We start from the raw sequence: 57,671 nt of genomic DNA on the forward strand, positions 1-57,671 counted from the left end.
TTCACATTGATTTTAACGGTAAATCTTGAGCCTGTTTATGGGATTATTCTGGCTTTTTTTATCTTTGGAGCTTCAGAGCATATGAGTCCCATTTTTTATATTGCTTCTTTGGTGATGATTATAGCAATTGTTATCAATGGTATTATAAAATCAAAACGAAAAAAAGAAGATACAATTGCAGAACACAACCATCTGTAAACAGCTTTTGATGAAAAGAATTTTATTTTTTTTACTGATTATTTTTTCACAAATCTTTGATGCCCAAATCATCAGAAAATATTCTAATGAATTTTTGAATATTGGAGCTGGTGCGAGAGGACTAGCGATGGGTGGTGCTGTTATTTCTAATCAGGATGATGTTTATTCTCCGATGTGGAATCCGGCTGGTCTGATGAAAATTGACCGCGATTGGCAAGTCGCAGCAATGCACGCAGAATATTTTGAATCGATTGCTAAATATGATTATATCGCATATGCTAAACCATTAGATTATGGAAATGGCGTTTTTGCAATTTCACTGGTAAGGTTAGGGGTTGATAATATTCTAAATACAACGCAATTAATAGATTCCGAAGGTAATATTGATTATGATAAAATCAGCTCTTTCTCAACCTCAGATTACGCTGCGTTATTTTCTTACGCTTTTCATCCCAATGGAAATCAAAAATTAGATGTCGGAGCAACAGCAAAAGTCGTCTACAGGAATGTGGGGAAGTTTGCAAGTGGTTATGGTTTTGGATTTGATATTGGCGCCGTTTATCGTACAGACACCGATTGGAATTATGGATTTATGCTGAGAGATGCAACAACCACTGTCAATTTCTGGACAATCAATCAGAAAGAGTTGTCAGCAGTTGTGAATGGGGAAGAATTCAACCCAGCGCCAACAGATAAAATGGAAATCACAATGCCAAAATTGAATCTTGGAGTAAGCAAAACATTTGAGTTCAATCGAGATTTGAAGTTGTTACCAGAAGCCGGTGTTAATATCGATTTTGCAAAAACCGCAGCTTTAGTTTCGACAGATTTTGCAAGTATTACGCCTTATGTCGGCGGAGAATTGATTTTTCAGGATATGATTTTTGTAAGATTAGGTTTGAATCGATTCCAATCTATTACAGATATCGAAGATCTTAAAAGAAAAGTGTCCTTTCAGCCTAGTGCCGGTATTGGAATTAAATATAAAGGTTTAACATTAGATTACGCCATTACCAACTCAGGAATCGGTGGTTCCAATTTTTATTCTAATTTCTTTTCTTTGAAATTGGATATGCAAGGTTTCAGGAATTAATACAAATAAAAAAACTATGACAAAAGCTCTATTCTTTATTTCCTTATTTCTAATAACGTTTGGACAGGGACAAAGTATCACTGCAAAACTTAATGAAATTAACTTTCAAGGTTCCAGCACGCCTTATTACACTTTGAGATATAAAAATCAACTGATTTTCACTGCAGAAGATGGCGATACAGGGAGAGAACTTTGGAGTTACGATTTCGGAACAGGTAAGTCCAAGTTGGTAAAAGATATTTTTCCATTCAGTAATAGTGGGATTGATAATAATCCACACTTCAATATTTTAAACGATAAAGTATTCTTTTTAGCGAGATCCAACTTTTCTAATTATTGGCTGTTTTCAACTGATGGTACTGAAGCAGGAACTCAATATGTTTTTCCTTTTCCATCTGATTTATCTTTTTTCCAAGATGTAGTTTTAGCAGGAAATAAAATTTATTTCTTGATCAATTATCAATTGTGGGTCAGTGATGGAACTGATTCAGGGACCAAAAAACTTAAAACTTTCGGATCGTATACCAGCGGATCCGTTAATCTGAGGGTTTTTGGAAACAAAGTAGTAACAGCTATAGACGATGGAATCAATGGAAAACAAGTCTGGATTTCTGATGGAACTACAGATGGTACTTTTCTTCTGAAGAAGATTTCAAACACAGGCAGTGCCATTGGGAATGATTTTGATATTGTTGATTTTAACAACAAGTTTTATTTTTTCGCATATGATACGGAGTCAGCAGTTTGGGAATCTGACGGAACTACTGCTGGTACAAAAAAATTTACCAACAAAGTACGAGGTAATTTTATGCAAGGATTTTCGCTTGGAAATAGTTTTGTTTTTGGAGGAACCGATTCTGCGTTTGGAGCAGAGCCTTGGGTAAGTGATGGGACAGTTGATGGAACAAAATTAATAAAAGATGTAGTTTCGGGTGTTTGGGGAAGTATAGGCATCAATTCAAAGGTTGTTAGGTATCGAAATAAAGTTGCTTTTGATGTTATCAATAACTCCGGAGATTACCAGATTTGGGAAACAGATGGGACAACTGATGGAACCAGACAAATCCCAATTACCGATTCCGAATTAGACAGACCTTTGCTTTATAAATCCTCTTCCAATTATCAGGAATTGATTTTGACAAGAGCTAATAATGGAAGCAATTTCTGGCTTTACAATGATGAAAAGGGATTGTTTCGAATTCCCAATGCAACGCCAACTATTTATACAGATGAAGCAAGTAATTTTATCGACGGCGATGATTTTCTTTATTTGACGGCATCTACACCAGAAAATGGCGCAGAATTATTCAAAGTTAATAAACAAACGAGAGAAATATCGCTTCTTTCGGATGCCAATACCTCACAAAGTAGTGATCCGAAAGGTTTTATCCGTAATTCCAATGGTTTAATTGTTGTAGCTAATAATGGTCTGTATGGAAATCAATTTTTTAAGATTAATCCTGAAACTGGAGAAAAAAACATTCTTAACAATTTGAAACACGAGTGGAATGGTGAGATGGCTTCCCTTTCTAATTCAGAGTTGATAAAGTTAGGCAATGACATCTATCAGAAAGGTACATACAATGTTGGCATCAATAATAACAATTATTCACTTTTCGCCAAAACAGACGGAACATTTGAAAATACTATTTTTGTAAAGTATGCCGATAATATGTTGTATGATATTGGTAGAATATTCGAAAATCTCAATGATGAATATCTCATATTTTCTGCCAACGACAGTAGAATTGGTACAGAGCTTTTCAGAATCAAAAAAGGTGCGACTGAGATTGAGCTATTGAAAGATATTTCTACCGACGAAAATGGTGGATTGTATAATTTGGATTCTCAAACGGTTATAACAGGTGGTTATCTTTATTTTATAGCCAAGGATAACAACATTAGAACTATTTGGCGTACAGATGGAACGCCGGAAAACACCAAAAGTGTCATTAGCTTTTTAGATGAAAATAGTAACGATGGTGATCCAAAACTACTGGGCGCTTTGAATGGTAAAATTTTAATATCAAAAAGTAGTTTTTACAATGGGTCTTTCTACAACTCCAACTTATATATTTCTGATGGAACTCAATCTGGTACAACATTATTGAAAAATCATTCTACACCTTATTTCTACCCTGATGTTATTAATAATGTCGGTGCCGAATTCAAAAATAAGTTTTATTACACTACATCTACCGCACTTTATCAGACTGATGGAACACCGGAAAATACAAAAAATATTTATCAGGCGGGTAACAATAGTGATTATTTCCGAAACCATAACAAAATTTTGACCTGCGGAGAAAATCTTTTTATAGGCTCGGGAAGCCGTTATTCCAGCTATTATGATGGGACTTATGACAAAATCTATGCGCTTTGGAAAACTAATGACAACAATCAAACAGAATTAGTTCATAAAGTAGAAAATCAATCTGGAGAAGATAATTTCATCAAAGATTTGAAATGTATCAATAACTATGTATATTTCACCAAAACCAATGACAATAAACTTTGGAGAACCAATGGCAGGGCTACGGAAAATGTATCATTAACAATAAATGTTAGCAATGAAGATGCATTTAATACTGATAAAAATGAATTTTTAGGTGATCTATTTGTAGATGAGAACAAACTGCTTTTTACCGCTGTCACCAAAAAGTCTGGTCTAGAATATTACCAGATCACTTCAGAACTCCCTGTTTATTTGAATATTAAAGAAGCAGACAACTCGGTTCAGAACATTAAAATTCTTTTGTATCCAAATCCTGCTTCGGAGTTTATAAAAGTCAAGTATAATATTGATTATAACCCAGAGTCTTATAAAATCTATAATATGGCTGGAAACATTGTTTCATCTGGGAAATATACTCAGGAAAATCAGACCATCGATGTCTCTAAAATCAATAAAGGACTGTACGTCATTGAAATTAAATCAAAAGATGGAATTTTATATTCTCAAAAATTCATTAAAAATTAAATTTTCTAGGTAATGAAAAGAATCTCAATTTTATTCTCCATTTTCTTATTAATATCAGCAAAAGCTCAAATCGTATCGGATTACAAATATGTGGTAATTCCTGATGAGTTGGCTAATTTTAAGAACAGTAAGTCCTATGGTTTGGATAAGATCCTCAAAAATTCTTTGAAAGCGAAGAAATATCAGGTTCTTACAGATTCTAAATCCAATTGGCCTAATGACGCACTAATGAATCCTTGTAAAATTCTGACTGCAGAAATGTTAGACGATAAAAGTATGTTTAGAAACAAGGTGATTTTACAATTTAAAGATTGTAGTAACAAAGTAATTTTATCTGAAAAGGGAAGTAGTACAATAAAAGAGTTTGAGCCAGGTTATCAGGATGCATTGAGACAGACCTTGGTCAAAATTCCTGTTTCCAATCCTAAAGTTGATGTAGAACAAGTTGTTGAATCAAAGTCTTCTGAAGTTGCTAAAGTCTCTTCCGAATCAAACTCAAAAGAAACTTCCACGCAATTATCTACAGCTATGAGATACACCAATGGCAAAACAACATTACAAAAAATAAAGATTGACGATACTCAGTTTATTTTGGTTGATGGCAATAGTTCTGTTCCTTTTGCAACCTTCAAATCGACTGCAAAGAAAGATGTTTACAGAGTGAGATTAGGTTCTGGCGAATCTACAATTGGATATTATGAAAACGGAAATATCGTTATAGAAATGCCCAAAAGCAATGGAGAATTTACAAATGAAATCTTTACTGCGAATTAATTAATATTTAATCTTAAGAAAATCAAAAAGCTCAGGTCACTCTGAGCTTTTTCTATGAAAATCTAAAATTATTTATTCGGTTGTGGTGTGTAGCGCAAATAAGGTTTTACAACTTTTACACCTTTGGTAAATTTTTTCTCTGCGTCTTCCTGGGAAACTGCTGGCGGAATAATCACATCTTCGCCATCCTTCCAATCAACAGGTGTTGCAACACCATAACCATCTACCAATTGCAAAGAGTCTAAAACTCTAAGTATTTCCGTAAAATTTCTTCCAGTAGAAGCCGGGTAAGTAATGATTAATCTTACCTTTTTATTAGGATCAATAATCAGTAAAGATCTCACGGTTAAAGTGGCGCTTGCGTTCGGATGAATGAAATCATATAATTCTGAAACTTTCTTGTCCTGATCGGCAATGATGGGAAATTCTACTTCTGTATTTTGGGTTTCATTAATGTCAGATATCCAACCTTTATGATTTTCAATTCCGTCAACGCTTAATGCTAAAACTTTTGTATTTCTCTTATCAAATTCTGGTTTAAGTTGTGATGTTTTTCCCAGTTCTGTTGTACAAACGGGAGTGTAATCTGCAGGGTGAGAAAATAATATCCCCCAAGAATCTCCGAGGTATTCGTAAAAATTTAGATTTCCTAAACTGCTTTCTGCATCAAAATTCGGAGCGGTATCGCCAAGTTTTATAGACATTTTTTTATATTTTATGATTAATGGAAAACAAATTTAGCAATAAATATTTCAATTCATACTGATTTAGTATTATTTATTTTTAATCATAAAAAAACCACAAATTCTGTGGTTTTAAATTTATTTGTGAAATATTGGATTATAATGTTCCAACTTTGCTGTCATCGATTTTGTATTTTGCGATAACTTCTTCGTAAGACATTTTAGAAAGGTCACTAGTGTTAGTGTTTTTATTGCCAAAAACTGCAGGTACAAGGACTACTCTAAATTTCTGATTATTCAAATATTCTGGAGTTGTAGTAATATCATAAGTTCCTCCAGTACTAGCATAAATTAAAAAATCATTTTTTGTGAAATCAAAGTCATAATCTAGCACACCTTGTTGCAGATATAATGTTCTTGGAATTTGCTGCCAAACAATTGCTCCATTTTCAGATCCAGCTTGTCTGAAAATAATGACATAATCTTGATCTAATAAAGCACGGTTGAATTTCTGATAGTAATTCCAGCCATCAGTTGTATTAAAGGTGAAATTGACAGTAAGATCGTAAACAGCAGGATAATCCACATCAACTTGTACATAATCATCATCATCATCCTTACAGCTGAAGATGAATAAGCTAGCAACTAGCAATAATAAAAGGGGCAAAAACTTTTTCATAGGTATAAATATTTTACGTTAAATTTTAATTACAAATTACAGACCATAAAAATAGCTAATTTCCGCGGAATTAATATCTTTATGGAAACTTTCTGAATTTTAGATTTTCAAAATATGAAAAGGTTAAGTCTTCTTATAATAACTTTTATTTCGCCATTTTATTTCGCTCAGTATCAGCCTAAAAATATTTCCAATTCGGATATCAAAAAAGCCAACGATTGGGTAGATAAAACTTACAACTCGCTTTCGCAGGATGAAAAATTGGGACAGCTTTTTATTGTAGCACTCTATACCAACAAAGGTGAAGATTTTATTAATCAGATCAGGAACATTGTTGTCAATGATAAAATCGGTGGTTTAATTCTGATGCAGGATGACGCCGCAAGAGAAATTAATCTGGTTAATGAGTTTCAGTCCAAATCAAAAGTACCATTGATGATTGGTATGGATGCAGAATGGGGATTATTCCAAAGAATTGCAAAAGCGCACAAATTTCCCTGGGCGATTACACTAGGAGCAATACAGGACAAAAATCTGATTTATGAGATGTCTGCCAAGATTGCCGAAGATTGTAAGAGAATGGGCATCAATTGGGATTTTGCACCGGTGGTAGATGTCAACACCAATCCAAATAATCCGATTATTGGCAACCGTAGTTTCGGTTCCGATGTCAATAATGTGGTGAATTCTGCTTTGGCTTATTCCGATGGATTACAGGATAACAGAATTTTGGCAGCGATTAAACATTTCCCTGGTCACGGGGATACAGCAACGGATTCACATTTGGATTTACCATTGATTCCACACGATATGAAAAGATTGGAAGAAGTAGAACTTGCGTCTTTTAAGGCATTAATGAATAAAAGTGTTGGAGGTGTTATGGTTGCGCATCTCTATGTTCCGACTTTGGAAAATGAAAAAGGCATTCCGGCTTCGGTTTCTAAAAAAATTATAACCGGACTTCTAAAAGAAAAGCTTGGTTACAAAGGTCTAATTATTACGGATGCATTGAATATGGGTGCAGTTGCAAACAAGTTCAAGGCTGGAGAATTAGATGCATTAGCTTTCAAAGCAGGAAATGATATTATGTTATTTTCACAGGATGTTGCAACTGGAAAGAAACTGATTCAAAAAGCGATTGATAACGGCGAAATCCAGCAAAATAGAGTAGAAGAGAGCGTAAAGAAGATTCTTTTGACCAAGTATTATTTAGGTTTAAATCAATACAACAATATCAATCCTGAAAATGTCAACGAGGATTTGAATAATGCGTCGCATTCTGCTTTAGTTCAAAAAATGTACGCCAATGCTCTGACATTAATCAAAGATGATAAAAAACTATTGCCATTAGATTGTAAAGAAACTTACTATTACGTTCCGTTAGAAGAAGCACCTTATGAGACTTTCTTGAATCAAGTCAATACAGGAACCACTGTCATTATGAAAAAAGCTAATGAAATCAATACGATACCTGCTAATTCAAAAGTGATTGTTGGCTTTCATAAAGATAATTCTACAGCTTATAAACCTTACAAAATTTCTGATGCAAGCAAGAAAATTTTGTCAGATTTAACCAGGAATCAAAATGTGATTTTGGATGTTTTCGGAAGTCCTTACGCTTTGAAAGATATTGATATTTCTAAGGTTTCTACAGTTCTGGTTTCTTACGAAAATAATGAAGACTCTAAGAAAGCTACAGCTAACGGAATTCTTGGACAAACCAAAATCTCAGGAAGACTCCCTGTTTTGGTGAATGACACTTTGAAATTCGGAATAGGAATAGATGTCGAGGCTAAAATTCAAAATCAAACTGATAGAAAAAATAGTTCGGAAACAAAAAATTCTAAGACTCTAATTGAGTAAATTTATAACCGCAAAAATTAGAAGGTTTTTTCTCGCAGATCTAGCTAATTATGCAGATTTTTTAATCAGCTTTATTTGCTAAATCTGCGAGAAGTTTAAAACAAATCTTTTGTGACTTTTGTGGTTCAAAAAATATAATAAAAAATGAAAATAGGAATACTTTGCTATCCAACTTACGGCGGAAGCGGAATTGTGGCAACGGAATTGGGAATGTCTTTGGCCGACAAAGGTTATGAAGTTCATTTCATAAGTTCTGCATTGCCAGCACGTTTGGATGTTACCAATCCGAATATTTTTTTCCATAAAGTCAACGTTCAGACCTATCCGTTGTTCCAATATCAGCCTTATGATATAGCATTGTCGTCAATGATTTATCGCGTTGTGAATCTTTACAAATTGGATATTTTGCACGCCCATTATGCGATTCCTTACGCTTATGCAGCTTTTACGGCTAAGCAAATGTTGAAGGCTGAGCACAAAGATGTACCTTTAGTTACTACGCTTCACGGGACAGATATTACATTGGTTGGTCAACATCCAAGTTACAAACACGCTGTGGAATTTTCTATCAATCAGAGCGATACAATTACTTCGGTTTCAGAAAGTCTGAAAAAAGATACATTGCAGTTTTTCAATATTCAGAAGGAAATCCAAGTGATTACCAACTTTATTGATAATTCTGTTTTTGATGATTGCAAAACTTGTCAGAGAGAACAATTTGCGAGTGACGATGAGAAAATTCTGATTCACGTTTCCAATCTTCGTCCGGTTAAGAGAATTCAGGATGTTTTGGAGATTTTCAAAAACGTCAATAAAAAAGTCAAATCAAAATTAATCATCATTGGTGAAGGTCCGGAAATGGAGAAAATCTCTGAGTTTATGGAGAATAATCCGGAACTAATTGGCGAAATCAAATTACTCGGAAAAGTTAACGATTTGTATAGAATTCTTCAGTTGTCTGATGTTTTCCTTTTACCTTCTGAGCAGGAAAGTTTTGGTTTGGCAGCTTTGGAAGCAATGGCGGCGAGAACACCCGTTATCAGCAGTAATGCAGGCGGAATTCCGGAAGTTAATATTCAGGGAGAAACAGGTTTTTTGGCAGAGACAGGAAACGTAGAAGCAATGTCCAATTACTGCATCAAATTGCTAAGTGATGAGACTCTTCTTGAAGAAATGAAAAAGAATGCAAAAGCGCAGGCAGTTCATTTTGATTTGAAAAATATTCTTCCGATTTATATTGATATGTACGAGACTACAATTGCAAAATTCGAAGAGGCAAAATATAAAGAAGTCTAGAAATCTTATATAAATTGAAAGTCTTCGACTCCGCTCAGACTGACATTATTGAACGTTTAGAATTCGAGATGTCACACTGAGCGGAGTCGAAGTGTTTTTTTTAAAAATTCATAATTATTTGAAGACTAATGTTTTGTTAAAAATTATTTTATAAATTAGAGAAAAATATTTCTAATAATTTGTAGAATCATCAAAAGCACAACATTATGAGTATCAAAAAACATTTTCTTGCCCTATTTTTTTTATTCATTGGTTTTCTGGCATATTCCCAAACCGACACTGTTACAATGACCGACGGTAGAGAACTCCGTGGAAAAGTGGTCAAGTACAACCCGAATGACCTTCAGTTTGTACATCAGAACGAGACTCTGGAGTACACACTCAACAAAAAAGATATTTCCAAAATCACCTTTTCTTCAGGCCGTATCGAATATCTTAATGATATGAACGCCACAACAAAATCCAACCAGGCAGTTGGAGATTATCACAACAAAGTAGCGATTCTGCCCTTCGGTTACTTGAGAGACCAGGAAAAGAGCAACGAGACAATGACTAAGAAAATCCAGCAGGAAACTTACACGATTTTCAATTCCAAAAAACTGAATCTCAAATTCCAAGACCCGACAGAAACCAACGCGTTATTATACAAAGCAGGAATCAATGAGACCAACCTTCAGGGCTTCACAATGGGCGAAATTTGTCACATCCTGAACGTAGAATATGTCATCAGCGGTTTGGTTTCTATAGAAAAATCAGGCGTTTATACTTCAAATTATGGAAGTTCACAGACCAATGCATCGCAAAAAGACAACGGCGTGAAAGTCAATTCCACAGATTCGTCTTCCACCAGAACTTATCAGAATTACGAAACCAGCATTACGATGAACATCTTCTCCATCAATGGAGATAACCTTTTTACACAGAATCACAACTCGTTTTGGCCTTACGAAAATGCATATAAAACCACTCTGGATTATCTGGCCAAAAGAACACCCCTTTATAAAAGATAAATTCGAATCACTTTTAAGTTTTGGGCAGCTTAATCCGTCTTCCGTTCCCGCTATTTTTTGCCAAGCTTTTCCAAGGCAAAAAAATGAGCTCCACTCAAGCCGGCTGCGTGCAATTCTTTGATAGAATTACTTTTATTACTAATACGTCTAGTATAAGAGTTATTTAATTTTTCAAATCTAGATTTAAAATATTTCTGTAACTTAACCCTTTCAGAGTTTCAAACTCTGAAAGGGTTTTTTGTTTGAATAATTAAAAAACTAACACAAATGAACGAAGAAATATTACAATATCTTTGGAATTACAAAAAATTTCGGAGCTTCGACTTCATCTCAACAGATGGAAAAGTGATTGAAATTTTAGATTTCGGAAAGTGGAATAAGAATTCTGGTCCGGATTTTCTCTTTGCCAAAATTAAGGTTGACAACATCATTTTTGCAGGAAATATCGAGATTCATACCAAAGCTTCTGATTGGTTTTTTCACAATCATTCCGGCAATCCTGAGTTTGGGAACCTGATTCTTCATGCAGTTTATATTAATGATTGTGATATTCCGGAATTGGAACAGCAACAGATTCCAACTTTGGAGCTCAAAAATTATATTGATGAAGAATTGCTCCAAAAACATCAGAATCTGAAAGCAGAACATTCTTTCATCGCTTGCGAAGAATTGTTTGATGAGAACAAAATTCCGTTATTTTTTGAAGAAACTGTTTTACTCAAAAAGTTGGAAGCCAAATCTCAAATTTTTCAAGAATCACTAGACAAAAATCAACATAATTACGAAGCGGTTTTATTCCAAAATCTGGTTTACACTTTCGGATTGAAAGTGAATGCAGAAATTTTTCTCCAAATGGCAGAAAGTCTGGACTTTAATGTTATTCAAAAAATTAAACAGAATGATATTCATTTAGAAGCTTTGTTTTTCGGAACCTGTGGTTTTTTGGATGATCCAGCAGACGAAATAATGCAAGTCTGGAGACGTGAATTCGATTTCTTAAAAATGAAATTTAATTTGTCTGATATCAGAATTCATCCCAAATTTTCCAAACTTCGTCCACCTAATTTCCCAACCATAAGATTATCACAACTCGCCAATCTCTATCATTCTCAGCCGAATCTTTTCTCAAAACTGATTGAGGCAAAAACGATTGATGATTTGTACAAGATTTTCGAAAATGTCAAAGCTTCCGAATATTGGGATAATCGGTTTAATTTTGGGAAGATTTCGACAGCTGAAGGTAAGAAATATCTCAGTCAGGATTTTATTGATTTGATTATTATCAATACAATTTTGCCTTTGAAATATTTTTATCATAAAAACTATAATCCGGAAATAGTAGATGATATTTTTGATTTCTACAAACAAATGAAACCGGAGAAAAATTCGGTTTTGGATGAATGGAAACAATTAGGAATGAAATTCGAAAATGCGCTGCAGACACAGGCTTTTCTTTATCAATACAAACTATTCTGCAATCATAAAAAATGCTTAAATTGCAGTGTCGGTTTTCAGTTGCTGAAGACGAATGATTAATCCAATTAAAGAAAATGAAAGAACCTAAAGCTATCAACGGTTTACGTCACAAAATGGAAAGAGAATGGTTCGGTGTTTTGACGAGATACGGAACCAAACTTGGGATTCCTGTTTCCAAACTGCGCGTTTTCTTCATCTATTCTACATTTGCAACAGCGGGAATTTTCTTCTTATTTTATCTTGGAATGGGTTTTATGCTTTGGGTAAAAGACTGTATTGTGACCAAACGACCAAGTGTTTTTGATTTGTAATCACAGAAGAATTTCGGAGCTTCGCACCTCTTCTTTTGACAATTTTAATTCTATCAACATTTCGCAACTTCGTTGCTTCATAAAATAAAAAAATCCGATTGAAAACTCAATCGGATTAATATTTTTAAAGAAGTCTAATTTCTAGCTTCTAAAATCTAATTTTCTTTAATTAAGAATTGGCTGTAGAAAGGTTTGCTGACACATATTCTCTGTTCATTCTTGCAATATTTTCCAAAGAAATTCCTTTTGGACATTCAACTTCACAAGCTCCTGTATTAGAACAGTTTCCGAAGCCTTCTTCGTCCATTGCTTTTACCATATTCAGAACTCTTCTTTTCGCTTCTACACGACCTTGTGGTAACAATGCGAACTGAGATACTTTTGCACCTACAAATAACATTGCAGAACCATTTTTACAAGAAGCCACACAAGCACCGCAACCAATACACGCTGCAGCGTCCATTGCTTTATCTGCATCTTCTTTCGGAACCGGAATTGCGTTAGCATCCAAAGTGTTTCCAGAAGTGTTAACAGATACGAATCCACCTGCAGCCATCACTCTGTCAAAAGCACTTCTGTCAACCACCAAATCTTTGATTACCGGAAAAGCAGCACTTCTCCAAGGTTCGATGTGAATGGTTTCGCCATCTTTGAAATGACGCATATGTAACTGACAAGTCGTGATTCCTGTATCCGGGCCGTGCGCTCTACCATTGATGTAAAGTGAACACATTCCGCAGATTCCTTCACGGCAATCGTGGTCAAAAGCCACTGGGTCTTTTCCCTCGTTGATTAACTGCTCGTTCAGGATATCCAACATTTCTAAGAATGAAGAATCTGTAGAAACATCAGAAATTTTATAGGTATCGAATTGTCCCTTCGACTTATTATTTTTTTGTCTCCAAATTTTCAGCGTAAGATTTAAGCCTTTTTTTGCACTCATTTTTATATATTTTTGAATGGAGATTATTTGTAACTTCTTGCTTTAACTTCGATGTTTTCATACACCAAATCTTCCTTGTGAACCACAGACTGATTGATATCCATACCTTTATATTCCCAAGCGGCAACATATTTGTAATTCACGTCATCACGTTCTGCTTCTCCCTCCGGCGTAGAATGGTCTTCACGGAAATGACCTCCACAAGATTCATTTCTGTTCAATGCATCAATAGCCATCAATTGTCCTAACTCTAGGAAATCTGCCACTCTGAATGCTTTTTCCAATTCTGGATTCAGGTTGTCAGCATCGCCAGGAACTCTTACATTTTTCCAGAAATCATTTCTAACTTCTTCGATTTCTTTGATAGCTTCTCTCAAGCCTTCCGGTGTTCTTCCCATACCCACTTTGTTCCACATAATGTGTCCCAATTGTTTGTGGAAATGATCAACCGTGTGTGTTCCTTTATTATTTAAGAAGAAATCAATTTTATCTTTAATTTCTTTTTCAGCATTGTTGAATTCAGGAGTATCTGTAGGAATTTTTCCGGTTCTGATGTCTGCAGAAAGGTAATCAGCAATCGTGTAAGGAAGAACGAAATACCCGTCTGCCAAACCTTGCATCAAAGCAGATGCTCCCAATCTGTTTGCGCCGTGGTCTGAGAAATTAGCTTCTCCAATTACGAAACATCCAGGGATTGTAGATTGTAAGTTATAATCAACCCAAACACCACCCATTGTGTAGTGAACCGCGGGATAAATCTTCATTGGCGTCTTGTAAGGGTCATCTGCAGTAATCTTTTCATACATTACGAATAAGTTACCATATTTCTCCTCAATCCATTTTTTACCAAGATCGTAAATCTGCTGTTCCGTTGGGTTATGAATATGTTTTTCGATAGCAGCTTCTTTACCTTTTTTCATAATTTCTGTTGAGAAATCCAGGTAAACACCTTCTTTCGTATCATTATTTTCGATTCCGTATCCAGCATCACATCTTTCTTTTCCAGCTCTGGAAGCAACATCTCTAGGAACTAAGTTTCCAAAAGCAGGATATCTTCTCTCCAAATAGTAATCTCTGTCTTCTTCTTTGATATTTTCTGGTCTCAGTTTTCCTTCACGAATTGCTACTGAATCTTCGATTTTTTTAGGAACCCAGATTCTTCCTGAGTTTCTAAGAGATTCTGACATTAGAGTCAACTTAGATTGCTGAGTTCCGTGAACCGGAATACAAGTCGGGTGAATCTGAACATAACAAGGGTTTGCGAAATATGCTCCTTTTTTATGGATTTTCCAAGCTGCAGAAACGTTAGATCCCATTGCATTGGTAGAAAGGAAATATACGTTTCCATAACCTCCAGAAGCAATTACAACTGCGTGAGCGGAATGCTTCTCGATTTCTCCAGTTACAAGGTTTCTTGCGATAATTCCTCTTGCTTTTCCATCAACAATTACTAGATCAAGCATCTCGTGACGGTTGAACATCTGGATTCTACCTTTACCAATTTGACGGCTCATTGCAGAATATGCTCCTAATAATAACTGCTGACCAGTTTGTCCTTTTGCGTAGAATGTTCTTTTTACCTGAACTCCACCAAATGAACGGTTATCCAACTGCCCGCCGTATTCTCTACCAAAAGGAACGCCTTGCGCCACACATTGGTCGATAATATTAGCAGAAACTTCTGCTAATCTGTAAACGTTAGCTTCTCTTGCACGGTAATCTCCACCTTTGATTGTATCGTAGAATAATCTGTAAGTTGAGTCACCATCGCCTTGATAATTCTTAGCAGCATTAATACCACCTTGAGCTGCAATAGAGTGCGCTCTTCTTGGAGAATCCTGGTAGCAGAAAGCTTTTACGTTGTAACCTTGTTCGGCAAGAGTCGCAGCAGCAGAGCCACCAGCTAATCCTGTCCCAACAATGATAATATCTATTTTGTCTCGGTTGTTTGGAGCAACCAAGTTCATATGATCTTTATGATTTTTCCATTTATCCTTAAGTGGACCGTGAGGAATTTTTGAATCTAAACTCATAATTTACTTTTTATTATTGAGTAACGAAGTGATAAATTGCGATGATGATGAAACCTAGCGGAATGATAACAGAATACCAGTTTCCGAAAGCTTTGATAAAAGGTGTGTACTTTGGATGTCTTGCTCCAATAGATTGAAAAGAAGACTGGAATCCGTGTGCTAAGTGCAGACCTAGTAAAACAAATGCAATAACGTAAAGAGCAACTCTCCATACATCGTGGAACTTGTGGTGCAGCTCTTCCCAATATCTCAACTCATCAGGATTATTTCCTTGGATATACTTATAACTGATTTCCGGAACCCAAAAATCGTAAAAGTGCAAAGCCAAAAATGCTAAAATCACAGCACCGGAAATTAACATATTTCTCGACATCCATGTAGAATTTGCAGAACCTTGGTTCATTGCATATTTCACTGGTCTTGCATTGTTATTTCTGATTTCCAGAACGAATCCCATCACAAAGTGGAAAACAACTGCAAAAATCAAGATAGGCTGCATCAGATACTGAACCGCAGGATTGTATCCCATAAAATGAGAAGCAGCGTTGAAACTGTCTTCGCTAAAGATGGAAATCATATTGGTGGATAAGTGCATCACCAAAAAAATCAGCAAGAACATTGCTGAAAGTGCCATAGCATATTTTCTGCCTATAGAAGACGTAGTCCCTGCCATAATTCTATTGTTATTTTGAATTTTCACAAATTTAGAAAATAGTTGAATCACATAACATTGAGAAATGTCAGAAAAATACAGTTTGTAATCTTTCTAAATAACTTTACTGTAATGTTAACAATATTTCAACTTTAATAATTATTCTATCTTAAATATCAATAAAAAACCTCGAAAAATAATTCCGAGGTTCTGTTTTATAATTCTTTTCTCAATCTAGCGACTGGAATGTTCAATTGTTCACGGTATTTTGCAATCGTTCTTCTTGCGATATTGTAACCTTTTTCTTTCAGTATTCCTACAAGAGCATCGTCTGTATAAGGTTTTCTCTTGTTTTCTTTATCAATCGCTTCCTGAAGATGCATTTTGATTTCCTTGGTTGAAACTTCCTCGCCTTCATCATTGGTTAATGAATCAGAGAAAAGATTTTTCAAATACACAATTCCGTTTGGTGTATCAGCATATTTACTTTTTACAACTCTGGAAATTGTAGAAATATCGAATCCCGTAATATCTGCAACATCTTTTAGAATCATCGGTTTGATGTTTTTCTCATCGCCAGTTAAAAAATATTCTTTCTGAAGTTTTACAATCGCAGTAATGGTTTGCAATAAAGTATTTTGTCTTTGATTAATAGCATCAATGTACCATTTCGCAGCATCAAGTTTTTGCTTGATGAAAAGAGCGGCCTGCTTATGTTCTGTTGATTTTTTATCGTGAGAATAAGTTGAAAGAATCTCTTTGTACTCATCAGAAACTCGAAGTGTAGGAGCGTTTTTGTTATTCAAAGAAGGGATAACTTGATTGTCCTTAACTTGAATGACAAAATCAGGAATAATTTCTTGATTAATAGTAATCGTCTGCGTATCGAAGTTTCCACCAACTTTTGGAGACAATCTGGAGATCTCGTCCAAAGCTTCCTTCAGATCTTCTTCTTCAATGTCATATTTCTGAAGAATCTTGTTGTAATGCTTGTTTGCTAATGCGTCAAATTGATTTCTCAAAATGTTTCCTGCCAAAATCACTGCAGAATCAGAACTTACTTTTTTCTCAATCTGTAAAAGCAGACATTCTCTCAAATCTCTTGCACCAACACCAGGTGGATCGAGTTTTTGGACATAATTTTCAAGAACATCTGTCACTTTTTCAATGGTTGTGTAAATCCCTTGTGAGAATGCCAGATCATCAACAATAGATTTGATTTCTCTTCTCAGATAACCATCTGTATCAAGGTTTCCGATAATATATTCAGCGATTTTCAAATCCTCGTCATCGATGTTTGAAAGTCTGATTTGTTCTAAAAGATAATCGTAAAGCGATTGCCCTTCTGTTAATAAGGATTGATTATCAAACTCTTCATCATCGGCAGAGTAGTTGCTGCTCGCTGTTTTGTAGCTTGGTTCGTCATCGTAAAGATATTCATCAACATCAAAATCAGTTTCGATACTTTCATTACCTTCGGCTTCATACTCTTCGTCAGCTTTGGAATATTCTTCCTCAGAATTTTCATCAGCCACTTTTTCTAAAGCAGGATTTTCTTCCAACTCTCTTTCTAGTTCTTCTTCAAATTCCAATGTATGAAGCTGAATCAACTTCATCAACTGAATCTGTTGAGGGGCCAATTTTTGCCCAAGTCGCATTTGTAGATTTTGCTTTAGCATAATTTTTGATATTTGTCGATTAATGTCAACTTTACGAAGTTAGAAAAATATTTTTTAAAAACAACAAGTTTAGCACGATTTTTGATGAATGATATTTAACATAAAAAAACCTTCAGGATTTCTGAAGGTTTTTTCTTTGGTTTTTACCAGATTTTTATGCGTTTTTCTGGAGCAACATATAACTTGTCTCCAGGTTTTATATCGAATGCTTTTTGGAAGGCATCCATATTAACCAAAGGTCCAAAACTTCTGTAATAACCTGGCGAATGCGGGTCAGTTTTCACTTGATTGGTCATGTATTTGTCGGTAGATTTGGTTCTCCAAACCGTTGCCCAACTCATAAAGAACCTTTGATCTTGTGTCAATCCGCTGATTTCTCCGGGATTCCCATGGTCTTTCAGATACATTTGCAAAGCGGTGTAAGCGACATTAATTCCGCCTAAGTCTCCAATATTTTCTCCGCTCGTGAATTTTCCGTTGACAAAACTTCCAGCTACAGGCTCGTATTTATCATATTGTGCAGCCAATTGTCCAACTTTTTCGTCGAAGTTTTTTCTATCGCTCTCTGTCCACCAATTGTTAAGATTTCCATCTCCGTCAAATCTCGAACCGCTGTCATCAAATCCGTGAGAAATCTCGTGACCAATTACACCGCCAATTCCTCCAAAGTTAACTGCAGGGTCTGCATTGAAATTGAAAAACGGAGGTTGAAGAATTGCTGCCGGGAAAACAATCTCATTATTGGAAGAACTATAATAGGCATTCACTGTTTGCGGGGACATTCCCCATTCGGTTTTGTCTACCGGTTTTCCTACTTTGTCCAGATTTTTTGCATAATTCCATTCAGAGATTTTCTCAAGATTATTGTAATAAGTTCCATTATTGGAAGCTAGTTGCAGATTCAGTTTAGAATAATCTTTCCATTTGTCTGGATAAGCAATCTTTACTTTGAATTTGGATAATTTTTCCAATGCTTTTTCTCGAGTCACGGGCGACATCCATTCCAGATTTTCTATGTGAAGTTTGAAAGACTTTTTGATGTAATCTACATAAGTTTCCATCTTTTGTTTGGCTTCTGCAGGAAAATATTTTTCAACATACAATTTTCCAAAAGCTTCTCCCAAAACACTATTGATTACCCCAAGTCCACGTTTTTCCATAGAACGCTGCTCTTGTTGACCTTGCAAATATTTGGAATAAAAATCAAAACGGATGTTGTCCAGATTTTGGTCAAGGTTTCCTGCATTGTTATTCAAAAGGTCGTACTTCATATATTCTTTGATAAGTCCGATGTTTTTATCGGTCATCCAAGAATCCATATTTTGATAATATTTCAATTCGCCAATAATCACTTTATCTGTGTTTACGCCAACTGTTTTCAGATAGTCAGGAAGGTTAATGTTTTTTACTAATGGTTTTAATTCCTCGACAGTTTTAGGATTGTAACGCAAATTAGCATCACGGCCTTGTTCCAGAGTCAGAAGGTCTTGAGCTAGTTTTTTCTCGAAATCTACAATTTGCTGAGCAGTTGCGTCAGGAGTTTTATTTCCAAGAACTGTTTCCAGTTTGGCAACGTAACCTTTATATTCGGCTAATGTTTTGGTGTTGGCGTCGTTCACTTTTTGGTAGTAATCTTTACCTAAACCTAAACTTGGACCGCCAAGATAAACAGCATTCATTACGGAGTTTTTCATATCCGCACCAACTCGCCATCCATAAAAAGGATTGTCACCTGCGGGTGTCGCTTCGATAAGATATTTTTGTAAATCTTTTACATTTTTTATAGCATCAATTTTAGCTAATTGAGATTTGATAGGATTGATTCCTTCTGCATTTCTCTTATTCCAATCGATGAAAGTTCCATAAAGTGCCTGAATTTTTTCGCCTTCGGAATTAGAGCTGAATTTTTCTGAAAGAATTTTGTTCAAAATATCCAAAGACGCAACATCTACATCTTCTCTCAACGCATTGAAAGAACCCCAGCTTGGTTTATCTGATGGAATCACTGCTGTTTTCATCCAGCCACCATTAACATAATTGTAGAAATCATCTTGTGGTCTTACAGATTTGTCCATATAAGAAATATTAAGTCCTTCTTCTTTTATTTCCTTTGGCATTTCTATTTCTTTTTTCGGTTTTTCTACTTGGGTTTTTTGTGACGTAGAGCAAGATTCTAAATAAAATGTTGCTGCAATGGTCATCACATAAATGCTGATTCTTTTCATTGAGATTTATTTTAAGACTTTCAAATGTATGGAATTTAAATTTTTTTTGAATCTTAATTAAAAGAAAAATCCCACTCAATAGAATGGGATTTGAATATTTTTGAAAATCAAAACAAGTTTATATTATAATTCTAATTTGTCAGGATTTCTTCTATTATCATAAAAAGCTAAAATGTTAATAATTTTATTTTCTATGCTATAAAACATTGAGAAATTTCTTAAAATTAAGGTTCTTCTAACTTCATCTAAATCTGTTATAGTGCCGATTGATGGGTTTTCTTTTAACAATTTTTCTGCCTCTAATGTTTCTTTAAGAATTTTTGTTGAATACGTTTTAGATTGATTGTGCTCAATCCAAAATTCCAAAATATCAACTCGTTGCTTTGAAGCTTTTTTTGTCCATTCTATTTGAAACATTCTTTCGCTCTTTTTAGGGCTTCTTCGCTAGAGATTACATTTCCGCTTTTTACATCATCCAATCCTTCCTGAATTAACTTTTTTTCAAAATCAGTAAGTTTTAATATTTTTTCTTTTTTCGAAACCTCAAATTTTATATTCAACTCCTTCAAAAGAGTTTCAATTAATTTTAATTGATTTTCAGATTCATTATGTAAAGTAATTGTGCTCATTTTGAAAATTTAAGTAAAGTTAATAAAAAATTCCTTCAATTAAAACTGAAGGAATTTTACTTTTTATATTCAAGTTAATGATTAAAACTCTGCGTTTTTCGGTGTTCTTGGGAAAGGAATCACGTCTCTGATGTTCGTCATTCCGGTTACAAAAAGCACCAATCTTTCCAATCCTAATCCAAAGCCAGCGTGCGGCACAGAACCGAATCTTCTCGTATCCATATACCACCACAGTTCTTCTTCGTCAACGTGCATTTCTGCCATTTTCGTTTTCAGAACATCCAGTCTTGCTTCTCTTTCAGAACCGCCGATGATTTCTCCGATTCCTGGGAAAAGAACGTCCATTGCTGCAACGGTTTTGTTGTCATCATTCAGTTTCATGTAGAAAGCCTTGATTTCTTTTGGATAATCAAACAAAACAACTGGGCTTTCAAAATGTTTTTCAACTAAGAATCTCTCGTGCTCAGACTGCAAATCGGTTCCCCATTTCTCAACAGGGTATTGAAATTTTCCTTTTTTGTTTTCTTTAGAATTCAATAATATTTCAATTGCTTCTGTGTAAGAAACTCTCTTGAATCTTTTTGCAATCACATTTTCCAGCTTTTCGATAAGACCTTCTTTTGCTCTTTCTTTTTCTGGTTTTGATTTTTGCTCTTCTTCAAAACGTTTGTCAAGGAATTCCAAATCGTCTTTGCAATTGTCCAAAACATATTTAATGACGTATTTCAGGAAATCCTCAGCCAAGTCGATATTATCTTCCAAATTATTGAAAGCAACTTCAGGCTCAATCATCCAGAACTCGGCTAAGTGACGCGTTGTATTAGAATTTTCTGCACGGAAAGTTGGCCCGAAAGTATAAATTCTTCCCAATCCCATTGCTGCAGTTTCACCTTCAAGCTGTCCAGAAACTGTTAAGTTAGTTTTTTTTCCAAAAAAATCTTCAGAAAAATCGATTTCTCCGTCTTCTGTTTTTGGAATATTATTAAGGTCAAAGTTGGTAACACCGAACATTTCGCCAGCACCTTCTGCATCAGCTCCAGTAATTACAGGCGTGTTGATGTAGAAAAACTGATTTTGATTAAAGAAAGAGTGAACCGCAAAACTCACAGCGTGGCGTACTCTGAAAACGGCACCAAACAAGTTGGTTCTGAATCTCAAATGAGCCTGCTCACGCAATTTTTCCAAACTGTGTTTCTTCGGTTGAAGAATGGTTGCCTGTAATTCGTCAAAGAAATTATCTCCAAGAACCGTAATTTTCTTAGCGATGATTTCCACCGTTTGACCAGCACCTTGACTTTCCACAACTTCACCTACAACTTTCAAAGACGAAGCAGTATTGATTTTCTTGATAGTTTCTTCGTCGAAATTTTCAAAATCTACTACAATTTGCAAATTATTAATCGTAGAACCGTCATTCAATGCGATAAAGCGATTGGAACGAAACGCACGAACCCAACCCTGAACGGTAATGTCGTGATGTAATACTTTTTTGTAATCTGCCAAAAGGTCTTTAATAGTCTGTCTTTTCATTTTAGTAAAACTTTGTGAAGTTTCTGTTTTAAAATTAAGTGAGTGCAAATTTAGGAAAAATCACTTTAAGTCCTTAATTACATTTAGAGTTTCTATCTTTTATATCAAATCAATTCAATAAAACTGATTTTCTAATACTTTTTCCCTGACGGATTTTCCAGGCGTGATAAGAACTGGGAACATCGAATTTCCATTTCGGTAAAATCAGAACAATTAAAATAACATCGATATGAGAAATTAATCCAAGGATTAAGCATAAATAAAATGCCCAGTTTGCTGTACTGAAACTTATCAAAAAAGTAAAAGCAATTAGCAGACTCAATCCCCAAAGTTTGGAAAGCCAAGCGTGTGTACAAGTTTCTTTCCCGAATTTCCAAAAACTGATGATGTAACACAAAGCTTCCATCCCGAAAATGAATGAAATGCTTTTCCAATGGTATTTGATGATTTCGGAATTTAGCCAATAAGTTGAAAATCCGATTGTCAGCCAGAAGACCAAATCGGTTTGACTATCCAATCTTCTTAATTTCTCGGATGAAACGCCAGCTTTTCGCGCAATGATTCCATCGAAAATATCAGTTAATAATCCGAAATACATTAGAGCTAAAATCATATTCCTTGATTTTTCGCCAACAAAATATCCTAAATATAGAATGGCAATTGCTGAGAGAAATCTTAATAATATTAATAAATAGGGGATTGTTTTCATTTGATAGAGTTTTAAAATATTAAAAGAGATTAATTCCAAATGAAAATCGAAAACCTTCAGTTGGAAAATGTTTATATTGTTGATATTCGAAGTTATATCCCAATTCTGCTGTAAAAAAATAATAAAAATTAATACCTAATTTTGGAGAAACTGCGTTTGGAGTTATTCCTGCACCGAGATATAATCCTTTAATAACATCTTTATTTTTTTCAAATGATGCTATTTTATAGAAATAATCAAGCTCCGGAATAACGATGAATTTTCTACCTTCCAAATCCCACCAATTAAAATGACCTCTCAGACTTATCCAATGATTTAAATTTTCACCCATTGGGATTTTTGGACCAAAAGAAAAGAATGCCTTGTTGTCAATAGAAGTGCCCTCAATTCTTGCTGCTAAAATTATAATCAGTTTTTTCAGATCTTCCTCCTTTCCGATTTGTCCTTTAGAAAGACCAAAACAAAAAAATAGAACAGAGACAATAAAAGTTTTCATAACAATTAATTTAAAATTGATGAGTCAAAATTATTTCCGAACCTCAATTTTGTAAATGCGGAAATGAATTAATATTTTTTCTAAATTTGTGAAAATCGCAAAAAGTGTATCAGGAACTTTTACTGAAAGAAATCAGAAACAAAATTGGAAACCAATCCCTGAATGATGAGCTGGCGAATGTCCTCAACATCAGCTACGACGCAGCGCACAGAAGAACCTCGATGAAATCTAAATTTTCGTTGGAAGAAAGTTTACAGCTTGCAAAGTTTTACAACATTTCGTTGGATAGATTTCTAGAAAATACGGATAATCTTTTGGTTAAGAAGACGAAAGCAGTCAATAAAATTGAGGATTTACATTCGTTTTTTGATAATACTTTAGATATTTTGAATGCTATTCAGTTTTCGGAGAATTCTGTAATTTATTATTCTGCGAAGGATATTCCGTTTTTTTATACTGTTTCAGATACGTTATTGTCGAGATTCAAAATCTATGTTTGGATGAATCTTCTGAATTCTAAACAGGTTTTTATTCCGTTTCAGGATTTCCAGCCACAACAATTTAATTCAAAAACTAAAATTCTGAGAGAGATTTATGAAAAACAAAATGTGATAGAACTCTGGAATGATATGACAATTTCAAGTATTTTACTTCAGGTTTCTTTTTATTTTGAAATTGGACTTCTCAAAAAAGAAGATGCGATTGAGATTTTGGCAGAATTGGAAAAATTAATTAGATATATAGAAAACAAAACAGAGACTAATCCTCGTTTTCAGATTTATCAGAACGAGTTGGTTCATCTTTCCAATGATATTTTCATATCAAATGGTTCGCAGTCAACAATGGCGATTCCTTGTAATATGTTCGGGTATCTCTTGACAAACGATATAAAAACCTGTAATGAAACTTTGAATTATTTTGAACATCAAATTAAGAATTGCAAATCTCTGAACACGGCTGGAAATAGAGATAGGAAGCTGTTTTTCAATAGAATGCAAACTCAAATAGAAAATTTGAAAACGAAATTACAATTTCTTTAAATGCTATTAAAAAAAACACTTATTTTGAAAAAAACAACATCACAATCTTCTAACTCCATACTCGAAACCATAGAGCCAGGCTTCCTTTTTGCCGATTTTCTGATGATGGGATTTATGGCATTCAAATATTATATGCTTTGGAGTAATCCGCAAATTGGCGATGCTACAAGTATTTTCCAAATGGCAGGATTGATGGGATTCGAGTTCGTTATGATTCACTCTGGTGTATTTATGGCTATAATGCCAAAATGGCTTTCGTTGCTAGCTTTTGCTCCCTTTTATGGATTATTTGCTTGGGCTTTCAACAAAATAATTGGTGGAGATAATTTGGTAACATACATTTATATGATTGCGGTATTCAACAGAATGCGTTTTGCTTTTTTCAATTTAAATGAAGATATGAAACAAAAGCAAATTGGGCGGTCTGTTTTTGCGGCAATGTTTTATTTTTTCCTTGTATTTGGAGTTGTGCTTGGCTCATCGCTCATCCCAGAATTAGGATTAAATGAAGCTAATCTTGAAAGAATCGGCTATGCTGAAGCCAAAACACACGGCGGACTTTTCCTGGATGAACCCAAAACAGCCATTTGCTTGGGAACCATTTATTATTTAGGTTTATGCTTATTTTCCTTACCAACCAAATGGTTTTGGAATGAACAGAAATGGGAGACGAGAACAAAAAAATGGACTAATTCGATAGAAAGTTACAAAAAAAATAAATGAATAAATAAACAATCGATTTATCAAAAAAACGTTATTTACTCATTCTTTTTAGAAGGCGCCAAAAAAAACATCCATCAAACCTTCTGGCAAAAACATTTTGATAAATTACTCTTAACAGTTCACTTCCAAACCCCAATCTCTAATGAATGGAATGGTGATTTCCTTGCTGGAAAGATTGTGATACAAGATTGTTTTTTAATAAAATGTATGAACAAATTGATAATCTAAAACAAAAACTATAATGAAAAACCTTCGTAATGGCGAATTTTTTGGACAGACCAATGAAAAGCTCAACTTTGATGGATTGACCATTACGGATACCGAATACACGCATCCTTACGTCGATTGGCATTATCACGAGAATCCTTATTTTACGTTTTTGCTTCAGGGAAATATGACGGAAGGAAACAAGAAAGAAATCTATGATTGTTCTGCTGGAACTTTGCTTTACCATCATTGGGAAGACGCACATTACAACATCAAACCGGACATTTTCACCAGAGGTTTTCATATCGAAATTACGGAAGAATGGTTTAGAAAGTTTCAGGTTTCAAAGGATAATGTGGAAGGCAGTTTCAATATCAAAAATCCAGTTTTCAAATTATTGATTTACCAGATTTTCAAAGAATCAAAATTGAATGATAATTCTTTTGAATTGAGTATTAATCAAACTTTATTGAATCTTTTTAGCCAATTGTCCAAGCAGAAAAGCTCTTCTGAAAAGAAACCGATTTGGGTTAATCAGATAGATGAAATTCTTCACGAAAGTTTTACGGAAAAATTAAATCTAACAGAACTTTCCCAAACTCTGAATATTCATCCGATGCATCTCAGTCGGGATTTTCAGAAATATTTCCATTGTAATTTGGGCGAATATATCAGAAAACTGAAAGTCGAAAAATCATTAATTCTTCTCAATCAAAATGACTCTCTTTCCGATGTTGCCTTAGAATGTGGATTTGCAGACCAAAGTCATTTTAATCGTTGTTTCAAAGAAAATATCGGAATTACGCCATTGAAATTTAAAAATATTCTGAAAAAGTAGTGATGTTAATTTTATTCTATTTTTTTCAACAGTCAAAGTCTAATTTTGTCAGATAAAATTTACAATGAAATCAATTTTTTTATTTCTCCTAATTTTTGTCTTCGGATTTTCTCAAAGTCAAACTAAAAATATCGTTGAGCCTGAAAAAATCGCGAACGATGTTCAGAAAAAGCATTTGAATCAAATTCTATTTTTAGATAAAGTAGTTTCAATTGACAATCTTCAGGAAACTGATTTTCTTAAAACAATGACTTTTCAGGAAGATAAAGATTTTGATGTTCGTGTTTTTTTGGATAATTCTTTGGTCAATTATCTTCATCAGCTTGATAATTCTTTGACCATTGATGAATTAGTTAAAAAAGGAAATTACCAATTCAGTTTCTATGTTGACGGAAAATTGATTTATACCGAAAATCTAAATTCCGGAGCGGGAAAAATGGAAGATAAAAAAATTAAAACCAATTTCAGAATTCCGTTTCTGAATATGAAAAATGAAGATTCTTGGGGAAGATATCTTTGGATGAGATTTTTCTTTGTAAATGGCGGAATGGACGCTTTGGATGTTGGAAACCATACTTTGAAAATCGAAATCAAACCGTACTTAAAAAATCCAGATTTGAAAATTGGAAACGTAATTGCTTCTGGCGAAATCAACTTAATTGTTCCAAAAAAGAATATTTCCGAAGAACAGATCGCTGTTCAAAAAATCAAACCAAATAGCGGTTGGAAAGTTTCTGATGAGAAAATCAATCAAGAAAAAATCAGACTTCTCAATCAGAAAATTGCTGAAAACAGATTCAGAGAGATTACAGGAATTGTTGTGGTTAAAAATGAAAAACTATTGCTGGAAGAATATTTCAACGGTTATGAAAGAGACAGTTTAAATGACACGCGTTCGGTTGGGAAATCCTTTTCTTCAGCTTTAATGGGAATTGCAATCAAAGACGGTTATATCAAAAATGAAAATCAAACTCTGAAAGATTTTTATGATTTGAAACAATTCAAGAATTATTCTCCGAAAAAAGATAGTGTTACGCTTAAAAGCTTATTGACAATGAGTTCTGCTTTTGACGGAAACGATGAAGATTATGATTCTGTAGGTAATGAGGAAAATATGTATCCAACGGATAATTGGGTGAAATTTACTTTGGATTTGCCAATGACTGAAAATAAGATTGGAAAAACTTGGCATTATTTCACCGCAGGAGTTGTTGTTACCGGAGATATTCTGGACAAATCTGTTCCTAAAGGTTTAAAGGATTATGCAGACAAAAAACTATTCCAACCACTTGGCATTACGAATTACAAATGGCAGTTCACACCTCAAAACAAACCTTCTTTAGCAGGCGGATTACGAATGCGAGCTTTAGATTTTGCTAAGTTCGGGCAGCTTTATAAAAATAACGGAACTTGGAACGGGAAAAGAATTTTGGAAAAGAATTGGATTCAGAAAAGCTTTACCAACTATTTCGCTGATAACAAAAAATCAGAAGGTTACGGTTATCTGTTTTGGCGAAAACTTTATAAAGTTGGCGACAAAAGTTTTGAATCTTATCAATCCAGCGGAAATGGCGGAAACAAAATTATCATTTTTAAGGAACTTCCAATTGTAATGGTCATCACTGCAAAAGCTTATAACAGACCTTATGCACATTCTCAAGCGGATAAAATTGTTCAGGAATATCTATTGCCAGCCGTTTTGAACGAGTGATTTTTTATTCATCCTTTTTCGAAGGAATTAAGAAAACGTCCATCAATCCTTCCGGTAAAAACATTTGGATGAATTTCTCTTCACGATTCACTTCCAGAATCCAGTCTCTGATAATCGGGATGATGATTTCTTTTCCTGCAAGGTCAAGAATGAAGTAATTCTGAGCAGTCTGGTCATTGATAGAAACGATATTTCCACAGGTTTTTCCATCAGCTTCACGGATTTCGAAACCAATCACTTCGTGGTAATAGAATTTTTTTCCAGTCAAAGGCGGTAGAGTAGAAAGAGGTAAGTAAACTCCTTTCCCAAGCGATTGATTAACTAAAGCTTCGGAAGAATTTTTGAAAGATATAATTTTGGTGTCCGCTTTGGACCAGGATTGTTTTTCCACAAAAAAAGGAACCAATAGACCATTGACTTCCACAAAAATCGATTCCAGCTTGTTGTACATCTCAGGTTGGTCTGTGTCTAGTTTTAAGATAACATTCCCTTTTAATCCGTGTGTTCTGGTAATCGTTCCTAAAAAATAGCAATCTTCTTTTCTCATTATTTCCGATGATGAATTTTATTAAACAACAAAGACACGAAAACTTCGTGTCTTTGTTTTGTATCTTTTTGTAAAGAATTAAGCCTGAGTTTCTTCAGTTCCTTCTGCCTCAGCAGTTGGTTCTTCAGTAGCAGCTTCTTCTGTTGCAACTTCCTCAGCAGGCGCGTTAGCAGCCTCCTCAGCAGCTTTTGCATCAGCTTCAGCTTTCGCAGCAGCATCAATTCTTGCTTGGTTTACTTTTGCCTCAGCTTCCAGAGCTGCTTTTTTAGCGTCAGCTTTAGCAGTTGATAAACCTTCAACTTTTCCTTGTACTTTAGCATCTTTAGCCTCAACCCAAGCAGCGAATCTCTTCTCAGCTTCAGCCTCGTCAAAAGCACCTTTAGCAACACCACCTTGAAGGTGTTTTTTGTACAAAGCACCTTTGTAAGAAAGGATAGCTCTTGCAGTATCAGTTGGTTGAGCTCCGTTGTTTAACCACTTTACAGCAGAATCAACGTTCAAGTCGATAGTTGCAGGGTTTGTAATTGGGTTGTAAGTACCTAATTTTTCGATGAATCTACCATCTCTTCTAGCTCTTGCATCCGCAACTACGATGTGGAAGAAAGGTTTTCCTTTCGATCCGTGTCTTTGTAATCTGATTTTTACTGACATAAATTTTAAATTTGTGGGAACACGTCCCGGTTAAATGTTTGAGTTTGCAAAGATATAAAAAAAGTTCGATGTTCAATAGTCTGAATTGAAAAATATAAAAACCTTAAACATAGAACTTTAAACTTTTAATATTCAGAAGCCGGGAACCTGCTTTCCATTGCAATTCCTCGCTCGGTCGGCTTCGCTGCGGGATTTCCACTACAAAACGAAGTTTCGACGATTCCATTAAATAATTAAAAAAAAGAGTCAATCAGGGCTATGGATTTTGTTTTTCAATCTAAGATTTATCAAACCATAGAAATTAATAAAACTCAAAATCGAAATTCCAAAAATTAAAGTGCTTTTATATGAACTAAATTAAAAATCAAATAATTCACTTAAGTGCTTATAAAAAAACTATTGTGTCTTTTGTGGTTGAGAAAAACAATCAGCTCAAAGCTTTCTTATAAGTCTTTAAAGCCCGTTCTCTTGCAAATTTATGTTCCACAATTCTGTCATCCAAAACATTTTTATCAAAATCAGGATTCCATTTTCGGATGTATTTCAAATCTTTATCGAATTTCTTTGTCTGTTCATCCGGATTGAAAACCCGGAAGTATGGCGCGGCATCGCAACCACAACCTGCTGCCCATTGCCAGTTGCCATTGTTGGCAGACAAGTCATAATCTAATAATTTTTTCGCAAAATAAGCTTCGCCCCAGCGCCAGTCAATAAGGAGATGTTTGGTAAGAAAGCTAGCAACTACCATCCGGATTCTATTGTGCATTCTTCCGGTTTGATTCAGTTGGCGCATTCCGGCATCCACAATAGCATAACCAGTTTCTCCGTTGCACCACTTATCAAATTCTTTTTCGTTGTTGCGCCATTGGATATCTTCATATTTTTCCTTGAAACAATGCTTCACCACTTTCGGAAAATGAAAAAGGATTTGCATAAAGAATTCTCTCCAAATCAATTCATTCAGCCAGGTTTCGTTATGACTCAAAGCAAATTTCACACACTTCCGAATCGAAATCGTTCCAAATCTCAACGCAATTCCCAAATGTGTCGTGGCGTCCAAAGCTGGAAAATCTCTGTTTTCATCATAAACCTCAATGATTTTGGATTCCAGTTTTGGCTCTTCAAATTCCAAATCTGTTTTCTCAAATCCGATCTCGTTTAAGCTTAAGATTTTCTTCTTTGGTAGTTTTTGAAATTGGTCTTTCTTTAGGTTGTTTGTGCTGTAATCCTTTTCCGAAAGTAGTTTCTTCCACTTTTTAGAATAAGGCGTGTAAACGGTGTAAGGGTCGCCATTATCTTTTACAACTTCATCCTTTTCAAAAATAACCTGGTCTTTGAAATCGAAAAACTCAATATTTTTTGATTGGAGAAAATTCTTTACTTCATCATCTCTTTTGATTGCCGAAGGTTCATAATCTCTATTGCAATAAACCGTTTGGATATCATATTCCTTCTGTAATTGTTTGAAAATCTCCGAAGGTTTTCCATAAAAAGTGAGAAGAGAACTTCCAGTCTCGTGCAATTCGTTATTGATTTTTTCCAGTGACTGATGGATATAATCTACACGACGATTGTATTTATCTTCCAGAAGGTTAAGGATATCTTTGTCAAAAATAAAAATGGGAATTACTTTTTCATCAGCTTTCAACGCTTCGGACAAGCCTTTGTTGTCATCCAAGCGAAGGTCTCTCCGAAACCAGAATATTGAGATTTTTTGCATTGAATTTTAATTGATAGAACTTTTAAAAACTAAGAACACAAGTAATGCCGAAAATACTGTAGCAAGAAAAGTTGAAATAAAAACGGCTAAATTACTTCTGCTTTTTCCGGTAATCATTTTTATAATAAAATAACAAACGATATAAGTTGGAACTAATAAGTAGAAAATGAAACCTTTGATAATGAATAATATTAATAATAAAAACAAAAATCCTGCAATTGATGCAACAGCTAGACCAATGATACTTTTATAGATAGTATCTTTATCAACTTCAGAATCTTTTTTATTATGTTCGAACACAATGTATTTTTCCAAAATGAAGTAAGAAAGTTCATCCTTTTCTAAAAGTTCAGAAGATATTTTTTCGTCAATTTCTTCCATGCTTTTATTCTGCAAAACCATTTTGTTGATTTCAAAAGAAATTCTTCCTTTTTCTTTGATGATGAGCTTTTTATGATTGGCTTTCGCTTTAATTATATCAATATTCCCACGCTCAATCAGAACTTCTTCTAATTCTTTCCCGATTTTTCCCGAATTGTCAATCCATTGAATGTAGGCATCAACTAATTCTTCTTCGCTGAAATTTTTGTAAATATTCATCTAATCCAAACTTCCCAGATAAAATAATCCCAAACATTGTTGATTCTCTTCAATTTTCAAAGAATCTTTCAAGTTGTTTACGATTTTCGGGGAACTCCAATAACAGCCAATTCTGTGAGCAGTGCACGTGAGATACATATTCTGTACAGCCATAGACGTTGCTGCAATCTCTTCCCAGTCCGGAACCAATCCGCCGAATTCAACCACAATCGAAATCACAGCATTAGCTTTCGAAATTTTGAAACCAATATCATCGTATTTTTTTTGTAAAAACTGAAATTCTGGTGTCACTTCTTTGTAAATATTTTGAAGTTCCTGTCCAAGATTTTGTTTTTCTTCTGCTTTGAAAACTTTAAAGCGCCAAGGCTTTGTACGTTTGTGATTCGGAGCGAGAACGGCATTGCTGAGAATTTCGTCTATGATATGTTGTGGGATTTCTTTGTCCGAATAATCTTTTGGGAAGATGCTTCTGCGCTCTTCTATAATACGTTTAAGAATTGTTGCGTTTTCCATAAGTCAAAGATACGGGAAGAAAGGCGAAAGGTAAAAGTTTTAAGAAAAAAGAATAAAGTAAAAAGACTCGAGTTGGGAAAACTTCCATCATCCAACTTCAAGCTTCCATCTCTAAAATATTTCCACAATTTCCTGACCGATTCTATTGAGGATAAAAGAATCACCAGGTTTCATTCCCATCATTGTTTGAGCCATTGGACTTTCCGGAGAGATAGCATAAAAGCGGTCGCCCTGAAAGAAAAATTCTCCCAAAGAAACAGAAATATAAAAACGGGCTTTATTTGTAATGACAAGCGAACCAAGTTTTACAACATCCGATTCCGAATTCAGAACTTTTCGCATCTGGTTCTGCATACTTTTCAGTGAAACCATCTGCTTATCCAAATGATAAATCTCTTCCTGAATCTCTTCTCTTATCGAATCGTATTTTGATGTTTTTTTGATGTCTCGGCTGGCTTCCAAAGAAAAATTGAGGTAAAACTCCAAAGTTTTAACTTTTCCCGAGAGAGAGTCGTTCACAAAATTCCGTAATTCACTTTTATCATAAACTGTCTTCTGCATAAATCCAATTTTAAATAAAGATAATGATTTTAAAAACAAATAAAAACCTCTCTAGAAATTAGAAAGGTTATAATTTTGATTGTATCATTAATTATTCCAAAAGGTCTGGTCTTCGCTCTTTTGTTATTCTTACTGCTTCGTCGTGCTGCCATTCTTCGATAGCGCCGAAGTTACCGCTCAATAGAATTTTAGGAACGGATAAGCCTTTGTAAGTTTCCGGTCTTGTATAGATTGGGTAAGATAAAAGGTCATCTTGGAAACTATCTGTCAATGCACTTTGTTCATCGTTCAAAACGCCTGGTAACAATCTGATTACAGAATCTGCCAAGACACACGCCGCTAATTCTCCGCCGGTTAAAACATAATCACCGATAGAAATTTCTTTGGTAATATGTAAATCACGAACTCTTTGGTCAATGCCTTTGTAATGGCCGCAAAGAAAAATCAGATTTTTTTTGATGGATAAAGTGTTAGCGATTCTTTGATTCAGAGTTTCTCCGTCAGGTGTCAGATAGATGATTTCGTCGTAATCTCTTTGTGATTTCAATTCAGAAATACATTTGTCCAAAGGTTCTACCATCATAATCATTCCTGCGCCGCCTCCATAAGGTTCGTCATCAATCTGACGATGTTTGCCAATGCTCCAGTCCCGGATATTGTGAAAATGAACTTCTGCCAGCCCTTTTTCCATCGCTCTTTTGAGGATTGATGTTTTGAATGGACTTTCCATAAGTTCCGGAAGTACGCTGATGATATCGATTCGCATATTTATAAATGATAAATGATAGACGATGAATTGCAATCAATTATCACTCATCAGCTATCGATTATATTACTGTTCTGTCGGGTTTTTCTTAGATGGCGCAATAATCAGCCTTAGTGAAGAGTCTTTGTTGATATAACTCCACATCCAGTTGAAGAAAATTGCCAGTTTGTTTCTGACGCTCAGAATCAGCATCAAATGTAAGAACATCCATAGATACCACGCAAGAAATCCCTGAAATTTAAATTTCGGAAGGTCGACAACCGCTCTGTGTTTTCCTATGGTTGCCATAGAACCGCGGTCGATATACTCGTATTCCTGCCAGTCTTTTTCTGAATTTTTTTTGAAATTCTTAGCCAGATTTTTCCCTTGATTAATGGCGACATTCGCAACCTGGGGATGACCTTGCGGATATTTTGGAGTTTCCATATAAGCGATATCGCCGATAGCAAAAATATTATCAAAACCTTTAACCTGATTGTAACGATTGACTATGTATCGATTTCGGACTAAGTTTTCTTTATTAAAATCATCAATGATATTTCCAGTAACTCCAGCAGCCCAAATCACATTGTTTGTAGGAATGGAATTTCCGCTTTGCATATTAATGACTTCTCCATCATAATCTGTAACACGTTCGTTTTTTAGGAATTTGACACCTAGTTGTTTCAGATAATCTTCTGCAGCATCTTGAGATTCCTGACTCATTGCTTCCAATGGTTTGTCACCGGCGCTTATTAGAATAATATTAAGGTCAGAGAAATTCATTCTAGGATAATCTCTTGGAAGAATGTGGGTCTTCATTTCAGAAAATGCACCTGCTAATTCTACTCCGGTTGGTCCGCTTCCTACAATCACGAGATTCCAGTTTCCATCGTCGCTGGATTTTCTTTCGATAATCATCTTTTCGAAAGTCATCAAAATATGATTTCGGATAGTAATGGCTTCCTGTGTGTTTTTCATTCCCAAAGCCAAATCCTGCATCTTCTGATTACCAAAGAAATTGGTTTTACAACCTGTCGCAATGACCAATTTATCATAAGTAAAGACACCATCTTCGCCAATGACTTTGTTCTCAGAAGGAATAATCTTCTTAACCTCCGTCATTCGGAACTGGATATTCTTTGACTTTTGGAAGATTTTTCTAAAAGGGAAAGAAATATTGGAAGGTTCAATTCGTCCGGTCGCAACCTGATAAAATAATGGCTGGAACATATGATGGTTCATCTTATCGATGACCATTACTTTATATTTCCCTTGATTATTAAGGTTTTTGGCCAATTGCAATCCTGCGAATCCGCCACCAATGATAACAATCTTTTCCCTCATTGTGATTTTTTTATAAAATTAAGGTTTTTATTTTGCTTTAGATTCATCAAAAATTATGCTTAAAGTTAATTAAAACAATGATTTCTGTCATTTAAAATAAAAAAGAACCCTGCCAAAAATAAATCTGACAGGATTTTAAAAACACAAATGATGAAAAATTAATTTTTGTAAAAGCCGTTTGTTCCGATTCCGGTTTTGAATGTTCTTATCTGAGCACCATTAGAGGCGTTATAAAGGTATGAAGTGCTTTCTCCTGTAAAACTAGCATTAGAGATAAAAATTCCACCATTGAATACGTCAAAGCCGTAAACCGAAGCTGGAGCGGTGAACAGCATCTGAGGTGCGGTAGCTGTAGCCAGGATGTTTTTTGAATACACTTTGTTGCTGCCATCGATGAAATAGAAGTTACCGCCGTCAGCTCTCAGTTTGGAAACATTGCCAATCCCGGTTAGGGTAGTTGCTGTGTAAGTTCCGTCTCCGGCGATTTTGTAGATGTAAGATTCTGTACCTGTTGAAGATAATGCGTAAGCTGTTCCTTCATAAGAAATCAAATCCTTGATTTCGCCTTCATCCGGAAGTGTCACAACTTTGCTGACAGCATTGGAAGATGGACTCACGATAGAAATGGTATGACCTGTGATTTCCATTTCATTAGTAGTGAAGTTGTACATCGATGCATCTGTCTGGACGAAGATATTGTTGCTGGCTTCTACAACCTTTTCAGCATAACGCTCAAACGGAATACTTTTGATAAATGTATTGTCTGCAGCATTGTAAATGTTCAGTTTGTAAGTACCAGCAAAATTGTTATTGGTCACATAATACTGACGTTCTGAAAAAGCTATATATCTTGGGCTTGAAAGATTCGAGGTTACGACAACGTTTTTCTGGAAATTGTAGCGGTTAACAATCGTAATCTGGTTAGAATTATTCATCACAAGATAAGCGTTAGTACCTCGCAATCCAATGCTCTGAAGTACGTCTCCGGTGTTCTCATTGTTGGCAGATTTGTAGATGTCGGATTTGGAGCTGCTTAGATCCAGTGAAAGGAAATCTACGCTTGAATTGTTTTTTTGATAAGCACCTTCATTGGCAATCAGAATCCCGCTGTAAGATACTTCGCCATTGCCTGTAAAGAAGTCATCATCTGAACAGGAAATGTTGAATAAAAGCAGTGATACAAAAGCCCAGCTCAGTAATTGTTTGAATTTCATAATGTTTGATTTATAGATTAAATTTTATATTAATAGCATAATTCCTTTTAGGCATAAAATAATTTTCGACAGACTGATAAGCTTTATTGGTAATATTATTGACCCGGAATCCGATTTGATAATGCTTTAAATAGTTGAGATTAACGCCGGCATTGACGACAAAGTAATCTTCCAAAAAGTTCTTTTCATCTGTATCAGTATAGGTTTTTCCATTATAAAATGCCTGTGCAAAAATCCCCAGCCAGGAATACTGATAATTGGCATTGAAGTTAATACGGTGAAACGGCACATACATCAATTGTTTATTAGTTTCCAGATTCACTGATTTGGTGTAAGAATAGGAAAGTCTGCCTTTAATCTGATGCTTTCCAAATTGTTTCTCGAATGATAAATCCGTTTCCAGTCCATATCCATCAACTTTATTGATATTTTCCGGTGACCAGTAAGATGTTGCCTGCATCCAAACGATATTGTCTATGATATGCATATAATAAGGCGTAATGCTTAATGTAAAATTTCTGTAGCTAAACCTGTGCGCCATCTCTGCCTGGGTGGATGTTTCTGGTTTCAGATTGGGGTTTCCGCCAGGTAGCCAATAGAGATCATTAAAAGTTGGAGCGCGAAAATTTCTAGAGAAATTGATCGTTGTTTGATACCAATGGTTTGCAATATACTTTGCAGATGCTGAGAACAAGAACGGGCTTTTATAGCCCTCAACAATTTCCTGTTTTGCACCCAATTCCCAATAGAATTTTTCAGATTGAGAATTTCTGTAAAGCAAAGAAAAACTTCCCAAATTTCTTTTTGGAGTTTTGATTCCCGAGCCAAATCCTTCCGCTTCGTTATACTGATATTCTGTAATGAGGTTGAAAGACGAGTTTTTCGAAACCAAGAAGTCAAGATCATTCTTGATAATATATTGTTTCCCGGTTCCACCGCTGGTTTTACTTTTATTAATATCTCCAAAATACTGGAAATTGTCCTCCAGATAAGCAAGCTTAAAATTGTTTTTAAATTTCCCGGAATGTAATTTCCAGCCAGCCAGACTGCGGAATGTCTGAACGAAATATTTGGTTTTAGTTTGATTTTCCGAAAAAATGGGATAGTGTTGATCGCTATCATAATGTTGGCTTTGCCAATAAAATTCGTTGTTTGGATTGATTTTGTAAGCTAAGCCAAGATTGAAACTCGTGTTTTCATATTCTCCGTTTCGGTTGATGAATTTCCTTTGAGGAATTTCATAATCATTCTCACTTCTGGAATGATTGATATTAAGACTAAAACTGAAATTATCATTACTGAATTTCGCCTGAGCTACGGAATTACTCGTTCCAAATGAGCCATATTCCGAAAACAAAGTCCCTTTGAAACCTCTGTTAAAATCAAGAATATTATTAAGATGAATAGAACCGCCAATTGCGCCGCTTCCATAAATCACACTTCCGCCACCGTATTTGATTCCGACATTTTCATAGCTCAAAGGATTCAGATTATTAATATCACCTTGTCCCAGAAAAATCGAATTGATATTGATGCCATTCCATACAAAAGCCGTTTGTTGTGCAGTCGTTCCTCGGAAGGAAGGCGAAGATGTCGAACCGCGACCATTTTCTTTGATATAAATATTGGACTGAAATCTCAGTAAGTCTGATAAAGAAGTCGAGTTTTCTAGAATTTTATCAGAATTAAGATTCGATATTTTTGCAGTTTTGGAAACTTTTCTGAACTGGTTATCAATAAATACGGTGTCTATCAACGATTCCTGGGCGGAAAGTTGATGTACAATATAAATGAAAAAAAGTGTAAAAATACGTTTTGTCATAACCTGCCTTTCCTCCGAAAGCTTTTGTCTAAATTTTGTCTGGCAGGTCTCCTGACTTTCGCTGATTTTGCGCCTTCTCATCCTTTTCAGAACAATGGCAAGATTGCAAAATACATTTTAGCGATTTACAGTTGCGGGGACAGTTGAAGAATTGCACTTCATTCCCTTTTTAATCCGAAAAATACCGGAACCAAATTTTTGCAAATATAATAAAGTTGAAGCGATGTTTTTAATGATTCTTAAAAATCAAGTCTCCCGATTTCTGGTTTGCCCAAATTTTTGTAATAATTCTCCAGCGGTTTCGGAAACGATTTGTCATCAGCTTGTTTTTCGTTTACGATGACAAAATCATTATCAGAAGCAAATTTTTCAAATTCTTTCTTAGAATCGATCTCAACGAGATTGATTTCGATTGAGAGATTTTTGTGAGTCAGTTTATGACTGATTATTTTTGAATTGATGATATAATCATTCCAATTTTCAGGAATAGAAATCGGGAAGTCATATAATTTTTTCCAAATGAAGTCATTGTCTCTTTGTTTAATAAGGAATTGATTCTTGTGTTTAACAAAGAAATATTTCAAACTCAAATCTGAGACTTTAACCTTTTTTGTTTTCACAGGAAATTCGGAAATTCTTCCCGTTTGAAAAGCAATGCAATCATCATGCACAGGACAGTCTCCACAAAGCGGATTTTTCGGTTTACAAATCTCCGAACCAATATCCATTATTGCCTGATTGAATTCACCAGATTTATCATCAGGCATAATTAACAAAGCTAAATCCGAAAAATACTGAAAAGCCTTTGAGCTGGAAATATCAAAATCATCAGCAAAAATCCTCGACAAAACCCGATAGAAATTTCCATCAACGGCAGGAACTTTTTCTTCAAAACAAATACTTGCAATCGCAGCGGCTGTATATTTTCCTACGCCTTTTAACTTTAGAATATCATTATAATGATTTGGGAATTCACCATCGAAATCTTCTATAACTTGATGAGCGGCTTTATGCAGATTAATTGCTCTGGAATAATAACCCAAACCTTTCCAATATAATAAAACTTCATCTTCCGAAGCTTGATGAAGTTCTTTTACGGTTGGGAATCTTTCTATAAATCTGAGGTAATGACCAAGGCCTTGTTTTACCTGCGTTTGTTGTAAAACAATTTCGCTGATCCATATATTATAAGGAAGCTGGTTTTCTCTCCAAGGAAGTTGTCTGGCATTAGTATCATACCACTTTGTGAGCTTTTTTCCAATGTGAAGAAAATCAGCATTTTGTTTGTTTGTTTTCAAAAATATATCTTATATTTGCACACCAAAAATATAAAGAATTTTAGAAAATGACAAAGGCAGAATTGGTAAATACCATCTCGAACAAGCTGGGAGTAGAAAAGAATGATACACAGAAAGTTATCGAAGCTTTTATGCAAGAAATCAGAACCTCTATGTATAATGGAGATAATGTATATTTAAGAGGATTCGGTTCTTTTATTATCAAAACCAGAGCAGCTAAAACAGGTAGAAATATTTCTAAGAACACGGCTATAGAAATCCCTGCTCACAACATTCCTGCTTTTAAACCTTCAAAAACTTTTGTGGAAAAAGTTAAGACTAAAGTTGCAGTAAAATAATTAGTTGAATATTAACAGTATAAAAAATATATAAATTATGCCAAGCGGAAAAAAGAGAAAAAGACACAAGGTTGCAACTCACAAGAGAAAGAAAAGAAGAAGAGCAAACAGACACAAAAAGAAAAAATAATCTGTATTTTTTCAGTCTTAAACATATTAAATATAGTTGGCACTTTGTCAGCTATATTTTTGTTTTATATTTACAACCTAATCCTTAATAAAAACCTTTTTATGAAGTTATGAAGAAAGAACTGATTATTTCCAATGAGGAAGATGCTTCAAAAATAGCTTTATTGGAAGATGGCCGTCTTTTTGAGCTCCACGAGCAAGAGACGAAGTCAGATTTTGTTGTAGGTGATCTTTTTCTGGGCAAAATCAAAAAGTTGGCGCCCAATCTTAATGCAGCTTTCGTAAACATCGGAACAGACAAGGATGCGTTCTTGCATTATCAGGACCTTGGTCCGCAGTTCCTGTCTTACCAAAGATTTCTGAAAAATACGATATCGAAAAAACAACAATCTCCCAGCCTTAAAAGTTTTGAAACTGCCAAGGATATTGATAAAATGGGAACTGTTGACAAAGTTTTGACGGCGGGCGACCTTGTCCTTCTTCAAATCACCAAAGAGCCAATTTCTACAAAAGGACCGCGTATCTCTACGCAAATCTCGCTTACAGGTCGTTTTTTGGTTTTGATTCCTTTCGATAACAAGATTTCAATTTCCAAAAAAGTAGCCGACCCCGAAGAAAAAAATCGTCTGAAGACTTTGATAGAAAGTATCCGTCCGGAAGGTTTCGGAGTCATTATCAGAACGGTTGCAGAAGGGAAAAAAGTAGCTGAGCTTCATAATGATATGAATCAGTTGGTGAAAAAATGGGAATCCACGTTTAAGAACATTCAGAAAAATAAAGTTCCGAGCAAGGTCTTGAGTGAAGAAGATAAAGCGTCTTCTATCCTTAGAGATAACTTTAACCAAGATTTCGTAAGTATCATTTGTGATGACGAAAAAATGGTAGAGGATATGAGATCTTATATCGAAGTTATCGCACCAGAACGTAAGAATATTGTTCAGTTTTATGACTCTCATATTCCTTTGATGGAGTACTACAATGTTGAGAAACAACTGAAACAAAGTTTCGGAAAGCACGTGAATATCCCAGCTTCCAAAGGTGCTTATCTTGTCATAGAACATACGGAAGCGCTTCACGTTGTAGATGTGAATTCTGGGAACAATATCTCGTCATCTTCTACCAACAAAACGCACGCTTTGACTGTCAACAAGATGGCAGCAACGGAAATTGCAAGACAGTTGCGACTTCGTGATATGGGTGGAATTATCGTGGTGGATTTCATCGACATGGTAGATCCTGAGCATAGAAAAGAGCTGTACGAGCATTTCCGAGACGAAATGAAACGTGATAAAGCCAGACACAAGATTTTGCCACCTTCCAAATTTGGTCTAATCCAAATGACAAGACAACGTGTCCGTGCCGAGAAACACATCGAGACTTCTGAAGAAAACCCCAACAAAGATGGAGAAATCATTGCTCCAATTGTAATTGTGGAAAAAATGGAGGATTCTATCAGAACCATTATGCAAAAAGAAAAAGGAAAATTATACTTACATGTGCATCCTTTTGTAGAAGCTTATCTTACAAAAGGTCTTGCCAGCATCCAAAATAAGTGGTTTTTGAAATACAAAAAATGGGTAACCGTAATTCCGAGAGATTCTTTCAAGATGTTAGAGTTCCATCTCTACAATGCGGAGAAAAAGGAATTGATGAGTTTCTCTAATTAAAAGAATATTAAAACAGACTTTTTTAAGTCTGTTTTTTTATGACTTAAAATCAATAGTGTTCATTAATTTAAAAATAAAATTTCCTTTAACTAATATTTAACGCACAAAAACTGTTATTTAAAATATAATTATGATACTTTGGTTATAATTTTGATACGAACTAATTAAATTAAATAAATATATGTCAGGAAAAATTTTATGGATAGATGATGAGGTTGATTTACTAAAACCACACATTGTTTTTCTCGAAAATAAAGGTTATAACGTTACTCCGGTGAATAATGTGAACGAAGCGCTGGAAATGATAGAGCGAGAAAAATACGAGTTAACTTTTCTTGACGAAAACATGCCTGGGATCTCCGGCTTGGAAGCAATTCCGATGATTAAGGAAAAAGATAATGCGCTCAAAATCGTAATGGTTACGAAAAGTGAAGAGGAGCACATTATGGAACAGGCGATTGGTTCTCAGATAGAGGATTATATCTTAAAACCTGTGAATCCAAATCAGGTTCTTTTATCACTCAAAAAAATCCTTCAAAGCGAATCTTTGGTTGAGCAAAAGACAATTGTTGACTATCAGCAGGAATTCCGTAATCTGAGTATGGAGTTATCTTATCTAAGGACTTATCAAGACTGGGCAGAATATTACAAAAAAATCTTGAGCTGGGAAGTGAAATTCGATAAAGTTTCGGATAATGAGTTTGCAGATTTGCTTCAAAACCAAAAAGAAGAAGCCAATATCCAGTTCTCAAAATTCATTGAAAACAATTACGAAGAATGGCTTCATAGTAACGAAAAACCAATGATGAGCCACACGCTTTTCAAAGACAAAGTGAAGCCGGAGTTGGAAAAAGAAAAAGTTCTTTTGTTGATGATTGATAACTTGAGATATGACCAATGGAAAGTGATTGAGCCATTATTCACCAAGTTCTATAACAAAACTTCCGAGGATTATTATTTCAGTATTTTACCAACAGCGACGCAATATGCAAGGAACTCATTTTTTGCAGGGTTAATGCCTTCAGAAATCGAGAAAAGATTCCCGGAATATTGGTTTAATGATAATGAAGAAGGTAACAAAAACGAGCACGAAAGAGATTTCTTGGAAGACCAAATGAAACGTTTGGGACTATCAAGTAAATCGATGAAATACTTGAAAATCCTGAACTCAGATTTTGAAAGGAAAATTTTAGACGATTTCAATCAACATAAAAACAACGATTTATTAGTTATCGTTTACAACTTTATCGATATCTTATCTCACGCAAAAACCGATAACAATATTGTAAATCAATTGATTAGAGACGATAAAACCTTCAGGTCTTTGACTTATAACTGGTTCGAGAATTCATCTTTGCTGAAAATTATCAAAACTGCAGCAGAAAATGGATTCAAATTGGTCATTACAACCGATCACGGCACAATTTATGTTAAAAAACCTAGTAAGGTAGTTGGCGATAGAGAAACGTCGACCAATATAAGATACAAGACAGGACGAAGTTTGACTTATGAAGATAAAGATGTTTGGGCGATTAACAATCCCGACAAACTCTTTCTGCCAAAAGGAAATCTGAGTTCCAAATATATTTTCGCCAAGAACAATATATTTTTAGCATACCCGAAGAACTATAATCACTTTGTGAATTATTACAAAGATACTTATCAGCACGGAGGGATTTCCCTAGAGGAAGTCATCATCCCGATAAGCATACTAGAACCCAAGTAGTTTTTTCATAGTTTATTTGATTTGGGTTTATTGGGCGGAAAGAGGCAACTTTTTCCGCCTTTTTTATTAATTTGGAGCAACAAGTTTTGGTCTTCGATAGAAGTTTCCAACCCGCTATCCACTATATCTTTTTTGTCATTGCGAACGATGTGAAGTAACCTATTGAACATTCCCAAACTCGCAATAACAAAAAAGGATGCCGTTCCTATCGGGGCTATGTTGAGGTTTTGTATTTCTTTTCACCATTTTTTAATGATGAAAAATAGGATGACATTAATAATCACAAAAAAATATTATGAAAGAAATTGATACATTATTACAAGAACACAATCTTGATAGATTTGAAATCGAAGAATTGCTAAGACAGAACAGAAAAATAGAAGCGATAAAAATTGTGCGCGACAGAACTCATTGGGACTTAAAAAATTCCAAAGACTTTGTAGAATCCATTGAAGGAAAACAAGCTCATTTTATAGAAAATGATTCCTTCAAAAACAGTAATGTTTCGGTTAAGATGCTCAGCAAAAATGGAAAAGTTGTAGTGAAACTAAAACTCAACAATCAGCCAGAGAAAATCGTTTTTCCAACTGACGCTGATTGGGAAGAAGTCAAAAAAGTAATGGGCAATAATCCGCAGCTTATCGCTTATGAAAAAGCCTATTTGCAAAATCCCAACGACTTTCAATATCAAAAAAATACACTTTTCATAGAGGAGGACAATTCAAGCAAATGGAAATTTGTACTTTTGGCATCTGTTATAACAATCGTTATTATTTACTTCATTTATTCAAAATCATAATAAAATAATGAGAATCATTTCCTACAACGTCAACGGAATCCGTGCTGCATTTACAAAAGACTTTTTAGGCTGGCTCAATGTTGCAAGTCCAGACGTGATTTGCATCCAAGAAAGCAAAGCTGGAAATGACCAAATTGATATAGAAAGTCTTGAAAAATTAGGCTATCACAGCTATTGGCATTCAGCAGTGAGGAAAGGCTACAGCGGGGTAGGAATCGCTTCCAAAGTAAAACCTAACCACGTAGAATATGGTTGCGGAATCGAAAGCTATGACAACGAGGGGAGAATAATGCGAGCAGATTTCAACGGATTTTCTGTAATTTCTGTTTACGTTCCATCCGCTTCCAATATAGAAAGATTAGAATTCAAAATGCAGTTCTGTTTTGACTTTTTGGCTTACATCAAAGAACTCAGAAAAACCATCCCAAACTTAATTATCAGTGGAGATTTCAATATTTGTCATCAAGCAATTGATATTCATAATCCAATAGGTTTGGCAAATACTTCTGGTTTCCTCCCAATGGAACGGGAATGGATGACCAACTTTATGAAAGAAAACAGTTTGACGGATAGTTTCAGATATTTTAATGATCAGCCAGATCAATACTCTTGGTGGAGTTACAGAGCCGGCTCAAGAGCCAGAAACAAAGGTTGGCGCTTGGATTATAACTTTGTCTCCGAACCATTAAAAGAAAAAATGACCAGAGCAGTAATTCTCCCAGAGGTCAAACACTCCGACCATTGTCCGGTTTTAGTAGAACTGAGTTTATAGATGATAAATGATAATCGATATTTCATCAGCGATTATTTCATCTAATATTTATAATTTATCATTCATCAAACATCATTTATATACAATCGTGCACGAGCAAATCAATCTTATTATAGAAATCTTGGGAACTATTTCCTTTGCGATGTCGGGAAGTTTTGCAGCGATGCAAAAACGCTTGGATCCATTTGGTGTTTTGATTATCGCATTTGTAACATCCGTTGGTGGTGGGACCGTGAGAGATTTGTTGTTGGATGTTCCTGTTTTTTGGATGACCGATATGTTAACTTGTGGATTGATTTTCACCACTTGTGTCTTCTCAATGATTTTCAAATCTATAGAAAAGAATTTCAAAGTCACATTGTTTATATTCGATAGTTTCGGGTTGGGATTGTTCACCATTATTGGTGTTCAGAAAGGTTTGAGCACAGGTTTTCATCCTTTGATTTGTTTAACATTAGGAACAATTACGGGATGTTTTGGTGGGATTATTCGCGATATTTTGTTGAATAGAATTCCTTTAATCTTCCGAAAAGAAATCTATGCGACTGCCTGTATCGTAGGTGGAGGAACTTTTCTTTTGTTATCAAAATTCACAACACTTTCTTATACATTAGTGCAGATTTTCACCATTCTTTTGATTGTTACCATTAGAACTTTGGCGGTAAAATACCATTGGAGAATCCCGAAATTTTATGGCTACGAAAGCAACGAAGAAATGTAACACCGCATCCGTAGCCCTGATTGGCTCTTTCTTTTTTAATTATTTTAAAGGAATCGTCGAAACTTCGTTTTGCAGCAGTTACCCCACAGCGATGACGCGGAAAGCAGATTCCCGGCTCCTAAAAATAAAAAAGGACTGAAACTACTTTCAATCCTTTAAATTTATTTTAGTGGAATTTTCCTCTCATTCGCATATTTGGGTTGTGCATATGTTTTTGCATCGTCGGCATTTTCATCTGCTCTTTCATCATTTTGATTTGGTCGGTCATCATTCCTGCAGAATCCAATTGTTTAGCTTCATCCAAAAGTTTTTGAGCTTCATTTTTTCTGCCTTTAGAAAGTGCAGCAGCCGCCAGATTTAGTTTTGCCATTGCTCTGTCGTGCTTCATATTCAATCCGTAATCTAAAGCTTTTTTCATCAATCCTTCAGTTTTTTGAGGATTATCCTGAGCCGTTGTCAACGCCTGAAGATAATGGAAATAACCATACTGACTCTTGTGAAGTTGAGATTGAAAATTGGTGATATTAGCCAAAAACTTGGAAGCTTTTTCCATATTTTGTTTTCTCAGTTGCCAAAATGCCAAAAGAATATTTTCGTTTTTGAAGAAAAGTGCGATTGGGATTGCAGAAAGCACAACCAAAACGATTCCCCAACCGATATTACGATTGAACATCAGATAAACGCCCAAGGCGATAATGATTGCAGCGACTACAAATTTTATGTATTTGTTCATTTTTAAAATTTAGGATGCAAAGATAAGAATTACTAAGAAGAATTCCGATAGTTATAATATGATGAATTTGTTGATTGATATTAATTATCAATCCCAATCCATTTATATTTTGGAATAATCTATATCTTTGATTCCCAAAATAACCATTACAATAATTATAGATGAGACACTATTTTATCCTTTTAATTTCTTTTTTTTCAATAACGATTTCTGCACAGAATGTCAATGCTGATGTTTTTGAAATCAATCATCAGGCAAGTCTGTATTCCAAAAATCTTTTTAAGTATAAAGATAAAATTCTGTTTGCAGGAGATGATTTTTATGGCTATAATTATCAACTTTGGGTTTACAATAATACAACAAAAAAGAGCCAATTATTAAGAACAATTTCATCCGGAGGTAATTCTGCTTTTTTTGGTAGCTCTCCACGTTTTTTGGAATTGAATGATAAGGTTTATTTTTTAGCTGATAATACTTCCAAGTCTGTTATGGAACTTTGGGTAACAGATGCAACAAGTAATGGTACACAAAAAGTATATGAGTTTCCTCAAAGATGGGTTGTTGAATTTAAAACATTTGAAAATAAACTTTTTATAAGTACGTTGAGTGGTCTCATAATTTCGGATGGAACGACATCTGGTTCCAAAGCGATATCTGAAATTGGTTCGGTGGAAGTCACGCCAGGAGCTGATCATTTTGGTGGGTATATGATTTTTGGAGCAAAAACTGGGAACTATTCTAATCAGTTATGGGCAACCAATGGTACAGAAACCATCAGGATATTAGATGAAGTCACCAACGAAATTCTCTATGTTTTTACAGAGTCATTTGCATACAATCTTGCGGGTAAGTTTATTTTTTATGGACGCAATGCTACTGGAACAAAGGGTGGCCTTTGGAAATTTGATTTTGTAACAAAAAAAGCAAAGCTGATAACCGAAAATTATTCGTTTGCAGGAGGCGTTTTGGTGAATGATAAATTAATTTATAAAGCAGCTAATTCTCAAAACTATGGCACTCTGTGGTCAACGGATGGAACAGCTGAAAATACCATTGCGTTGAATAACGAGAATTATTTCGTTGCAACGATGACCAATCAGAATTTCGTAATGAAAAATGGAAATTTTGCTTATTTTTTTCCAACAATTCAGAACCGAAATGTTCTTTGGAGAACAGATGGTACTATTGAAGGTACAAAGCCTACCAATGTTGTTATGAATGATTATGCCCCAGATCTACTTTATCAGCTACCACTCAATAAAAATCTGGTAATAAGAACTGCCGGCGACGAAAAACGTTGGCTGTTAGATGAAAATGAAATCTTAACACCTTTGTACCAAAACTTAAGCGATGGTGCGGAGATGCCAGGAAAAATTATCTTTCCTTATAATAATACCAAAAATGGAAATGAGTTATTTCAGTTTGATTTTGTTAACAAATCTGTTGAGCTTTTCCATGATGGTAATCATTCTACGGGAAGTAATCCTAAAAATTTTAAAATCAATGAAAAACTTTTATTCACTGCAAATGATTATGAACACGGTAATTCATTTTATACTTTGGATAGTAAAACCGATGTTCCAAAAAGAATTGAATCTATCAATGGTTTTTCTGATGGAACATTAATCAAAGTAGGTGATTTTTACTATCTCAAGCCAAACGCTACAACCAATTCTATTGCAAAAACTGATGGAAGCGAAGAAAGAACAGAAGTTGTTTACATACCGAATCCGGATAAGATAGATGAATACAGTTCTTTTGGTAATCTCAATAATCAATCATTAATTTTTACAACTCGTAATTATGACCAGTTAAAATTGTGGAAAACTGATATTGACAGTTATATGGCTACAACAATTAAAACGATTTCTATATCATCTAATCTTCCCAGCACAACAGAAACTATTAACTACAATGGATATTTGTATTTTGTAGTAACAACTCCGGATTATAAAACACAAATATGGAGAACAGACGGAACTGCTGAAAATACAAGCTTGGCTCCTTTTACAATTCCTACTTCCTTCACCAATGATATACCCGTATTTTTAACCATCTTTGAAAATAAATTACTTGTCAGTATAGATAATAGACTCTGGTCGTATGATAGCGTTACAAATGATGTGAAACAAATCACCATTCCAACTGATTTTCAATATGGTTTACCAATTAGTTCATCCAAAAAACCTGAAATTATTGATGGTAAGCTTTATTTGCTATCTCAAAGTGGTTATGGGACTGTGTATAAATTCGATAATTTGCAGGATCCTCCGGTAGCAATGGTAAGTGATAATATGATGGGATATTTTTCTGAGTTCCAGAAATGTGGTAACCAAATTTACTTTGCTACAGGAAATAATGAAAACAGGTATAATGCTTTTTGGAGTTTAGATCCTGTCAATAACACCAGCAGTCTCATCTTTATGAATGATTACTCTGGAACTAATAGAGTTAAGAATTTGGCATGTGCAAAAAATTATATGTATTTCTCTCGTGAAAACAGTAACAAACTCTTACGTACCAGTGGAACACAAGATAGTATCACACCCATAGATATTACAATAGATAATGCCGATCAGTTGGTATCTTCAGATTCCATAGATAATATTTTTCTATTTGATGGTAACTTGTATTTGGTTCTTAAAACTGTAGAATCTGGTCAGGAACTTTTTCATGTCAAAACAGATTTGCCAACTTATCTTGCAGTGGAAAATGGAGAACCCTCAAAAAATTCGAAAATTAAAATTTCTCCCAATCCAACTTCTGGTTTTATAAAAATATTTGCAAAAACAGCGATTAATAAAGTTGAAGTTTACGATTATTCTGGAGTTAAAATACTTGAATCACAATCGGATAATTTGGATTTCACTAAATTTAATTCGGGAGTTTATTTGGTTAAAATTTATACCAATGATTCTATAGAAACAAAAAAAATAATTAAAAAATAAAATAGAAAAATAGCACCTCAATTGAGGTGCTATTTTTAATTCTTGTTAAAAAACTCCCAGACAATTTTTGCCTTAGCTTTTCCAAGAATTTCTTCCAATGTGACGATGTCGGCTTCTTTCACTCTTTTTACAGATTTCAGTTTTGATAAAAGCAGTTCAATTGTTTTTCCGCCAACGCCTGGGATTTCTTCCAACTCAGATTTGATTGTAGAATTTTTTCGTCTAGTTCTGTGATGTTTTACACCAAAACGATGGGCTTCGTCTCTCACACGTTGAAGAATCTTAAGTGTTTCAGCCTTTTTATCAATATACAATGGAATCGAATCTTCTGGAAAATAAATTTCTTCCAATCTTTTAGCAATTCCGATGATTGTTATTTTTCCGTAAAGTCCAAGCAGTTTCAAACTTTTGACTGCGGATGATAATTGACCTTTTCCACCATCAATTAGAATCAGCTGAGGTAAGGGTTCACCTTCGTCAATTAATCTTCTGTAACGACGGTAAATTACTTCTTCCATTGTTGCAAAGTCGTTTGGACCTTCAACCGTTTTTGGATGGAAAATCCTGTAATCTGCTTTACTTGGTTTTCCGTCTTTGAAAACTACGCAAGCCGAAACAGGATTGGTTCCCTGGATATTTGAGTTGTCAAAACCTTCTATGTGGCGCGGTTCTACAGGCATATGCAGAATTTTCTGCATCTCGGACATTATCCTATTAGTATGCCTTTCCGGGTCAACAATCTGAACTTGTTTCAACTTCTCAACACGATATTCTTTGGCGTTTTTTTCAGAAAGCTCTACAATTCTTTTCTTATCGCCAACTTTCGGGACAATCAATTTTACATTAGGGATTTCGATTCCTAAATGGAATGGAATTAGAATCTCCTTCGAACCCGAATCAAATTTCTGACGAATCTCCACAATGGCTTCTTCCAAAATATCTTCATCCGTTTCTTCCAAAACTTTCTTGATTTCTGTAGTAAAACTCTGAACAATAGAACCATTTCTGATTTTGAAATAATTCACATAAGCCGCCGTTTCATCGCTCGTCATTCCAAAAACATCCACATCATCAATACTTGGATTCACAACTGTATGTTTGGCTTGGTAATCATCCAGAGATTCTATATTCTGCTTTATCATCTGCGCTTTCTCAAATTCCAGATTCGAAGCAAAACGATACATTCTTTCTTCCAGATATTTTTTTGCAAAACGGAAATCACCTTTGATAATTCCTCGGATAGCTTCTACTTTTTCGTCGTAATCTTCCTTAGATTCCAAGTCTTCGCAAGGACCATTGCAATTTTTGATATGATATTCCAAACAAACCCGGTATTTTCCTTCCGCAATTTTCTCTGGAGCAAGATTCAGGTTGCACGTTCGTATTTTATAAAGACTTTTAATCGTATCAAGCAGAATTCTCGCTGGTCTCACTTTGGCATAAGGACCATAATATTCGGAGCCGTCTTTAATTTTAGTTCTTGTCAGAAAAATTCTTGGAAAGTCCTCATTCTTGATGCAAATCCAAGGATAAGTTTTATCATCTTTCAACATCACATTGTAAAAAGGCTGATGCGTTTTTATGAGGTTGTTTTCCAAAAGAAGTGCGTCGTACTCGCTATTCACAACGGTTGTCTCCAATCTATGGATTTTAGAAACCATTATTCTGGTTCTATAACCGTTCTGATTTTTGTTGAAGTAAGAAAGAACTCTCTTGTTAAGATGTTTGGCTTTCCCAACATACAAAAGCTGGTCGTTCTTATCATAATAACGATAAACGCCTGGTTCCGAAGGAAGAGTTTTGAGCTGAAGTTCTAAATTAGGATTCACATTACAAATTTAGCGAAATCGAAGGTTTAAATCTAATAATGACAAAAAAATTGCCAAATACGATTTAGCTTTTCGATTGGATTTTAATTTCAAAATTATTGATTAATTTGTACCTTGCCTTAACGAAACCGAAATCATTATGAACGAGATAATTTGTCCAAATTGTAAAAAAGCATTTAAAGTGGACGAAGCTGGATTTGCCGAGATTTTGAAACAAGTTCGCAATCATCAATTTGAAGAAGAATTGCAGGAGCGTTTGAAATTGGCTGAAAGAGAAAAGAACAGCGAGATTGAACTTAATAAAGAAAAATTCAAAAGTTATCTGCAAGAACAGCTTTCTAAAAAGGATGCTGAAATTTCTCAATTAAAATCGGTTAAAGAATTAGAGATTACAGATAAAGTTTCTGAAAAAGAAAAGGAAATTCTGGAACTAAAAGCAAAAATTGAAAAAGCCGAAACCGAAAAGAAATTGGCGGTTTCAGAAGCTGTTCAGAAATTTGAGAAAGAAAAAAATAATCTCGAAAATGAGAAAATTGATCTTGGCAACAGACTGAAAAATAAAGATTTGGAGAAAGAACTTTCCGAAAAATCTTTGAAAGAACAATTTAATGAAAAACTGAAGTCAAAAGATGAAATCATCAAATATAAGGATGAAGAAATCGATCGTGTAAAGGAAATGAAAGCCAGACTTTCTACCAAAATGCTTGGTGAAACTTTGGAACAACATTGCGAGATAGAGTTTAATAAATTGCGTGCTACTGCGTTTCCAAATGTTTATTTCGAAAAGGATAATGACTCGCGTTCCGGCAGTAAAGGTGATTTTATTTTTAAGGAATTTGATGATTCGGGTAACGAAATCATTTCAATTATGTTTGAAATGAAAAATGAAGCTGACCAGACTGCAACTAAAAAAAGAAACGAAGATTTTTTCCGGGAACTAGACAAAGACAGAAGTGAAAAAAAATGCGAATATGCCGTAATGGTTTCTTTGCTGGAAACCGAAAATGAGTTTTATAACACAGGTATTGTGGATGTTTCGCATCGTTTCCCAAAAATGTATGTGGTTCGTCCGCAGTTTTTTATTCCGATTATCACACTTTTGAGAAATGCTGCTATGAACTCACTGCAGTATAAAAAAGAACTCGCTTTAGTGAGGAATCAGAATATTGACATTACCAATTTTGAAGAAAAAATCAATGTATTCAAAGAAGGATTTGCGAAGAATTATGAATTAGCGAGCCGACAGTTTAAAACTGCAGTTGATGAAATTGATAAAACGATAATTCATCTGCAAAAAACAAAAGATGCATTGCTTTCTTCTGTTAATAATCTGCGTCTTGCCAATAATAAAGCAGAAGATTTGACCATCAAAAAACTGACTTACGGAAACCCTACAATGAAGGAAAAATTTGATGATTTAAAATAAAAATATCATTCAAAAGAGTCAAAGAATATTTGGCTCTTTTTTTAATTAAATTTTTCTATTCTTAGCCAACATGGGAATTGAAATTAAGCCCATTACGAGCATAATAATGATTTGCAAAGGTAATGTGATGAAAGAGTAGGCGAGGCCTAATTCTCCGCCTTCAACTGCATCTTTACCCATAGAAATAAACAATGCTGTGAACCCGAATTTCATTGCCAAATTAAAAGCTCCAATTCCGCCACTTGCAGGAATAATCATTCCCAAAGTTCCGACAACTAATATGAAACATCCATCAGCTGGAGTAAAATTGGAAGTTTCTGGTAGTGAAAAGCAAACCAAATACGATGCAAAGAAATAACAAATCCAAATTCCTGCTGTCAGAAGGATGAATTTTCCTTTTTGACGAAGTTTTAAAATCGATTTTAACCCTTCAAAGATTCCTTTTCCAAAACCTATGATTTTATTGTAAATAGAAAATTTTTGCAGAGATTTTCTGAAAATAAAAAAGAGAAGAAGAATAAAAACAATGCAACCAAGAACAATATAACTTGTATTAGAATTGGATGGATTTTGAGCCTGCTCTTTTTGTTGAGTAGCAGATTTGTAAAAAGCTAAAAGTGCATCATATTTGAAAATCAAAGTCAATAAAGCGAAAATTCCCATACAAACCAAATCAACAACTCTTTCCAGAATAATAGTTCCAAAAGATTTGTCAACCGGAACTTTTTCAACACCGTAAAGTGCTGTTGAACGTGCAACCTCTCCACTTCTTGGGATTGTAAGATTCATCAGATATCCGAAAGAAAGTGACCAAAGAGAATTGCTATTGGAAATTTTGTAACCCATTGGTTCCAGAAGAAGATTCCATCTTACAGCTCTGAAAATGTAAGCGGAAACACCAAAAACTGCTGCAAATGCTACCCAAAGATAATTGGCTTTTTGCAGAGAACTTTTGATTTTGTCAAAGTCCAATCCTCTAAGAGCAACCCAAAGAAAAACTCCTGCAATTGCAATAGAAATTAGAACAGTAAGAATATTTTTTAAAACAGATGGCTTTTTTTCTTCCAAAATAGCTTAGGAGTTATGTTAGAAGATTGGTCTTTTCGTCTGGAAAAACGATTTTTGGTTGAAAATCTTTAGCTTCCTCAGGACTCATTTGTGCATAAGCAATGATGATAATAATGTCACCTTTTTGAACTTTTCTTGCAGCTGGTCCATTCAGACAGATTTCGCCAGATTTTCTTTTTCCTTTAATCACATACGTGTCAAAGCGCTCGCCGTTATTCACATTCACGATGTAAACTCTCTCGCCCACAATCAAACCTGCCGCTTCTATTAGGTCTTCATCAATAGTGATACTTCCAATATAATCAAGGTCCGAAGCTGTGACACGGACTCTGTGAATTTTCGATTTAAAAACTTCGATAAACATAGGTGCAAATTTACGCTAAATAAATAAAAGTTTGAAAAATTTTATATTCAAAAAGTCAATATAAAACCTCGTAAAATAAATAGCAATTATTATGGATTTATGAATACTGTTATTACTCATTGTATTTTGGCTCAATTGTTGATTAATAGTGGCAAATCATCAAACACGGACTACGTTAAAACGTGTGTTTTCGTTAATATTGATTTTAATAAAAATTCATTATAATAAAATAAAAGATATATTTTTCACTAAATTTTATAAAAATATTTGCGTGATATCAAAATTGTCTTATATTTGCTATAACAACATAACTTTAATTAATAAATATTATGAACAAGTCTGAATTAATCGACGCTATCGCGAAGGATGCAGAAATCACAAAAGCTGCTGCAAAAAAAGCTTTGGAATCTTTTGTTGCTAATGTAACAGAAACGCTTAAGAAAAAAGATGGTAAAGTATCTCTAGTAGGTTTTGGAACTTTCTCTGTGTCTGAAAGAGCTGCTAGACAAGGTATCAATCCTGCAACTAAAAAACCAATCCAAATTGCAGCAAAAACAGTTGCTAAATTTAAAGCTGGTGCTGATTTGGCTACTGCGGTTGCTGGTCCTGCAAAAGGAAAGAAAAAATAATTTTATTTGAGTTTATCAAATAAAAAACCCGTCTAAGACGGGTTTTTTTGTTTTTAATAAATTGAAGATTTTTAATTTTCGTCATCTAAAAGGTGTCCGAAGAAATCTTTTTTGGTCTTTAAATATGAAGCGCTGGATTCATTCGATTTGATTTGAAGTGGAATTCTGGAGTTGAAATTGATTGTACTATCTTTTATAATCTGAATTTTCTCCGGATTATTAGTCATCAGATTCAAAGATTTGATTCCGATTTTTTCAAGCATTTCTATAGCAATTCCAAAATCTCTGTCATCTGCCGGTAGTCCTAATTCCAAATTAGCCTGAACAGTATCAAAACCTTTTTCCTGAAGTGCATAAGCTTTTAGTTTATTAATGATTCCAATGTTTCTGCCTTCCTGCCTTAGATAGATAATTATTCCTCCGTTTTCCTGCATATATTGCATTGCAGAATTGAGCTGCTGCCCACATTCACATTTTTGAGAATGAAAAACCTCGCCAGTGATACACTCAGAATGAATTCTAACATTAACAGGTTTTTCTAGATCTGTATTTTCAGCAATAAGAGCCATATGTGGCATCCAGTTTTTATCGTCCTCGGAAAAAGCCATCATTTTGAACTTCCCAAATTCTGTAGGAACATTCGCTTGTGCTTGTATATTTAACATCGAATATTAGTGTAATTAATTGGATGACATAGAAGTAGTCTCCGTACTTTTGTTGAGAGAAGCTTCCAAGAGATTCATATTGGTTTTTATTTTAACCATATATCTGTTCAGAACTTCGTCATCGTCTGTAATCAAAAATTTTCTAAGTTTCTGAATTTTTTTGTACGCTTTTTCAAATCCTTCCAATGATCTGTGCTTATCAGATTGATTAAAATTGCGAATTGCCGTTAAGTAATCTGTAAGAGAATTTTTCAAAACTCCAACTTCTCTGTTTACGGCATCGTTTCTGAATTTTGGAAAAGTGGAAACTAGATTTGAAATTGAAGAAGCATAAACAATTGCTTCAGGAGTAAGATAGGCATAGGTGTCTGATAAAGAATCACCATGCAATTCTTCTGACGCCGCTGAACTTGTAGAACAAGAACCAGCAACATTGATAATGAATATTGTCGTTAAAAGTTTAAAAAAACTTTTCATTTTTTCTGCATTTTTTGATACAGGATTGGATTAAGACTTTCATCATTATACATCTTCATTTGTTTGTAAAGCTTCATCTTAACTTTACCATTCTCTATATCAGAAAGCAGCTGATCTATAGCTGTTGACAAATCTTTATGTTGTTCCAAAAGGATTTGCAGTTTTTGAGAACATTGTAGTTTATGTTCTTCAGAAGCATCTTCACGAGAGGCTTCTATAGACATATGATAAATTTTCAAAGATAAAATAGAAAACCTATCGATAGACCACGCTGGCGTTTCGCTGTTGATTCTGGCATCAGAATTAGGAGTAATGGTCTCAAAATTTTTATAGAACCAAAAGTCGATTTGCTCAACAAGATCTGTTCTTTTTTGATTGAGTTTATCAATCCTTCTTTTTATTTTTAAAGCCTCTATCGGGTCAATATCTTCTTCTCGAATAATATCTTCCAAATGCCATTGAACGGTATCAATCCAGTTTTTTGAATACAAAATCCATTCCAAACTATTAGCTTGGAATGGATTGATTTCTTCTGAATTAATGTCATCTTTTATGTGATAATCTTTAACTGATTGGTTAAAGATTTCCCATGCTTTTTCTGTTAAACTCATTTAAAAATTCTTTTTTTAAGAAGGGTTGTTTGAATTGTCAGATGATGAAGAATTGTTTTTTTTATCTTCATCCTTAACAGCATCTTTAAACTCCTTGATACCTGAGCCTAAACCTTTCATTAATTCAGGGATTTTTTTACCTCCGAATAATAAAAGTAATATCAAAGCAACAATTAATATATGTTGCCAAGAAAGACTTAATATAACTGTGGATATTGTCATTTCAATTTTTTTACAAAGTTAAAGTATTTTTTAATACGAAACCCAACCCAGTGGATCGATAGGATCTTCTCCTTTCCAAATCTGGAAATCCAATGTTATAGACTCATCAAAATCACTGCCAACTTCACCAATTAAAGTTCCGGCGGAAACCTGTTGATTAGCTTTTACCAATGTTGATGCTAGATTAGAGTAAACTGTAAAATAGTTTCCGTGTTTCACAACAACCGTTCTGCTTCCATTGATAGATTGGATGCTGGAAACAACGCCAGGGAAGACACATCTAGCTTTAGTTCCTTTAGCGACTGCAATCTTGATTCCGATATTTTCTTCTACAATATTTTTGAAAACAGGATGTGGTTGTCGTCCGAAACGGTGTGTCACGCTTCCTCTCTCAACAGGGAAAGCAATACGTCCTTTATTGTCTGCAAAATTACTTCCTACAGTAGAACCAACGCCGTAACTTTTCATTACTTTTTTCTCAGCTTCATCTTTTGCATCTTCATTTCTTTTGTTGATAGCGTCTTCGTTAGCTTTTGCAGCAGCCAGTTTTTCAGATGCTGCTTTTGCTCTTTCAGCAGCGTCTCTGGTTGCTTTTTCGGCAGCCGCTTTTCGCTCAGCCGTTTTATTAGATTCGGCTAATTTTCTTTCTTCTTCAATTCTTTTAGCCGCTAGTTCAGCTGCTTTTTTTGATTCTGCTTCTGCTCTTTTTCTTTCTGCTTCTGCAGCAGCAAGTCTAGCTTTGTTTTCAGCCTCGATTCTTTCTTTTTCTTTTTTGGCAGCTATATCAGCCAATCTTTTTCTTTCCGCTTCAGCTTTTCTTTCCGCTTCTTCTTTAGCTTTAGCAAGTCGGATTTCTTCAGCAATGATATTTCTAATCTGGCGTTCTAAGTCTTTGGATTGAGCTTGTTTTTGTCTAAGTTCAGCTGTCAATCTAGCTTCATTCTTTTTAAATTCATTAAGGAGATCCTGCTTTTGTTTTCTTTCGATTTCTATAGTGGCAAGATCTTTTTTCTGAGCAATCAAAAGATTATCCTTTTCAGACATCGATTTTTTCTTCAATGCGATATTTCTTTTGATTTCTGTAGCTTTGTTTGTGATTTCGGCAGCCTTCTTGTCTTGATATTCAGAGTACCTTTTGAGATATTCTACCCTGCTGAGTGCTTCTCCAATATTTTTAGATGAAAGTATGAAGGTTACTTTGTTCTGAACACCTTTTGTTTTGTAGGCTTTTACGAGAATTTCAGCATAGTTTTTACGCAAAACTTCTAACTCACGATTGTTTTTGTTAATTTCCAGTTGACGTTTATAGATATCATCTTCTATGAATCTTTTCTCTTTCTGCGTATTAGTATAGACTTTTTCTCTCAGTGTAATCTTTTGATTCACTGCATTTAAATAGGAAATAGAAAGTTTGGATTCTTGTTTAGTTTGATTCAAAGAAGCATTGATGGAAGAAATTTGTTTTTTAAGGTCTGCATTTTGTTTTTGCAGAACCTCTTTATCTTTTTGTCCAAAAACGCTTCCGAAAAGGATGATACTTATAAAAAAGCTTAATTTCTTAATCATTTGATCTCTGTCTTAGTATAATTGGCAGGAACGGAATAAGTAGTTTCCATCCGGGAAAAATCAAATTTCGTATTTTCAATTAATATTTCGTCAGTTTTATTAGCTTTTATAATTATTTTAACATTTTTTGGAAAGCTCTCATTGTTCAAAATTACCCTGTTAGAATAAGTAATTTCGAGTTGATT

The 57,671-nt window shown here is 34.6% G+C and carries 55 protein-coding genes and 1 riboswitch (2 of these 56 running past the window's edge); of the genes, 22 read left to right on the top strand and 33 right to left on the bottom strand.

Going from position 1 to position 57,671, the window contains the following annotated elements:
* The 4 genes in view from KI430_RS15535 to KI430_RS15550 are tightly spaced (at most 16 nt apart) and all read left to right on the top strand, a layout consistent with a single transcriptional unit that may run on beyond the window.
* Positions 1-198 carry the final stretch of a DMT family transporter gene (locus KI430_RS15535; RefSeq protein WP_248875829.1) on the top strand. 702 nt of this gene lie to the left of the window's left edge, so the window shows 198 of its 900 coding nt (coding positions 703-900); its start codon lies off the left edge, out of view; the stop codon is at positions 196-198.
* Between the two features lie 10 nt (positions 199-208).
* On the top strand, positions 209-1,291 hold the full coding sequence (locus tag KI430_RS15540; protein WP_248875830.1) for a PorV/PorQ family protein: 1,083 nt from the start codon (positions 209-211) through the stop codon (positions 1,289-1,291).
* Positions 1,292-1,307: 16 nt separating this feature from the next.
* A complete protein-coding gene (locus tag KI430_RS15545) occupies positions 1,308-4,271 on the top strand; it encodes a T9SS type A sorting domain-containing protein (protein ID WP_248875831.1) in 2,964 nt (987 codons plus the stop codon).
* A gap of 12 nt (positions 4,272-4,283) precedes the next feature.
* Positions 4,284-5,045: a hypothetical protein gene (locus KI430_RS15550; protein WP_248875832.1), complete on the top strand. Its 762-nt coding sequence runs from the start codon at positions 4,284-4,286 to the stop codon at positions 5,043-5,045.
* 68 nt (positions 5,046-5,113) lie between these two features.
* Here the strand turns inward: KI430_RS15550 and KI430_RS15555 are convergent, their stop codons facing one another.
* A complete protein-coding gene (locus KI430_RS15555; RefSeq protein ID WP_248875833.1) occupies positions 5,114-5,749 on the bottom strand; it encodes a peroxiredoxin in 636 nt (211 codons plus the stop codon).
* Between the two features lie 136 nt (positions 5,750-5,885).
* Positions 5,886-6,395: a hypothetical protein gene (locus tag KI430_RS15560; RefSeq protein ID WP_248875834.1), complete on the bottom strand. Its 510-nt coding sequence runs from the start codon at positions 6,393-6,395 to the stop codon at positions 5,886-5,888.
* Positions 6,396-6,521: 126 nt separating this feature from the next.
* Between KI430_RS15560 and KI430_RS15565 the strand changes: the two genes are divergently transcribed.
* From KI430_RS15565 to KI430_RS15585, 5 genes are all read left to right on the top strand, one after another.
* Positions 6,522-8,270, top strand: a complete 1,749-nt coding sequence (locus KI430_RS15565) for a glycoside hydrolase family 3 protein (protein ID WP_248875835.1) — start codon at positions 6,522-6,524, stop codon at positions 8,268-8,270.
* Positions 8,271-8,414: 144 nt separating this feature from the next.
* Positions 8,415-9,566 (top strand): N-acetyl-alpha-D-glucosaminyl L-malate synthase BshA, encoded by a 1,152-nt coding sequence (gene bshA, locus KI430_RS15570; protein WP_248875836.1) that lies wholly within the window; start codon positions 8,415-8,417, stop codon positions 9,564-9,566.
* Between the two features lie 206 nt (positions 9,567-9,772).
* Entirely contained in the window at positions 9,773-10,576 is an 804-nt protein-coding gene (locus KI430_RS15575; protein ID WP_248875837.1) for a hypothetical protein, read from the top strand.
* Positions 10,577-10,843: 267 nt separating this feature from the next.
* Positions 10,844-12,112 carry a DUF2851 family protein gene (locus KI430_RS15580; protein WP_248875838.1) on the top strand — a complete coding sequence of 423 codons (1,269 nt, stop codon included), beginning with the start codon at positions 10,844-10,846 and terminating at the stop codon, positions 12,110-12,112.
* Between the two features lie 14 nt (positions 12,113-12,126).
* Positions 12,127-12,363 (top strand): PspC family transcriptional regulator, encoded by a 237-nt coding sequence (locus KI430_RS15585; RefSeq protein ID WP_248875839.1) that lies wholly within the window; start codon positions 12,127-12,129, stop codon positions 12,361-12,363.
* 169 nt (positions 12,364-12,532) lie between these two features.
* Here KI430_RS15585 and KI430_RS15590 read toward each other — a convergent pair whose 3' ends face one another.
* From KI430_RS15590 to KI430_RS15635, 10 genes are all read right to left on the bottom strand, one after another.
* A complete protein-coding gene (locus KI430_RS15590) occupies positions 12,533-13,306 on the bottom strand; it encodes a succinate dehydrogenase/fumarate reductase iron-sulfur subunit (protein ID WP_248875840.1) in 774 nt (257 codons plus the stop codon).
* A 23-nt stretch (positions 13,307-13,329) separates the two neighbouring features.
* Positions 13,330-15,342: a fumarate reductase/succinate dehydrogenase flavoprotein subunit gene (locus tag KI430_RS15595; protein WP_248878352.1), complete on the bottom strand. Its 2,013-nt coding sequence runs from the start codon at positions 15,340-15,342 to the stop codon at positions 13,330-13,332.
* A 10-nt stretch (positions 15,343-15,352) separates the two neighbouring features.
* Positions 15,353-16,012 (bottom strand): succinate dehydrogenase cytochrome b subunit, encoded by a 660-nt coding sequence (locus KI430_RS15600; RefSeq protein ID WP_248875841.1) that lies wholly within the window; start codon positions 16,010-16,012, stop codon positions 15,353-15,355.
* A 194-nt stretch (positions 16,013-16,206) separates the two neighbouring features.
* Complete coding sequence (gene rpoN / locus KI430_RS15605) at positions 16,207-17,670, bottom strand: RNA polymerase factor sigma-54 (RefSeq protein WP_248875842.1); 1,464 nt, start codon at positions 17,668-17,670, stop codon at positions 16,207-16,209.
* Between the two features lie 143 nt (positions 17,671-17,813).
* Complete coding sequence (locus tag KI430_RS15610; RefSeq protein WP_248875843.1) at positions 17,814-19,895, bottom strand: M13 family metallopeptidase; 2,082 nt, start codon at positions 19,893-19,895, stop codon at positions 17,814-17,816.
* A 123-nt stretch (positions 19,896-20,018) separates the two neighbouring features.
* Positions 20,019-20,312 (bottom strand): type II toxin-antitoxin system RelE/ParE family toxin, encoded by a 294-nt coding sequence (locus KI430_RS15615; RefSeq protein ID WP_248875844.1) that lies wholly within the window; start codon positions 20,310-20,312, stop codon positions 20,019-20,021.
* The gene (locus KI430_RS15620) at positions 20,300-20,524 is read right to left on the bottom strand and encodes a hypothetical protein (RefSeq protein ID WP_248875845.1); all 225 of its coding nucleotides are present in this window, start codon (positions 20,522-20,524) and stop codon (positions 20,300-20,302) included. Before KI430_RS15620 ends, KI430_RS15615 begins: the two co-directional genes overlap by 13 nt.
* A gap of 81 nt (positions 20,525-20,605) precedes the next feature.
* Complete coding sequence (gene asnS, locus KI430_RS15625; protein ID WP_248875846.1) at positions 20,606-22,054, bottom strand: asparagine--tRNA ligase; 1,449 nt, start codon at positions 22,052-22,054, stop codon at positions 20,606-20,608.
* A 109-nt stretch (positions 22,055-22,163) separates the two neighbouring features.
* Complete coding sequence (locus KI430_RS15630) at positions 22,164-22,763, bottom strand: CDP-alcohol phosphatidyltransferase family protein (protein WP_248875847.1); 600 nt, start codon at positions 22,761-22,763, stop codon at positions 22,164-22,166.
* 19 nt (positions 22,764-22,782) lie between these two features.
* Complete coding sequence (locus tag KI430_RS15635) at positions 22,783-23,259, bottom strand: hypothetical protein (protein WP_248875848.1); 477 nt, start codon at positions 23,257-23,259, stop codon at positions 22,783-22,785.
* 104 nt (positions 23,260-23,363) lie between these two features.
* On the opposite strand from KI430_RS15635, the gene KI430_RS15640 reads away from it, so the two are divergent.
* The 4 genes from KI430_RS15640 to KI430_RS15655 all read left to right on the top strand — a co-directional run bounded on the left by KI430_RS15640 (position 23,364) and on the right by KI430_RS15655 (position 27,778).
* Positions 23,364-24,299 (top strand): XRE family transcriptional regulator, encoded by a 936-nt coding sequence (locus KI430_RS15640; RefSeq protein WP_248875849.1) that lies wholly within the window; start codon positions 23,364-23,366, stop codon positions 24,297-24,299.
* A 24-nt stretch (positions 24,300-24,323) separates the two neighbouring features.
* Complete coding sequence (locus tag KI430_RS15645; RefSeq protein WP_248875850.1) at positions 24,324-25,022, top strand: hypothetical protein; 699 nt, start codon at positions 24,324-24,326, stop codon at positions 25,020-25,022.
* 241 nt (positions 25,023-25,263) lie between these two features.
* Entirely contained in the window at positions 25,264-26,067 is an 804-nt protein-coding gene (locus KI430_RS15650; protein ID WP_248875851.1) for a helix-turn-helix domain-containing protein, read from the top strand.
* Between the two features lie 64 nt (positions 26,068-26,131).
* Positions 26,132-27,778 (top strand): serine hydrolase domain-containing protein, encoded by a 1,647-nt coding sequence (locus tag KI430_RS15655; protein WP_248875852.1) that lies wholly within the window; start codon positions 26,132-26,134, stop codon positions 27,776-27,778.
* A 4-nt stretch (positions 27,779-27,782) separates the two neighbouring features.
* Here KI430_RS15655 and rimM read toward each other — a convergent pair whose 3' ends face one another.
* The 11 genes from rimM to mutY form a co-directional block, all read right to left on the bottom strand.
* Positions 27,783-28,325: a ribosome maturation factor RimM gene (gene rimM, locus KI430_RS15660; protein ID WP_248875853.1), complete on the bottom strand. Its 543-nt coding sequence runs from the start codon at positions 28,323-28,325 to the stop codon at positions 27,783-27,785.
* A 78-nt stretch (positions 28,326-28,403) separates the two neighbouring features.
* Entirely contained in the window at positions 28,404-28,976 is a 573-nt protein-coding gene (locus KI430_RS15665) for a 30S ribosomal protein S16 (RefSeq protein WP_120213955.1), read from the bottom strand.
* A gap of 427 nt (positions 28,977-29,403) precedes the next feature.
* Positions 29,404-30,696: a cryptochrome/photolyase family protein gene (locus KI430_RS15670; protein WP_248875854.1), complete on the bottom strand. Its 1,293-nt coding sequence runs from the start codon at positions 30,694-30,696 to the stop codon at positions 29,404-29,406.
* A gap of 6 nt (positions 30,697-30,702) precedes the next feature.
* Entirely contained in the window at positions 30,703-31,296 is a 594-nt protein-coding gene (locus tag KI430_RS15675; protein WP_248875855.1) for a hypothetical protein, read from the bottom strand.
* A complete protein-coding gene (locus KI430_RS15680) occupies positions 31,297-31,809 on the bottom strand; it encodes a nitroreductase (protein ID WP_248875856.1) in 513 nt (170 codons plus the stop codon).
* A 111-nt stretch (positions 31,810-31,920) separates the two neighbouring features.
* Complete coding sequence (locus KI430_RS15685) at positions 31,921-32,370, bottom strand: hypothetical protein (RefSeq protein WP_074236861.1); 450 nt, start codon at positions 32,368-32,370, stop codon at positions 31,921-31,923.
* A gap of 91 nt (positions 32,371-32,461) precedes the next feature.
* A complete protein-coding gene (gene trmD, locus KI430_RS15690) occupies positions 32,462-33,136 on the bottom strand; it encodes a tRNA (guanosine(37)-N1)-methyltransferase TrmD (protein ID WP_248875857.1) in 675 nt (224 codons plus the stop codon).
* 66 nt (positions 33,137-33,202) lie between these two features.
* A complete protein-coding gene (locus tag KI430_RS15695; protein WP_248875858.1) occupies positions 33,203-34,462 on the bottom strand; it encodes an NAD(P)/FAD-dependent oxidoreductase in 1,260 nt (419 codons plus the stop codon).
* Positions 34,463-34,620: 158 nt separating this feature from the next.
* Entirely contained in the window at positions 34,621-35,676 is a 1,056-nt protein-coding gene (locus KI430_RS15700; protein ID WP_248875859.1) for a hypothetical protein, read from the bottom strand.
* Positions 35,677-35,686: 10 nt separating this feature from the next.
* On the bottom strand, positions 35,687-37,498 hold the full coding sequence (locus KI430_RS15705) for a TonB-dependent receptor plug domain-containing protein (protein ID WP_248875860.1): 1,812 nt from the start codon (positions 37,496-37,498) through the stop codon (positions 35,687-35,689).
* A gap of 23 nt (positions 37,499-37,521) precedes the next feature.
* Positions 37,522-37,708, bottom strand: a riboswitch (cobalamin riboswitch).
* A gap of 29 nt (positions 37,709-37,737) precedes the next feature.
* Positions 37,738-38,796, bottom strand: a complete 1,059-nt coding sequence (gene mutY, locus KI430_RS15710) for an A/G-specific adenine glycosylase (RefSeq protein WP_248875861.1) — start codon at positions 38,794-38,796, stop codon at positions 37,738-37,740.
* Positions 38,797-38,843: 47 nt separating this feature from the next.
* Between mutY and KI430_RS15715 the strand changes: the two genes are divergently transcribed.
* The 6 genes from KI430_RS15715 to KI430_RS15740 all read left to right on the top strand — a co-directional run bounded on the left by KI430_RS15715 (position 38,844) and on the right by KI430_RS15740 (position 44,948).
* Positions 38,844-39,134, top strand: coding sequence for an HU family DNA-binding protein (locus KI430_RS15715; RefSeq protein WP_027383593.1), 291 nt, complete (start codon positions 38,844-38,846; stop codon positions 39,132-39,134).
* Between the two features lie 239 nt (positions 39,135-39,373).
* On the top strand, positions 39,374-40,930 hold the full coding sequence (locus tag KI430_RS15720; protein ID WP_248875862.1) for a ribonuclease E/G: 1,557 nt from the start codon (positions 39,374-39,376) through the stop codon (positions 40,928-40,930).
* Between the two features lie 181 nt (positions 40,931-41,111).
* Positions 41,112-42,656, top strand: a complete 1,545-nt coding sequence (locus KI430_RS15725) for a PglZ domain-containing protein (protein WP_248875863.1) — start codon at positions 41,112-41,114, stop codon at positions 42,654-42,656.
* A 295-nt stretch (positions 42,657-42,951) separates the two neighbouring features.
* Positions 42,952-43,455 (top strand): hypothetical protein, encoded by a 504-nt coding sequence (locus tag KI430_RS15730; protein WP_248875864.1) that lies wholly within the window; start codon positions 42,952-42,954, stop codon positions 43,453-43,455.
* A 7-nt stretch (positions 43,456-43,462) separates the two neighbouring features.
* Entirely contained in the window at positions 43,463-44,227 is a 765-nt protein-coding gene (locus KI430_RS15735; protein ID WP_248875865.1) for an exodeoxyribonuclease III, read from the top strand.
* An 88-nt stretch (positions 44,228-44,315) separates the two neighbouring features.
* A complete protein-coding gene (locus tag KI430_RS15740; protein WP_248878354.1) occupies positions 44,316-44,948 on the top strand; it encodes a trimeric intracellular cation channel family protein in 633 nt (210 codons plus the stop codon).
* 166 nt (positions 44,949-45,114) lie between these two features.
* Here the strand turns inward: KI430_RS15740 and KI430_RS15745 are convergent, their stop codons facing one another.
* Positions 45,115-45,681, bottom strand: coding sequence for a DUF2892 domain-containing protein (locus KI430_RS15745; protein ID WP_248875866.1), 567 nt, complete (start codon positions 45,679-45,681; stop codon positions 45,115-45,117).
* Between the two features lie 161 nt (positions 45,682-45,842).
* Here KI430_RS15745 and KI430_RS15750 point away from each other — a divergent pair, with 161 nt between their 5' ends.
* Entirely contained in the window at positions 45,843-48,629 is a 2,787-nt protein-coding gene (locus KI430_RS15750) for a T9SS type A sorting domain-containing protein (RefSeq protein ID WP_248875867.1), read from the top strand.
* Positions 48,630-48,664: 35 nt separating this feature from the next.
* On the opposite strand, the gene uvrC is transcribed toward KI430_RS15750, so the two are convergent.
* On the bottom strand, positions 48,665-50,458 hold the full coding sequence (gene uvrC / locus KI430_RS15755; protein ID WP_248875868.1) for an excinuclease ABC subunit UvrC: 1,794 nt from the start codon (positions 50,456-50,458) through the stop codon (positions 48,665-48,667).
* A gap of 139 nt (positions 50,459-50,597) precedes the next feature.
* Between uvrC and KI430_RS15760 the strand changes: the two genes are divergently transcribed.
* A complete protein-coding gene (locus KI430_RS15760) occupies positions 50,598-51,884 on the top strand; it encodes a DUF2130 domain-containing protein (RefSeq protein ID WP_248875869.1) in 1,287 nt (428 codons plus the stop codon).
* Between the two features lie 45 nt (positions 51,885-51,929).
* Here the strand turns inward: KI430_RS15760 and KI430_RS15765 are convergent, their stop codons facing one another.
* The gene (locus KI430_RS15765) at positions 51,930-52,955 is read right to left on the bottom strand and encodes a lysylphosphatidylglycerol synthase transmembrane domain-containing protein (RefSeq protein ID WP_248878356.1); all 1,026 of its coding nucleotides are present in this window, start codon (positions 52,953-52,955) and stop codon (positions 51,930-51,932) included.
* Between the two features lie 10 nt (positions 52,956-52,965).
* Positions 52,966-53,316 carry an aspartate 1-decarboxylase gene (gene panD, locus KI430_RS15770; protein ID WP_074236846.1) on the bottom strand — a complete coding sequence of 117 codons (351 nt, stop codon included), beginning with the start codon at positions 53,314-53,316 and terminating at the stop codon, positions 52,966-52,968.
* A gap of 329 nt (positions 53,317-53,645) precedes the next feature.
* Between panD and KI430_RS15775 the strand changes: the two genes are divergently transcribed.
* Entirely contained in the window at positions 53,646-53,945 is a 300-nt protein-coding gene (locus KI430_RS15775) for an HU family DNA-binding protein (protein WP_074236845.1), read from the top strand.
* Between the two features lie 71 nt (positions 53,946-54,016).
* Here the strand turns inward: KI430_RS15775 and ribA are convergent, their stop codons facing one another.
* The 6 genes in view from ribA to KI430_RS15805 are tightly spaced (at most 30 nt apart) and all read right to left on the bottom strand, a layout consistent with a single transcriptional unit that may run on beyond the window.
* Positions 54,017-54,610, bottom strand: coding sequence for a GTP cyclohydrolase II (gene ribA / locus KI430_RS15780; protein ID WP_248875870.1), 594 nt, complete (start codon positions 54,608-54,610; stop codon positions 54,017-54,019).
* 15 nt (positions 54,611-54,625) lie between these two features.
* On the bottom strand, positions 54,626-55,087 hold the full coding sequence (locus tag KI430_RS15785; RefSeq protein WP_248875871.1) for a chitosanase: 462 nt from the start codon (positions 55,085-55,087) through the stop codon (positions 54,626-54,628).
* A complete protein-coding gene (locus KI430_RS15790) occupies positions 55,084-55,698 on the bottom strand; it encodes a DUF4254 domain-containing protein (protein ID WP_248875872.1) in 615 nt (204 codons plus the stop codon). Before KI430_RS15790 ends, KI430_RS15785 begins: the two co-directional genes overlap by 4 nt.
* Positions 55,699-55,713: 15 nt before the next feature.
* Positions 55,714-55,920 carry a twin-arginine translocase TatA/TatE family subunit gene (gene tatA / locus KI430_RS15795; protein ID WP_074236841.1) on the bottom strand — a complete coding sequence of 69 codons (207 nt, stop codon included), beginning with the start codon at positions 55,918-55,920 and terminating at the stop codon, positions 55,714-55,716.
* Positions 55,921-55,950: 30 nt separating this feature from the next.
* Complete coding sequence (locus KI430_RS15800; RefSeq protein WP_248875873.1) at positions 55,951-57,486, bottom strand: M23 family metallopeptidase; 1,536 nt, start codon at positions 57,484-57,486, stop codon at positions 55,951-55,953.
* Positions 57,483-57,671: the 3' portion of a DUF4292 domain-containing protein gene (locus KI430_RS15805; protein WP_248875874.1), read on the bottom strand. Its footprint extends 612 nt past the window's final position; only the last 189 of its 801 coding nucleotides appear in the window; its start codon lies off the right edge, out of view; the stop codon is at positions 57,483-57,485. Before KI430_RS15805 ends, KI430_RS15800 begins: the two co-directional genes overlap by 4 nt.

Origin of the sequence: Epilithonimonas zeae (genome assembly GCF_023278365.1) — a bacterium.
Classification (GTDB): Bacteria; Bacteroidota; Bacteroidia; order Flavobacteriales; family Weeksellaceae; genus Epilithonimonas; species Epilithonimonas zeae_A.

Bases quoted from the DNA above. Each gene is read 5' to 3' on its own strand.
- KI430_RS15675 (WP_248875855.1), bottom strand. From the start codon at position 31,296: ATGAATATTTACAAAAATTTCAGCGAAGAAGAATTAGTTGATGCCTAC.
- KI430_RS15800 (WP_248875873.1), bottom strand. From the start codon at position 57,486: ATGATTAAGAAATTAAGCTTTTTTATAAGTATCATCCTTTTCGGAAGC.
- KI430_RS15575 (WP_248875837.1), top strand. From the start codon at position 9,773: ATGAGTATCAAAAAACATTTTCTTGCCCTATTTTTTTTATTCATTGGT.
- KI430_RS15705 (WP_248875860.1), bottom strand. From the start codon at position 37,498: ATGACAAAACGTATTTTTACACTTTTTTTCATTTATATTGTACATCAA.
- KI430_RS15720 (WP_248875862.1), top strand. From the start codon at position 39,374: ATGAAGAAAGAACTGATTATTTCCAATGAGGAAGATGCTTCAAAAATA.
- rpoN (WP_248875842.1), bottom strand. From the start codon at position 17,670: ATGCTAAAGCAAAATCTACAAATGCGACTTGGGCAAAAATTGGCCCCT.
- KI430_RS15725 (WP_248875863.1), top strand. From the start codon at position 41,112: ATGTCAGGAAAAATTTTATGGATAGATGATGAGGTTGATTTACTAAAA.
- KI430_RS15790 (WP_248875872.1), bottom strand. From the start codon at position 55,698: ATGAGTTTAACAGAAAAAGCATGGGAAATCTTTAACCAATCAGTTAAA.
- asnS (WP_248875846.1), bottom strand. From the start codon at position 22,054: ATGAAAAGACAGACTATTAAAGACCTTTTGGCAGATTACAAAAAAGTA.
- trmD (WP_248875857.1), bottom strand. From the start codon at position 33,136: ATGCGAATCGATATCATCAGCGTACTTCCGGAACTTATGGAAAGTCCA.
- KI430_RS15670 (WP_248875854.1), bottom strand. From the start codon at position 30,696: ATGCAAAAAATCTCAATATTCTGGTTTCGGAGAGACCTTCGCTTGGAT.
- bshA (WP_248875836.1), top strand. From the start codon at position 8,415: ATGAAAATAGGAATACTTTGCTATCCAACTTACGGCGGAAGCGGAATT.
- KI430_RS15665 (WP_120213955.1), bottom strand. From the start codon at position 28,976: ATGTCAGTAAAAATCAGATTACAAAGACACGGATCGAAAGGAAAACCT.
- tatA (WP_074236841.1), bottom strand. From the start codon at position 55,920: ATGACAATATCCACAGTTATATTAAGTCTTTCTTGGCAACATATATTA.
- KI430_RS15580 (WP_248875838.1), top strand. From the start codon at position 10,844: ATGAACGAAGAAATATTACAATATCTTTGGAATTACAAAAAATTTCGG.
- KI430_RS15760 (WP_248875869.1), top strand. From the start codon at position 50,598: ATGAACGAGATAATTTGTCCAAATTGTAAAAAAGCATTTAAAGTGGAC.
- KI430_RS15555 (WP_248875833.1), bottom strand. From the start codon at position 5,749: ATGTCTATAAAACTTGGCGATACCGCTCCGAATTTTGATGCAGAAAGC.
- KI430_RS15630 (WP_248875847.1), bottom strand. From the start codon at position 22,763: ATGAAAACAATCCCCTATTTATTAATATTATTAAGATTTCTCTCAGCA.
- KI430_RS15600 (WP_248875841.1), bottom strand. From the start codon at position 16,012: ATGGCAGGGACTACGTCTTCTATAGGCAGAAAATATGCTATGGCACTT.
- KI430_RS15545 (WP_248875831.1), top strand. From the start codon at position 1,308: ATGACAAAAGCTCTATTCTTTATTTCCTTATTTCTAATAACGTTTGGA.
- KI430_RS15735 (WP_248875865.1), top strand. From the start codon at position 43,463: ATGAGAATCATTTCCTACAACGTCAACGGAATCCGTGCTGCATTTACA.
- KI430_RS15700 (WP_248875859.1), bottom strand. From the start codon at position 35,676: ATGAAATTCAAACAATTACTGAGCTGGGCTTTTGTATCACTGCTTTTA.
- ribA (WP_248875870.1), bottom strand. From the start codon at position 54,610: ATGTTAAATATACAAGCACAAGCGAATGTTCCTACAGAATTTGGGAAG.
- KI430_RS15730 (WP_248875864.1), top strand. From the start codon at position 42,952: ATGAAAGAAATTGATACATTATTACAAGAACACAATCTTGATAGATTT.
- KI430_RS15615 (WP_248875844.1), bottom strand. From the start codon at position 20,312: ATGTTTCAAATAGAATGGACAAAAAAAGCTTCAAAGCAACGAGTTGAT.
- KI430_RS15680 (WP_248875856.1), bottom strand. From the start codon at position 31,809: ATGGAAAACGCAACAATTCTTAAACGTATTATAGAAGAGCGCAGAAGC.
- KI430_RS15685 (WP_074236861.1), bottom strand. From the start codon at position 32,370: ATGCAGAAGACAGTTTATGATAAAAGTGAATTACGGAATTTTGTGAAC.
- KI430_RS15635 (WP_248875848.1), bottom strand. From the start codon at position 23,259: ATGAAAACTTTTATTGTCTCTGTTCTATTTTTTTGTTTTGGTCTTTCT.
- KI430_RS15620 (WP_248875845.1), bottom strand. From the start codon at position 20,524: ATGAGCACAATTACTTTACATAATGAATCTGAAAATCAATTAAAATTA.
- KI430_RS15745 (WP_248875866.1), bottom strand. From the start codon at position 45,681: ATGAACAAATACATAAAATTTGTAGTCGCTGCAATCATTATCGCCTTG.
- KI430_RS15775 (WP_074236845.1), top strand. From the start codon at position 53,646: ATGAACAAGTCTGAATTAATCGACGCTATCGCGAAGGATGCAGAAATC.
- KI430_RS15585 (WP_248875839.1), top strand. From the start codon at position 12,127: ATGAAAGAACCTAAAGCTATCAACGGTTTACGTCACAAAATGGAAAGA.
- KI430_RS15715 (WP_027383593.1), top strand. From the start codon at position 38,844: ATGACAAAGGCAGAATTGGTAAATACCATCTCGAACAAGCTGGGAGTA.
- rimM (WP_248875853.1), bottom strand. From the start codon at position 28,325: ATGAGAAAAGAAGATTGCTATTTTTTAGGAACGATTACCAGAACACAC.
- KI430_RS15565 (WP_248875835.1), top strand. From the start codon at position 6,522: ATGAAAAGGTTAAGTCTTCTTATAATAACTTTTATTTCGCCATTTTAT.
- KI430_RS15695 (WP_248875858.1), bottom strand. From the start codon at position 34,462: ATGAGGGAAAAGATTGTTATCATTGGTGGCGGATTCGCAGGATTGCAA.
- panD (WP_074236846.1), bottom strand. From the start codon at position 53,316: ATGTTTATCGAAGTTTTTAAATCGAAAATTCACAGAGTCCGTGTCACA.
- KI430_RS15750 (WP_248875867.1), top strand. From the start codon at position 45,843: ATGAGACACTATTTTATCCTTTTAATTTCTTTTTTTTCAATAACGATT.
- KI430_RS15650 (WP_248875851.1), top strand. From the start codon at position 25,264: ATGAAAAACCTTCGTAATGGCGAATTTTTTGGACAGACCAATGAAAAG.
- KI430_RS15540 (WP_248875830.1), top strand. From the start codon at position 209: ATGAAAAGAATTTTATTTTTTTTACTGATTATTTTTTCACAAATCTTT.
- KI430_RS15610 (WP_248875843.1), bottom strand. From the start codon at position 19,895: ATGAAAAGAATCAGCATTTATGTGATGACCATTGCAGCAACATTTTAT.
- KI430_RS15590 (WP_248875840.1), bottom strand. From the start codon at position 13,306: ATGAGTGCAAAAAAAGGCTTAAATCTTACGCTGAAAATTTGGAGACAA.
- KI430_RS15550 (WP_248875832.1), top strand. From the start codon at position 4,284: ATGAAAAGAATCTCAATTTTATTCTCCATTTTCTTATTAATATCAGCA.
- KI430_RS15655 (WP_248875852.1), top strand. From the start codon at position 26,132: ATGAAATCAATTTTTTTATTTCTCCTAATTTTTGTCTTCGGATTTTCT.
- KI430_RS15785 (WP_248875871.1), bottom strand. From the start codon at position 55,087: ATGAAAAGTTTTTTTAAACTTTTAACGACAATATTCATTATCAATGTT.